The organism is Candidatus Phytoplasma meliae, assembly GCF_016876135.2.
This window is the reverse complement of sequence record NZ_JACAOD020000008.1, coordinates 1-52,079: the sequence shown is the minus strand read 5'-3', so window position 1 is coordinate 52,079 and position 52,079 is coordinate 1. Positions and strand designations below refer to the sequence as shown.

Genomic DNA, 52,079 nt, shown 5'->3' with positions numbered 1-52,079 from the left:
TTTTTAACAGCCTACGTAGCTCAGTTGGTTAGAGCATCTGACTGTTAATCAGAGGGTCCTAGGTTCGAGTCCTAGCGTGGGCGCCATTTTATTAGTTTTCACTTTTGAAATTATTTTTTAAATGAGTATTTATTTCAAAAATATTTAAACTACTACATTACAATTGTTTTTTTATTGTTTTTTGTAATAATTTTTTTATATTTTTTTTAAAATAATTTTAAATTGATTTTTTCATTAAATATCGCTTAAAATTTAAATAATTAGATAATTCAAATAAGCTAGTTTGTTGAAATAAATTCAAATTCTAGCTTTTTATTTTTATCATTATTGAAAAAACAACCAAAAAATTAATTAAAGGAGCAATGAAAGTGTTAAAGAAAGTTTTTGAAAATACTGATTTAAAAAATCCTTTTAAAGTCGAAATAGATACTTACGCTCGCAGTGTTGATGCTTCTGTTTTAGTGCGTTTTCAAGATACAGTGGTTTTAACAACTACTGTTTTTAGTCGTTGTCCCAATAATTTTGATTTCCTTCCTTTAACTGTTATTTATCAAGAAAAATTTTATGCTGCTGGAAAAATTCCTGGTAGTTTCTTAAGAAGAGAAGGTCGTTTAAATGATCATGAAGTTTTAACTTCGCGTTTAATCGATCGCTCTTTACGACCATTATTTCCTGCAAGTTTTAAACAAGAAATGCAAGTTATTAACACGGTTTTAAGTAGTGATCCTGATTTTAAAAGTGAGTTAGCTTCTATTATAGGCAGCTCTCTCTCTTTATTGATTTCTGAAATCCCCTTTTTTGAACCTGTATCTGGAGTTTATGTTGGAAAAATCGACGATCAATTAATAATCAACCCTACTTTGCAACAATTATCAAATTCTTCTTTGCATTTAATGGTGTCAGGAACTAAAAATAATATTATTATGATTGAAGCTCACGCTAATGAAGTCTCTGAAGAAGTTTTTTTAGAAGCAATTTCTTTTGCTCATCGATATATCAAAAAATTATGTTTATTTCAAGAAAACATTAAAAAAGAAATCGGTAAAACCAAAAACTTCAATAATTGCGATTCAATTGATTTAACTTTAGAAAAAGAATTTAATTTACAATATCAATCCAAAATCATGGAAGCTGTTTTAAAATTTTCTGATCGAACAGAAAAAAACCACTTACAACTTTTAAAAGAAGAAATTTTGGAAAAAGCTCGCCAAAAACCTTTTTTTAAAACTATTCAAAAGGTTACTTTTTTTGATTTCGAGGCTCAAAAAAAATATTTGCAAACCATAGAAACTTTATCTCAAAAATTATTTAAACAAGAAATTCGAAATTACATCATTAAAGAACAAAAAAGACCTGATCAAAGAGATTTAGAAGAAATTAGAGCATTGGACTCGCAAATTGATTTGCTTCCAAGGACTCATGGTTCTGCTTTATTTACTCGTGGCAAAACTCAAAGTTTAGCAGTCGTCACTTTAGGTTCTTTATCTGAAAGCAAAATTATGGATGGCTTAAACGATGAACAAAACAAGCGTTTTATGCTTCATTATAATTTTCCTCCTTTTGCTGTTGGGGCTATCGGCCGTTATGCTGCTCCCAGCAGAAGAGAAATTGGTCATGGCGCTTTAGCTGAAAAAGCTATTCTGCCTTTTTTACCTCAGGAAAACGATTTCCCTTACACTATTAGGGTTGTTTCTGAAATTTTGGAATCAAACGGTTCCTCCTCTCAAGCTACTGTTTGTGCAACCTCTATGGCTTTGATGGCTGCAGGAGTTCCTTTGAAAAAAGCAGTTGCTGGCATTTCTATAGGATTATGCTTTGATCAAAAAACTAATGAATATGCCGTTTTAACTGATATTCAAGGTCTTGAAGATCATATTGGCGATATGGATTTAAAAATAGCAGGAAGTACCCAAGGAATTACAGCTTTACAAATGGATCTTAAAATTCAAGGAATTTCGGAAAAAATTTTAACAGAATCCTTATTTCGTGCTAAAAAAGGTCGTCTTCATATTTTAGCACATATGAATAACATTATCGCATTACCTCGTGTAGAAATTTCCCAATATTCCCCTAAAGTTAAGATGATTCAAATAAGACCAGAAAAAATCCGTGATGTTATCGGCACTGGTGGCAAAATTATTAATCAAATTATTGAGGCTCACAATGGAGTTAAAATTGACATTGAACAAGATGGTCGTGTTTTTGTAATGCATTCTGATTTAGAGATGGTTGATAAAACAGTTTCTTTTATTGAAAATTTAATACAAGAAATTAAAGTTGGTAATTCTTACCAAGCTACTATTTTACGTTTTTTAACTGATAAATACGGTAAAATTGTAGGGGCTGTTGCTCAAATTTTTCAAGGAATTGAAGGATTAATTCATTCAAACCAAATTAAATCTCAAAAAATTACTGATATTTTAAAAATAGGTGAAAAAGTGTTAGTTAAATGTATTAAAATCAATGAACGAGGAAGGATTGATTTTTTATTTTTATTAAAAAAATAATGTATTTCAAATCATTTTAAAAAAATTCCAAAATAAAGATAAAATTTAGTTTTTTTAATATGAATTGTTTAATTGAAGAATCATTTAAATATTAATTATGAAAAGTATGGTATTCCTATATGAGTGAATTTTTAAATAAATCCGATATTACTGGATTAACTAATCAGCAAGTAGATCAAAAAAAAGCTTTAGGGCAAGTTAATGTTGTTGTTCGAAAAAATTCTCGCAATTTGAAAGATATTTTATGGAGTAATTGCTTTAACTCCTTAACTTTATTAATTTTAATTGTGACAATCATAATTATTTCTATTAAAAAATATGAACATTTGTTTTTTTTGTTGGTATCTTTAACTAATATGTTAATTAGTATTTTTCAAGAAATTAAAGCTAAAAAAACCCTAGATCAAGTATCTTTGTTGTTAAAAAATTCTTCTCAAGTTATTAGGAATGGTCAAAAAACAACTGTTGCTGTTACTGATTTGGTTTTAGAAGATGTTTTATCGCTTGAAACTGGACAACAAATTACAGCTGATGCTAAAGTTAAGAGGGGAGCTATTGAAGTTAATGAATCGCTTTTAACCGGGGAAACAGAATTAATAGTTAAAAGAGAAGGTGACTTTTTATACTCCGGTAGTTATGTTGTTTCTGGACAATGTTTAGCTGAAATTGTGGCAGTGGGAAAAGATATATATATTGAAAAAATCACTCAAGCAGCGAAAAAATATAAACAACCAAAAACCCCTTTGATGAAAAGTTTATTTTTATTGATTCGAATTATTATGGTCTTTTTAACTTTGTTTGTTGTGGTTTTAACTATGTTTGGTCGTTCGCAACATAACTCTTCTATTCTCAAAAACGACCAATTTTACCTTGGTTTATGTGGCATGATGATAGCAATGCTTCCTTTAGGTTTATTTTTATTAACTAATATTAATTTAGCTGTTGGTTTTGTCAATTTAGCAAAACAAAAAGTTTATGCTCAAAATTTATTTGGTATTGAAATGTTAGCTCAAATCAACACTTTATGTTTGGATAAAACAGGAACTATTACTGATGGAACAATGCAAGTAAAAACCATTATCCCTTATTATCAAAAACATCTTCCTTTTAAAAAATTAATAGCTTCCTTTTTAAAAGCTGAATTCACTTCTAATCATACTCGCGATGCTTTAATGAATGAATTTGGTCAAATAACTGATTTATTCCCCCCCAAACAAAACATTCCCTTTTCTAGTGTTAGAAAATATAGCGTTGTTGAGTTCGATGGGTTAGGCACTTATTTTTTGGGAGCCCCTGAATTTATTCTTAAAAATAATTTTTCTTTAATTCAAAAAGATTTTGAAACTCAAGTTAAATTAGGTCATCGAGTTCTTTTGTTTGCGCAAGCAGCCAATAATATTATTTCATCAAATAACTCTATGACTGATAAAATTTTAGATGATTTTAAGTGCACTCCTTTGGCTTTAATCGTTATTGAAGATAATATTAAAAAAGATGCTCCTTCCACTATTGATTTTTTTCAAAAAAACGATGTTGTTGTTAAAGTGATTTCGGGAGATAATTATTTAACTGTATCTCAAATAGCTCAAAGAGTGGGGATTAATGGTTGTCATAAGGCAATTAGTTTAGAAGGTATGACAGATGAGAAAGTTGCTAAGATAGCAACACAATATGATGTTTTTGGACGCACTTCTCCTCAACAAAAAAAAATCTTGATTCAAACTTTTAAAAAAATGGATCAAAAAGTGGCTATGACAGGGGATGGTGTTAATGATATTTTGGCTTTAAAAGAGGCCGATCTTTCTATTGCTATGGCTTCTGGTAGTCAAGCTACGCGCAATATTTCTAATTTAGTTTTAATGGATTCTAATTTTGCTTCGATGCCACAAGTGGTTTTTGAAGGAAGAAGGATTGTTAATAATTTAGATAAAATTTCGGTTTTATTTTTTACTAAGACCATTATTGCTTTTTTGTTAGCTCTAGCTGTTATTGTTTTTAATATTTTTGGCAGACCTTGTTATTTCCCGTTTGATCCTTTAAAATTACAATTTATTATGGATTATTGGGTAATTGGGATTCCTTCACTTTTGTTATCTTTTGAAAAAAATCATCAAATTATTAGTGGCCGTTTTTGGGTTAAAAACCTTAAGAAAGCTCTCCCTTATGCTATTTTATCTTTTGTTAGTTATTGTTTTATTTACATTCACAAAGCATTAAACAACACCGAACTAAAACAAAATGATTTAACGATAATTGCTAATTATTCTATTTTAACTTCTACTTTAATTTTATTTACAGTTTTAGCTTTGGTTTGTAAACCTTTTAATTTAGCTAAAAGAGTTTTATTGATAGTTATGTTAGCTTGTTCTTTGTGTTTTGCTAATATTTTAGGCGTATTTAAAGATTTTACCTTCTTGGATCCATTTGAAATAATATTATTAGTTGTTGTTTTTATTTTATCTTTATTAATCCCTTATTTTTGGAAAGAATCTCAAAAAAGATAAGACAACAAAGAAAGGTTTAATATGATTATTTATGGTAAAAATACCATCAAAGAAGCAATTTTGGCTAGTAGAAAAATTTATCAATTATACCTTGATCAAAAATTAAAAGACCCTTTGTTGATATCTTTTTTGCAAAAAAGAAAAATTATTTATCAATTAGTTGATAAAAAATATTTATATGATTTAACAAAACAAAAAAATCATCAAGGAGTAGCAGCTAAAGTTCAAGATTATCAATTTTATGATTTAGATAGTTATTTAGATTTTAATCAAAAACAACGTTTTTTAATTTTAGATGCTATCAATGATCCTCATAATTTAGGTGCTATTTTAAGAACTGTTGAAGCTTGTGGCTTTAATGGAGTTATCATGAGTAAAAAACACCAAGTTCCTCTAAACTCAACGGTAGCCAAAATTGCTTGTGGTGCTTTGGAATATATCAAAATTTTTTTAGTTTCTAATTTATACCAAACTATTTTAAAATTACAAAAATATCAAGTTTTAATTGTAGGAACAGATAGTAACGCCACTCATTCTTTTAATCAAATTGCTAATAATCAATCTTTGGCTATTATTGTTGGCAATGAAGGAATTGGAATCCGTTATTTGTTAAAACAAAAATGTGATTTATTGGTTAAAATTCCTATGTGTGGTAAAATTAATTCTTTAAACGTCAGCGTAGCTGCTGCTTTGATGATGTATGTGACTTTGTTAACTTAATAAAAATAATTATTAAAACCTCATTGTTTGTATTTCGTTAGGTAAGCCCGTTCATATAGTTTTCATCTAAATTTATTATTAAATTTTTTTCGAATTTCGCGATAAATGAATAATTATGATGATTCACAAAAGATTATGTTAAATATTTTGCATTTTTGAAAAAAAAGTATTTTTTTGTGATATAATAAAAAAAGATGTTTTGAAAAATTAAATTAATATTTTTTAAACTTTCTGTTACCAAAGGAGTTATTTTTTGAAAAAAAATATTTTAGTTTGTGTTTTGTGTTTGAATCGTAATTATCATATAAAAGCTAAAACCAACAATAACCAACAACGCTTAGCTTTGAAAAAATATTGCTCTCATTGTAATCAACATACTTTGCATAAAGAAACTAAGTAAAGGAGTTTTTCAGTTTATGGGAATTAAAACAGTTAATGAAAATAAACCAAACCAGCTATTAGGTGTTATTAAAAGAGAATATACCTTTATTAATATTTTATTATTTATAATATCTATTTTATCTTTGGGGAGTTGTGGAGAATTATGGAAACAACCAGAAGAAGGTAAGAGATTTTTGGGAATCACTTATGACAGTCTGCAACCAGTAAAAATCCCTTTAGTTATTTTTTTTATTTTGATCTTTTGTATTGCTTCCTTTCCTTTTGTAAAAAGCGCTTTGACACAAATTAAAAACATTACTTTTCCTTCTTTTAAACGAATTGTTGTCAATACCTTACAAGTGATCTGTTTTACATTTTTTTTAATTTTTTGCATTTATTATTTTGAAGTTATCATCAAATTTTCTTATGAATTTTTTAAGAAATAACAAAATAAATAGAAAAAATATATGAAAAAAGAAAAACAAATTATTAAAAAAATTGATTCTAAAAACAACGATCAAAAAGAAATACAGCAAGAATTGCATCAACCTAAATGGTATATTGCTCAAACTTATGCAGGTTATGAAAACATTGTTAAAGAAGAACTACTTAGAAGGGTTGAAAGCATTGGTGTCAGCGATTTAATTCTCAATGCGTTATCTCCTAAAGAAATTTATTACGAAACTCGTGCTGATGGCAAAAAAATTTCTAGAGAAAGAAAAATATATCCTGGATATGTTTTCATTCAAATGATTATCACAGATCGTTCTTGGTTTATAGTAAAAAATACACCCAGAATAACTGGTTTTTTAGGTTCTAGTGGTATAGGAACCAAACCAGTTCCCTTATCAGAACAAGAAATTCATCCTGTTTTGTTAAAAATGGGAATCATTAATAAACCTAATTATGAAAATTTAATTGGTAAAAAAGTAGAAATTATTTCTGGTTCTTTCGCAGGACAAAGCGGCCAAGTATCTATTATCGACGATAGTCGAGAAAAAATGATAGTGGAAGTTGATTTATTTGGCAGGTCTACGCCAGTAGAAATATCCTTTAATGATTTTAAGGAAATATCTTAGTTTTTTGTTAAAATATAAACATTTTTTACTAAATCTTTAAAATTTATGTTAAAATAAGTTGTCTAATTTTTTTGTCATAGATTTTTGTAACTAATAAATGTTAGTAATGTTGATAATTAAAAAGAAAAGAAAGCTATGTATTTTTGTTTTTTTGAATAAAATAAATAAATGGTTTTCGTTTTACAAAAGAAAGGTTTTTTATGGCTAAAAAAGTTGTTAAAATGGTGAAATTGCAAATTTCTGCAGGAAAAGCTAATCCAGCCCCTCCAGTGGGTCCTGCTTTAGGGCAAGCTCAAGTTAATATTCCAGCTTTTTGCTCTCAATTTAATGAAGCAACCAAGGAACAAGCGGGTTTTATTATTCCAGTAGTAATTTCTGTTTATGAAGATAGAAGTTTTACTTTCGTGACTAAAACTCCACCAGCTAGTGATCTTTTAAAAAAAATTGCTAAAATCGACTCTGGCTCTTCTAACGCTAAACAAAATAAAGTAGCAACTGTTACACGCGCTAATATCAAAGAGATTGCAAATTTGAAATTGCCAGATTTAAATGCCTATTCTATTGAAAAAGCATGTAAAATAATTGAAGGTACCGCATGCAATATGGGAATTTTAATCGAAGATTAAGTTATGAAAAATATTAAAAACAAAAATATTGATTTGTTTTGAGAAAGGAATTACTTGGATGAAACGTAGTAAAAAATATTTAGCAGCAAGTCAGAAAATTAATGTTAAAAAAACATATCCTCTTCAAGAAGCGATTAAATTAGCTCAACAAGCTCAATTTACTAAATTTGATTCAACAGTGGAATGTGCTTTTAATTTGAATTTAGATCCTAAAAAAGCGGATCAAAATTTAAGAGGCGCCCTTAATTTGCCACATGGAACAGGTAAGGTATTAAAAGTAGCTGTTCTTGCTCAAGGACAACAAGCCAAAGATGCTCAAGCAGCTGCAGCTGATTATGTTGGTGATCAAGATTTAATCGATAAAATTGCTAAAAATTGGTTTGACTTTGACGTTTTAATAGCTACTCCTGCAATGATGCCTCAATTAAGTAAATTAGGACGTATTTTAGGACCAAAAGGGCTAATGCCTAATCCGAAAGTAGGAACTGTTGCTGATAATGTTGGGTTAGCTGTTCAAGAAATTAAAAAAGGTAAAATTGAGTATCGTCTTGATAAAAATGGCAATATTCATGCAATTATTGGAAAAGTTTCTTTTGAAGAATATCAATTATTAGAAAATTTAAAAACATTATATTCACAATTGTTGGCAGTTAAACCACGTACAGTCAAAGGGAATTATATTAAAAAAATCTCCTTATCGACTACTATGTCTCCAGGAATTAAAATTGATCCTATGACAATTATATTGCAATAAAAATCAAGTTTTTTTTGTTTAAGTTTTAAAGAAAGGATAGATCAATGATAAAACCTCAGTTAGCCAAAAAAATGGAAAAAGTTTCTTTTTTACAAGAAAAATTTATTCAAGCCAAAACAGTTATTGTTTTTGAATATTCTAGTTTTCCAGTAAGCGCTTTTATGCAACTTCGTCGTCAATTAAAAAAAATTAATTGCGAAGTTAAGGTTTATCCTAAAAACATTATGGAAAGAGCCGCTGTTAATGCTCAATATAATGATTTAATTGTTTTTTTAAAAGGACTTAAAGCCTTAATTATTAGTCAGCAAGATTTTTTAGAACCTATTAAAATTATTTATAATTTTGCAAAAAAAAATAAGAATATTAAGATTGTTTCTGCCATGGTGGAAAAGAAACTGGTTTCCTTACAAGAAATCAATAGTTTAGCTACTTTGCCTTCTAAAGAACAAATGTTAGCACTTTTAGCTGTTGGCATGATGGCCCCTTTGCAACAATTAGCAATTGGTTTAAAAATGTTGTCAGAAAAACAAGAAATAAAAAAATAATAAATTTTATAATTATGAAAATTATCAAAAGATTATCAAAAAGGAGATTAAAATGGCTAAATTAACTAAAGAAAGTTTTATAACAGCTTTAAAAGAAATGTCTTTGTTAGAAATTAAAGATTTGTTAGATGGATTAAAAGAAGAATTCGGAATTGATCCAAATGCTTTAGCGGTAGCCGCAAATGGAGCTGCAAATGCAACCGAAGTGGAAGAAAAAACAGAATTTACAGTGATTATGAAAAATTTTGGTAAAAATCGAATTGCTGTGATTAAAGTAATTCGTGAAATAACAGGTTTGGGTTTACTTGATGCCGATAAATTTATTAAAGTTCCTGATCAAAAAGTAAAAGAAAATATTTCTAAATCATTAGCTGAAGATATTAAAGCCAAATTAGAACAAGCTGGTGCTGTTATTGAGATTCAATAAATTATTCTCTTACAAGTGATATAAAAACCTGAGTTATCTCAGGTTTTTTAGTCTTGCAATCTTTTTGTTTTAATATAAAAAGACAAAATTTAATTTAAAAATAAAGATTTTGCAAAAACTACTAATATGAAATAATTTATAGGAGAATAAGATGGGTTATAATAACATCAAATATGGTAAAAAAGCGGAACGTCGTAATTATTCCAAAATAATTTATGATGTTGATTTACCCAATTTAATTGAAATTCAAAACCAATCTTTTGATTGGTTTTTGAAGCAAGGTATTAAAGAGTTATTAGAGGATTTTTGTCCTATTGAAAGTTATAATGGTGATTTAAAAATTCATTTTGATGATTATTATTTTACAGGACCTAAATATAGTGTTGAAGAATCTAAAAATAAAGATATCAGTTATGTTATTCAATTGTTTGTGAAAGCTACTTTAGAAAATGTGTTAACTGGAGAAACCAAACAAAGTAATATTTTGTTAACAGATTTACCTTTAATGACTGACACTGGTACTTTTATAATTAATGGCACTGAAAGAGTAGTGGTTTCTCAAATTGTGCGATCCGCTAGTGTTTATTTTTCTAGTAGTTTCGATGTTAAACTTAATAGAAATTTATATTCTGGTCAAGTCATCCCTTCTCGCGGAGCTTGGATTGAATACGAAGAAGGATCAAAAGAAATTTTATATGTTAAACTTGATCGTTCTAAAAAAATTTCCCTATCTAGTTTCATTTATGCCTTAGGTTTCGACAATAAAGAAATGATAGAAAATGTTTTTGGTCAAAACCCCATCCTTAATTCTTTTTTTGAAAAAGAAACCCATATGGATACAGACAACGCTTTAGTGGAATTATATTCTAAAATTCGTCAAGGCGAGAAAGTTCCTGTAGACACAGCAAGAGAATTTATTAGAACAAGATTTTTTGATCAAAAAAAATATGATCTTGCTACAGTTGGTCGATATAAGTTTAATAAAAAATTAGATGTTTTAACAAGAGCGGAAAATACTTATTTAGTTTATGATTTTGTTGACCCTAACACAAAAAAAATCATTTTACCTAAAAATGAACTTTTAACAAAAGAAAAACTTGAAATTTTAAAAAAACATCGTTATTTTTTACTTCAAGAACTATTTGACCTTAAACATAATTTAGAAAACGAAACAGATGAAGAAATTTTAGCTTATAAAAAAGATCCTAAAAAAGAACAATTATATCTTAAAAAAAATATTGTAAACGTTCGCACAGGTGAAATTTTATTCACTCAAGGTGCTTCAATAACTAATGAAATGATTAATGATTTAAGAAAAAATATTCAAGCACTTGATGAAAAGGTTATTAAATTCTTTTTAGGTGCTAAAGATATTTATCAAAAAGAAAATGAGCGCAAGGGAGTATTTAATGAAATTTTAGAAGTTTATACTTCTAAAGATGAAAACGATAGATTAACCCATAAAGTTAAAATAATAGGAAATGATCAAAGAGAAACTAAAAAACACATTACCTTATCTGATATTATAGCAAGTATTAGTTATTATTTAAATCTTTATGAAAACGTCGGTAACGTTGATGATATTGATCATTTAGGGAATCGTCGTTTAAGATTGATTGGAGAATTGTTAAAAAATCAATTTCGAATTGGTTTAACTAGAGCGGAAAAAAATATTAAAGATATGATTTCTGTTAGCAAATTTAGTGAGGTTGTTCCAGGAGATTTAGTTAACTTTACTTTTTTAACAAGCATCATTAAATCTTTTTTTGCAAGTTCACGATTATCTCAATTTATGGATCAAATTAACCCCTTAGCAGAACTTACGCAAAAAAGAAGGGTTTCAGCTTTGGGAGTAGGCGGAATTAACCGTGATCGAGCGGGGATTGAGGTTAGAGATGTTCATAATTCTCATTACGGTAGATTGTGTCCTATTGAAACCCCTGAAGGTCCTTCTATTGGGTTGATCACTTCTCTTTCAACATATGCTAAAGTTGATAAGTACGGTTTTATTCAAACTCCCTTTTTTAGGGTTTTTAATGCAAACGGCAAAACTCAAATTTCGGATCAAATAGATTATTTAACAGCAGATCAAGAAAAAGAAGAAATTATAGCTTCAGCTGGGTTTGCTATTAATCCAGATAATACTTTCAAAGATCAAAAGGTGATCGCTCGGAAAAATGGAGAAACAGGGATTTACGAAAGAGAACAAATTACTTATGCTGACGTTTCTTCTAAACAAATCGTTTCTGTGGCAACATCGTCTATTCCTTTTTTAGAACACAATGATGCTTCGCGCGCTTTAATGGGCGCCAATATGCAACGTCAAGCGGTTACTTTATTGATTCCTGAATCTCCTATTGTAGGAACAGGAATTGAATATCGAGCTGCTAAAGATTCAGGTTCCCTGATTATTGCTAAAGAATCTGGTTTTGTGACTTACGTGGATGCTCAAAAAATTGTTATCACGAAAAAACCTAATCAAAACATTTCACTTAATAACAAAATTATTTTCGACATGCAACAAGATTTCACTTACGAAGTGGCAAAAGAATTATATGAACATCAAATTACAAATTATCAAGTTGAATACGTTTTAATTAACTTTTCCAAATCTAATCAAGACACTTTGATTTTGCAAAAACCAATTGTGGTTTTAGGAGAATATATCCAAAAAGGCGACATTTTAGTTGATGGCCCCTCCACTTCTCAAGGGGAATTAGCACTTGGTAGAAATGTAACGGTAGCTTTTATGACTTGGGAAGGTTATAATTATGAAGATGCCATTATTATGTCAGAAGAGTTAGTCAAAAATGATGTTTATACTTCTATTCATATTGATAAATATGAAGTTCAAATTAGGGAATTAAAAAAAGGTAGTGGCCAAGAAGAAATCACACGAGAAGTTCCTAATGTTGGTGCCGATGCCATTAAAAATCTAGATGAAAGAGGCATTATTATTCCCGGATCTGAAGTTAAAGAAGGTGATATTTTAGTGGGGAAAATAACTCCTCAAGGTAATGTTGAACCTTCATCTTATGAAAAATTAATTCAAATAGTAATTGGTGAAAAAGCTCGCGAATACAAAGATTCCTCTTTAAGAGTCCCTTATGGAGAAGGTGGAATCGTTCAAAGTGTCCATTATTTTTCTAGAAAAAATGGTGATATTTTGCCCTTCGGAGTTAACGAAAGCATTCGTGTTTTTATTGCTAAAAAACGTAAAATCAATGAAGGTGATAAAATGGCTGGTCGCCATGGTAATAAAGGAGTAATTTCGCGTATTTTACCAAAAGAAGACCTCCCTTTTATGGCTGATGGCACTCCTATTGATATTATGTTAAATCCTTTAGGTGTTCCTAGTAGAATGAATATTGGTCAAATTTTAGAAATTCATTTAGGGATGGCTGCTAAAAAATTAGGAATAAAAGTGGCCACTCCTGTTTTTGATGGCGTCAACGATAATGACCTTAAAGAAATCATGCAAGAAGCTAATTTAGAACTTGATGGCAAAATGGTTTTATACGACGGAAGAACTGGTGAACCTTATGATAGTCGCATTTCTGTCGGAGTAATGTATATGATTAAATTATCACACATGGTCGACGATAAATTACACGCCCGCAATGTAGGCCCTTACACGTTAGTTACTCAGCAGCCTATGGGTGGTAAAGTTCAAAACGGAGGCCAAAGATTTGGTGAAATGGAAGTATGGGCCCTTTATGCTTATGGTGCTGCTCACACTTTACAAGAAATTTTAACTGTTAAAAGTGATGATATGATCGGTAGAAATAAAACTTATAGTGCCATTGTGCAAGGAACTCCTTTACCAAAACCAAGCATTCCTGAAAGCTTTAGAGTTTTTATTAAAGAGTTACAATCTTTAGGGTTATATGTTGAATTAATTAAGACTGACACTAAAGAAAACGAAATTAATAAATCCTTAATTGATTATAAAAAGGAAGGTTATAATTAAAGATGAGCGATACTCAATTATTTAGGCCGTTACACACATTAAAACTTGCTCCTCCGATTTTAGAAAAATTAAAACTTTCAGGAATTAACGCTTTGGAAGATTTTAATACTTTTTCTTTGGAAGAATTAAGAGTTTTGTTACAAGAAACTTTTTTAGAAATTTTGCCTATTTTAAAACAATTTGCCTTACCTCGTGATTTAAAAAATCTTAATTTAAATAAAAATATGATGGAACAATTTTCTTTTTTACAAATTAAAGATTTTGAGCAACTTTTGCACACACCTGTTTCAATACTCACCAAATCTTTTGAAAGCGACCCAGTTTCTTTAAAACAACTTCACGACTTATTTGATTTGTATAATCACATCCCTCCTGTTGTTGATGAAAAACCTATTCCTAAAACCTCCTTGTTTTTATCTGATAAGGAATACGGAAGTCGCGATTATGATTATTTTAAAATTCGTTTAGCTTCTCCTGATGAAATTCGTCAATGGTCTTATGGTGAAGTTACAAGTTGTGAAACCATTAACTATCGCAGTTACAAACCTGAAGCTGGAGGATTGTTTTGTCAAAAAATTTTCGGACCAGTAGTTGATTTTCAATGTGCTTGTTCTAAAAAACAAGTTAGCAATAAAAGTCAATTTTGTAACAAATGCGGCGTTGAGTTTACAGAAACAAAAGTGCGACGCGAAAGAATGGGTCACATCGAATTACAAGCCCCAATTGTTCACACTTGGTATTTGAATTCATCTCCTAGTCGTTTAGCTATTCTTTTAAATATCAAAGCCAAAGATTTAGAGAAAATAGTGTATTATGTTTCTTATGTAGTTATTGATCCTGGAAAAACCTCTTTTAAAGAAAAAGAAATTATCACTGAAACTCAATATACGGAAGCTTTATATCTTTGGGGTCCTAATAGTTTTGTTGCTTTAACGGGTGCTGAGGCAGTTAGAAAATTATTAGAAAACCTTGATTTAGCAAAAACGATTAAAATTCTTCGAAAAACATTGTCAGAAGTTTCTAAACAAAAAAGAGAGAATGTGATTAAAAGATTAGAAATTATCGAATCCTTTCACCAATCAGACAATAAACCAGAATGGATGGTGATGGATGTCATCTCTGTTTTACCACCTGGTTTACGACCGATGGTTCCTTTAGATGGAGGACGTTTTGCTACTACCGAAGTTAATGATTTATATCGTCGTATTCTTAACCGCAATAATCGTTTAAAAAAACAAATGATGCAAAAAGCCCCTCGATTAATTATTAAAAATGAAAAAAGAATGTTGCAAGAAGCAGTCGATTGTTTGTTCGATAGTGATAAAAATCTTAAAAAAAATATTAATAATGTAGAAAAAAATCGCCCTCTTAAATCTTTATCAGAAATGTTACGTGGAAAGCAAGGACGTTTTCGTCAAAATCTTTTAGGAAAGAGAGTTGATTATTCTGGACGTTCAGTTATTATTGTAGGACCTGATCTTAAAATGCATCAATGCGGTGTTCCTCGCGAAATGGCAATTATTTTATTTAAACCTTTTATTCTTAAAAAATTACAAGAAACTAAAGGGATTGATAAAAAAAATGCCAATTCGATTTATGAAAAAATGAATGAAGAAGTTTGGAACACTTTAGAAGAAGTAGTGAAGGAACATCCAGTGCTTCTTAATCGTGCCCCCACTCTTCATCGTTTAGGGATTCAAGCTTTTGATCCTAAATTAATCGACGGCAAAGCCATTCGTTTGCACCCTTTAGTAACCTCTGCTTTTAACGCTGATTTTGATGGCGATCAAATGGCTATTTATGTCCCTCTTTCTTTGGAAGCTCAAGCTGAAGCCCGTTTATTGATGTTGGTTTCTAATAACATTTTAGATCCTAAAAACGGTAGTCCAGTTGTTACTCCTTCTCAAGATATGGTGTTAGGTAATTATTATTTGACTATTGAAGAAAAAAAAGATCGTATTTTGCAAGGTTATAACGCTTCACAACGTAATTTAGAATATCAAGAAAAACATCGTAATGAAGGGAAGTTCTTTGTCGACATTAATGAAGCTAAAATAGCTTATCAAAACAAAGAAATAGATTTACATACTCGAATTTTTATCAAACCTCAATCCATTAATTTAACTTTCACCGAGGAACAAAAGAAAAAATATTTAATGACGACTTTAGGAAAATTAATTTTTAATGCTATTTTGCCTGTTAATTTCCCTTATATTAACGAACCCACTCAATTCAATTTATATGTAAAAACACCTGATCAATATTTTTTAAATCCAGGAACTAATCCACAACAATTTTTAAAAAAACTACCTGTTCCCAAACCTTTTAATAAAAAGTTCTTATCGATGATTATTGCTTGTTTTTTTAAACAAATGAAAATTACAGAAACTTCTAAAATGCTAGATCATATTAAGAATTTAGGTTTTAAATATTCTACTATTGCAGGAATTACTGTTTCGTTCGCTGATATTAATACTTATTCTGGAAAAGAAAAATTATTAGAAATCGTAGAAAAACGTAATATTCAAATTGAAAATTGGTATCATCAAGGATTTTTAACAGATGTTGAACGTCGTCGCTTAGTTATTAATGAATGGAAAGTTATTCGCGATCAGATTCAAGAAGGTTTAATGAAAGAGTTTCAACAGGACAACCATATTTTTATGATGAGCGAAAGTGGCGCTCGTGGTAGTGCTTCTAACTTTACTCAATTGGCCGGAATGAGGGGATTGATGAATAACCCTAAAGGGGAAATCATTGAAGTCCCAGTTAAAGCCTCTTTTAGAGAAGGACTTAAAGTATCTGAGTTTTTCATTTCTACTCATGGAGCTCGCAAAGGTTCCACCGACACCGCTTTAAAAACTGCTGAATCAGGTTATTTAACTCGTCGTTTAGTTGATGTTACTCAAGATATTGTAGTGATTAAAGAAGATTGCGGTAGCGATCGTAGCTTTATGGTAGAACCTATGATGAGCGATGGTAAAGAAATCGTGTCTTTAAAGACCCGTATTATAGGTCGTTTTGCTAGTCGTGATATTTATCATCCAAAAACTCATGAAACTATTGTTTTACGTAATGAATTAATTACTGAAGAAAAATCTCAAGCCATTATTGATGCTAAAATTAAAAAAGTCCCTATTAGAAGCGCTTTAACTTGTAATTGTGAATATGGCATTTGCGCTAAAGATTATGGGATTAATTTAGCCACTAATAAATTAGTTGAAATTGGTGAAGCTGTTGGAGTTATTGCTGCTCAATCTATTGGTGAACCAGGAACTCAATTAACTATGAGAACCTTTCATACCGGAGGGGTTGCCTCAGCATCTGACATCACCCAAGGGCTTCCTAGAATTGAAGAACTTTTTGAAGTAAGAAAACCTAAAGGAAAAGCTTTAATTAGCGAATTTAAAGGTAAGGTTAAAAAAATTAACCATCCACGTTCACAACATCCAGAAATTGTGATTGTCCCCGAAAACGATGTACAAAACGAACAACTTTATGTTTTAGATGCTAATGTAGATATTTTAGTAAGCAAAAATAACGATGTTTATCCGGGTCAAAAATTAACCTCTGGCTCAGTTGATTTAAAAGAACTTTTGAGAGTAGCAGGCACTATAGAAACTCAAAAATATATTTTAGAAGAAGTTCAAAAAGTTTATCGCGCTCAAAATGTGTTTATTAGTGATAAACATATTGAAATCATTATTCATCAAATGTTTAAACAAGTTTTAATTCTTGATGAAGGCGATACACAACTTTTACCTGGTACAGAAATTTCTATTAATAACTTTAAGAAAGCTAATTTAGAAATGTTAAAAGAACAAAAACGATTAGCTTTAGCAAAACCAATTATTTTAGGAATTACTCGTTCCTCTTTAAGAAGTGATTCTTTGCTTTCCGCTGCTTCTTTCCAAGAAACTACTAAGATTTTAATTGATGCTGCTATCAAAGGGAAAGTAGACCATTTATATGGTTTAAAAGAAAATGTTATTATTGGTGGTTTAATTCCTGCAGGTACAGGTATTTTAGAAACTACGGATTTTGAATATCCTAAAAAAACACCTCCTAAAGATGAAAATTAAAGCTAAAAACATAAAAACCACAAAAAGAAAGGAAAATTACTTATGCCTACAGTCTCTCAATTAATTAAAAAAAGAAGAAGTAGCAAAACTGCTAAGACGAAATCACCAGCTTTAAGCTATGGTTTTAATGCCTTACATAAGAAAATTCAAAATTATAATTCTCCTCAAAAAATGGGAGTTTGTATTCGCGTTACCACAATGACGCCTAAAAAACCAAACTCTGCTTTGCGTAAATTCGCAAGAGTTCGTTTAAGTAATGGTTGTGAAGTAAATGTTTATATCCCAGGAATAGGTCATTCTTTGCAAGAACACAGTTCAGTTTTAGTGCGTGGCGGAAGAGTAAAAGATCTTCCTGGCGTCCGTTATCACATCGTTCGTGGTACTTTAGATGCTGCAGGTGTTGCTAACCGTCAACAAGGGCGTTCTAAATATGGCTCTAAAAAACCTAAAGTTAAGAAATAAATTTAAAAATCATTATTAAATCAAATATTATTAAAATTTAAGAAAGTAGGTGTATTGTTTTGTCTCGTAAAGGTCATATTAAAAAGCGCGATGTTCACCCTGATCCTGTTTATAATTCTAAGTTAGTGACTAAAACTATTAATACTATTATGGAAGATGGTAAAAAAGGAACAGCGCAAAATATTTTTTATCAAGCTTTAAAAACAATAAAAACAATTACTCAAAGAGATCCAATCACAGTTTTCCACGAAGCACTTAAAAATATTATGCCTATATTAGAAGTTCGTACTCGTCGTGTTGGTGGTCAAAATTATCAAGTTCCCTCCGAAGTTCGTCCTGAAAGACGTCAATCTTTAGCACTAAGATGGCTTATTCGTTACACCAAGGAACGCAATGAAAAAACCATGGAAGAAAGACTTGCTAAAGAAATCATAGATGCTTCTTCAGGGAACGGTATATCAGTTAAAAAAAGAGAAGAAACGCATCGTATGGCTGAAGCTAATAAAGCTTTTGCACATTATCGTTGGTGATTTTTGACATTATAGGAGAATAAAAAATGGCACGTCAGTTTTTATTAGAAAAAACTCGTAATATTGGCATTATTGCTCATATTGATGCAGGTAAAACCACTACTACAGAAAGAATTTTATTTCACACTGGAAAAATTCATAAAATCGGAGAAACCCACGATGGCGCTTCTCAAATGGATTGGATGGAACAAGAACAAGAAAGAGGTATTACCATCACCTCAGCTGCAACAACAGCTTTTTGGAAAGAATATCGTATTAATATTATTGACACTCCTGGCCATGTTGATTTTACAGTTGAAGTTTCACGTTCTTTAAGGGTTTTAGATGGAGCTGTCACAGTGATTGATGCTCAAGCAGGAGTAGAACCACAAACTGAAACTGTTTGGCGTCAAGCTAGTGAATATAAAGTACCAAGGATTATTTTCATTAATAAAATGGACAAAATTGGTGCTAATTTTACTTATGCAATTGAAACTCTTAAGCAAAGATTAGGAGTGCAAGCTTATCCTATTCAATGGCCTATTGGTGCAGAAAATAACTTTACTGGCATTATTGATTTAATTGAATTAACTGCTTTTGAATATGATGGTTCACCCGAAGAAAATGGAAAAATAATTGACATCCCTTCAAATTTAAAGACCATAGTTGAAACTAAAAGAAATGAATTAATTGAAGCTTTATCTAACGTAGATGAAGAATTGATGATGTTTTACTTAGAAGAAAAACCTATAACTTCTGAAATATTAAAAAAAGCCCTTCGTAAAGCCACTTTACAAGCTACTTTCTTCCCGGTTTTATGTGGTTCTTCTTTTAAAAATAAAGGGGTTGTGAAAATGTTGGATGCAATTGTTGATTATTTGCCAGCTCCTTGCGATGTTTCTTCTATTGTTGGTTTTGATTCTGACAACAAAGAAATTGTTCGTTTGAGTTCGGATGAACAACCTTTTACTGCCTTAGCTTTTAAAGTCATGACAGATCCTTATGTGGGAAAATTAACTTTCTTCCGGATTTACTCAGGAACAGTTAAATCTGGCTCTTATGTTGTTAATACAGTGAAAGGAATCAAAGAACGTTTTGGACGTTTACTGCAAATGCACGCTAATTCTCGCGAAGAAGTTAAAGAAGCACATACTGGAGATATTTTAGCAGTTGTTGGTCTCAAAGGAACTACTACAGGAGACACCCTGGCAGCAGAAGGAGAAACTATTGTTTTAGAATCAATGAATTTCCCTGAACCAGTAATTGAAATTGCAGTAGAACCTAAAACGAAAGCCGATCAAGATAAAATGGGGATTGCCTTATCTAAATTAGCTGAAGAAGATCCTACTTTCAAAGTTTTTTCCAATCATGAAACTGGACAAACTATTATTGCAGGAATGGGTGAATTGCATTTAGATATCATTATGGATCGTCTTAAAAGAGAATTTAAAGTACAAGCTAATGTAACAGCTCCTCAAGTGGCTTATCGCGAAACCATTACTCAAACAACTGAAACGGAAGGTAAATTTATTCGTCAATCAGGTGGTCGTGGTCAATACGGTCATGTTTGGATGCGTTTTGAACCTAACCCTGGTAAAGGCTTTGAATTTGTGAATAAGATTGTTGGTGGCGTTGTTCCTCGCGAATATGTTCCAGCTGTTCAAAAAGGAGTTCACGAAGCTCTAGCAGGTGGCATTTTAGCTGGTTATCAAATTATTGATATTAAAGCTACTTTATTTGATGGCTCTTACCATGATGTCGATTCTTCTGAAATGGCTTTTAAAATTGCAGCTTCTATGGCTTTGAAAGAAACTAAAAACCAAGGTAATCCAGTTATCTTAGAGCCAATTATGGATGTTGAAGTAGTTACTCCTAATGATTATGTTGGTAGTGTTATTGGTGATTTAACTTCACGAAGAGGACGTCTGGAAAATCAAGAATCACGCGCTAATGCAGCTGCTATTAGAGCTTTTGTCCCGCTTTCTGAAATGTTTGGTTATGCTACTATTTTGCGTTCCAATACCCAAGGAAGAGCTACTTTTATAATGCAATTTTCAAAATATGAAAAAGCACCTAAAAGCATTACTGAAGATATTATTAAAAAACGTACTTAACTTAGTTTCATCTTTAATAATATTTTTTCCTTCTTTTTTGCATAAAAGAGTTGTTTTATTCAAAAAATAAGTTAAAATTTAAATGGCAATAATTATTAAAAAATCTCAAACCCAATTAAAAGGAGGCCTTTGAAAATGGCTAATGAAAAATTTATAAGAAATAAACCACATTTAAATGTTGGAACTATCGGTCATGTTGACCACGGAAAAACTACTTTAACAGCTGCTATAACTGCAGTGTTATCATCTCAAGGTTTGGCAAAAAGTAGAGCTTATGATCAAATTGATAATGCTCCTGAAGAAAGAGAACGTGGTATTACTATTAAAACTTCTCATGTGGAATATGAAACTGTCAAAAGACATTATGCTCATGTTGATTGTCCTGGACATGCTGATTATATTAAAAACATGATTACTGGTGCCGCTCAAATGGATGCAGCTATTTTAGTTGTTTCTGGTTCAGATAGCGTAATGCCTCAAACAAGAGAACATATTTTATTAGCGCGACAAGTTGGAGTTCCAAAAATATTAGTGTTTTTAAATAAATGTGATCTTTGCCCTGATGAAGAGATTTTAGAGTTAGTTGAAATGGAAGTTCGTGAATTATTATCTAAATATGATTTTCCAGGAGACGATACTCCTATTATTAGAGGTTCAGCTTTAAAAGCTTTAGAAGGCGACACTCATTATGTTGCTCAAATTAATAAATTAATTAACACTTTAGATACTTACATTGAAGATCCAATTCGTGAAGTTGACCGTCCATTTTTGATGCCAATAGAAGATGTTTTCACTATTACCGGTAGAGGAACAGTGACTACAGGGAGAGTCGAAAGAGGAGAAATTAAAGCCGGTGATGAAGTAGAAATCGTTGGTTTAAAAGAAACTAAAAAAACTATCGTTACAGCTATAGAAATGTTTAAAAAAGATTTAGATTTAGCTCAAGCTGGTGATAACATTGGTGCTTTATTACGTGGAATCAACAGAGAAGACGTTCAACGTGGTCAAGTGTTGGCTAAACCAGGTTCTGTAAAACCTCATTCTCAATTTGAAGCTCAAGTTTATGTGTTAACTAAAGAAGAAGGAGGACGTCACACTGCCTTTTTCTCGGAATACCGTCCTCAAATTTATATACGTACTACAGATATTACAGCTGTTATTCATTTACCAGAAGGAACTAAAATGGTGATGCCAGGAGATAATGCAGAATTGACTGTTACTTTGAATAATCCAATCGCTATTGAAGAAGGAACTAAGTTTTCTATCCGTGAAGGTGGTAAAACAGTTGGTGCAGGGACTGTTTCTAAAATTATTAAATAAATTATTTTAATTTTATAAAAGTTACCAAATAAAAACCCATAATAAAGGGTTTTTATTTTTTTTAAAAGATTGGCAATCAGTTTTTATAAGATAAACACGTTTTTTTATTTTTATTTGACAAATAATGAACATTAAATATCAATTTTTTTCAAATAAAAAGACAAATAACTTGCATTTTGTTTGAAAAAAAAGTAATATATAGGTGTACTTGTTTATTTATAAATATAAAAGTAATGATTTAAAAAATAAGTATATAATTCATTAAAATAGTTAAATTTAAGATATTAAATATTATGAATTAATAAAAAAAGGTGGTTTTTTGAATGAAATCAAATAATATTATTAAAGTAAATGATTCTTTAGAAACAATTCAAAATACATTTCTTTCTTTTGATGAAACAAGTGATTATAAACTTCAAGCAAATCGAAAAGGTATTGCTTTTAAGACTATTTTGCTTTTACTTATAGCCTCTATTACTGCTATTTCTTTTTTTATGATTTTAAAAAATCGATTAAATATAGTCAATCATGGTGGTTCCAGTTTATATTACGGCATGTTAATATTATGTTTTGCAAGTGTATTTGTTTATCAAATGGGAATGACTCAAATTCACAATTCTAAAATGTTGAGTTTACTTTATGCTTTTATAGAAGGACTTATTTTATCCGTTTTATTTATTTTTGTTAATGCGTTTTATCAAAAATGGATTGATATAGCTTTTATTGCTATATTCTCAACTGTTATTGTCTTTTTAATTATGGCTCATGCTTATTATAAAGGGGTTTTAAAAGTTACTAATAGATTTAGAACTATTATGTTTAATTGTGGTGTAGCCCTTTTAATTGCTTATTTGGTCCGCTTGGTTCTTATTATGTTGAACATTGGAACATCATTGGAAGACATGATTCATAATAGTATTTTAACAATTCCTATCAGTTTAGTTATGTTAGTTTTTGTATCTTTGCATTTAGCTCTTAATTTTGATTATACTGAGAAAATGATTCAACAAGGAATGCCTAAAAAATACGAATGGCAAATATCTTTAATTTTTACATCAACTTTAATTCATATCTTTATCAGAATTTTTAGTCTTTTATTAAGATTGATGGGCGATAAAAAAAAATAAGACCAATTATATGTGGTCTTATTTTTTTTGGAATAATAAATTAGCTCTAGTGCCTAAATTACTTGGCAATTCTAATTGGTTTATTGTTGTTAAATCAATTTTTAATTTTTTTAATAGTTTTTGATTATCTTCTAATTCTTGTGCAAAATTTTTACCTTTCATGGCGATAAAATACCCCTTTTTTTTAATCAAAGGGAAACACCATTTTAAAATTAAACTTAAATTTCCTAAGGCTCTTGTGACAACACAATCATAACCTTTATTTTGGGTTTTAGGGTTATGATGTTCCGCTCTTTGATGAAAAAAAAAGATATTTTTTAAAGATAAACAAAAGGCTAATTTTTTTAAAAAACTAATTTTTTTTAAAGAAGATTCTACAATGTAAATGTTTAAATGTGGATTGATAATTTTCAGAGGAAAACTGGGGAATCCAGCTCCTGAACCAACATCGCAAAGATTATTAATTTGTGTAAAATCAAATACTTTTGTTAAAGCCAAAGAATCATAAAAATGTTTATAATAAACATTTGATAAAGAAGTTAATCTGGTGAGATTCATTTTTTGATTTTCTTCTATCAAAAATCTATAATAAAAATCAAATTGTTCTAATTGTTTGTTATTAAGATTAAATGTTTGTTTTAATAAATCACAACAAAGCATGTTGTTTTTCTAAATAAACCAATAAGATAGAAAGATCTACTTGGTTCACTCCTAATATTCTAGAAGCTTGTCCTAAAGTTTCTGGTTTGATAAAGTTTAATTTTTCTTTTGCTTCCTGAGATAAATTATGAATTTTTAAATAATTGATTTTTTTAGGAATTTTCTTTCCTTCTAATTTTAATAATTTTTGAGCTTCTTTTTGTGCTTTCACAATATAACCTTTGTATTTAATTTGTATTTCCACTTGTTCATAAATGGTTTGATCAACTTGTTCTTTTAAAAAATATTGTAATACTTGATAATTTAATTGAGGTCTTTTTAATAATTGTGATAATGTTGTTTTTCCAATAAAAGGGGAAGAATTTAAATTTTGGAGGTAATTTAAGTTAGATTCATTAGCTAAAATTTCTAAATTTTGGGATTTTTCTAACAATAGTTTGATCTTTTCTTTTTTGATGTTAAAATCATAATATCTTTTATCATCTATTAATTCTAGTTGATAACCATAATCTTGTAAACGTAAGTCAGCGTTATCATGTCTTAACAATAAACGAAATTCGGCGCGCGAAGTTAACAAACGATAAGGCTCTTGAGTCCCTTTAGTAATTAAATCATCGATTAAAACACCAATATAAGCTTCATTTCTTTTTAAGATAAAAGCAGGTTTATTTTGTAATTTCAAAGAAGCATTAATACCTGCCATCAATCCTTGACACGCCGCTTCTTCATAACCACTAGTTCCATTCATTTGTCCTGCGAAAAAAAGGTGAGAAATTTTTTTAGTTTCTAAGGTATTTTTTAATTGATTAGGGTTGAAAACATCATATTCAATTGCATAAGCATATTTTGTAATTTCAGCATTTTGTAAACCAGGAATAGTTTTTAACATTTCATGTTGTACGTTTTCAGGCATACTGGTTGAAAGACCTTGTAAATACATTTCATTTAAAAATAAACTTTCTGGTTCAATGAAAATTTGATGACTATTTTTATCACAAAAACGAACTACTTTATCTTCAATAGAAGGACAATAACGCGGGCCTATCCCTTTAATATGACCGCCATACATAGCTGATTTTGAAAGATGTTTTTGAATTACTTGATGTGTCTTTTCATTTGTGTGAGTTAAAAAGCAAGGTTCTTGATGATTGAGAGTTTTAATAGGACTATCGAAACCAAAAGTTTGTAAGCGGTTATCTCCTAATTGGATTTGGGTTTGGGTGTAATCAATTGTGGATTTTTTAATTCGGGGTGAAGTCCCCGTTTTAAGGCGAATAATTTCAAAACCTAAGTCTTTTAGTTGTTGGCTAATTCCATAAGTAGTAGGGTTGTTGTTGGGACCAGATGCTTTTTTAGTTGAACCAATTAAAATTTGACTTGCTAAATAAGTTCCTGTGGTGATAATAACGGTTTTTCCATAAATCTTTTGGCCATTTACAAGACATACACCCTTAATTTGGTTGTCTTGGATTAATAAATTGTTAACTAATCCTTCTAATAAAGTTAAATTAAAAGCTTCTTGTAACATTTTTAAAATCACTTGAGGATATTTTAATTTATCAATTTGAGCCCTTAAAGCCCTTACTGCAGGTCCTTTGGAAGAGTTAAGCATTTTAATTTGGATTTGAGCTAAATCTGCAGCTTTCCCCATGACTCCGCCTAAAGCGTCTATTTCACGGACAACAACTCCTTTAGCGGGTCCGCCGATAGAAGGGTTGCAAGGTAAAGAAGCAACTTGGCTCAAAGAACCAGAAATTAATAAGGTTTTATGTTTTTTAGCTAACACTAAAGCGGCTTCTACTCCTGCATGTCCTGCTCCGATAACGATGCCATCATAAATCATTGGAAATACTCCTTTCTTTTTGAAACGATGATATTTTTTAATATTTAATTATTATTTTGATCATTTTTGTTTGGGATATATTGTGAATAAGAAGGGTTATAATTTTTTTGCTTTTCTAAAAGTTCTTCAAAAAATAATTCTCCTAAAAATTGTTTAATTTCTTTTAACGTTGTCTGAAATTTTTGATCTTTAAATGAGGATAAATTCTTCTGTTGATTTTTAATCCAATAATTTATTAAAAAGATGATAGTTAATAAAATAATGAAAGGAATAAAAAGTAATGCTTTGTGTGTTATTCGACTAATGATGAAAAAAATTATGAATGAAAGAGGAAGGAAAGCGGTTAAAAAAATAATTTTAATTCGATTAATTAAGTTGATTTCCTTATGATAAATTTGCATGATAAAGTCTAACCAAATAACATTTATTTCTTTCTGATATAAAGGTTGAAAATTGTGATAATATTCTTGGTCAATTAAAAGACGATAAACTCCCTTATCAGCTGTCCAAATAGCGAATTGTCTTGATTGAAAAAGGTTATCGTAATATTTGCTTTGTGATAAATAATAAAACTCTATTTTAATTTTCTTCCCCTTTAATGTTGTTTCTTCTATTAAAAAAGGTTTTCCTTGCAAAGAATGATGAAAATTAGTCAATAATTTTAACTGTTTTTTTTCGTTTTGTTTAAAAAACAACCAATTCATATAATACCTTAATTTCTTTTATTTAAAGATGTTGTTAATATCTATTTTTATGCTTTTTTTAGATTAACAAAATTATTTTTTTCTTTTTTATTTTTTTGATTTAATTTCTTTTATTGTTTCCTTATGTTATTTTAAGTAATCAATATTATTGACATTAAGTGAATAAATGATTTTATTAAATAAAATTACAATTTTAAAAATATTATCAAATGATAAAAAAATTAAATTATTTCTTTTCTGGATTTTTTTATTTTTTTGGATAATTTTATACAAAAATTAAAACTCTTTGATTTATTTTTTAACAATTTTAGTTTTCAAACAACCTTTTCAAACCTTATCACCCACATAATAAAAAAACTTATGGCTGCTTCAATTAAGCCCTGACCAAATTCATTTCTTTATTATTGAATAATAAGGTTTGAAAAGAATATTTAATAATAAGATATGTAAATATGTAAAAATATTCTATTTTTATTATTTTTAAGAATTTACATTATTTAAAAAGCACATTATTATTATAAACTTTTTTTTCTTTTTATGCAAATAAAATTTTTTTAAATTTTAAAATATGAAAATTTATGAAGTTCTCAGTTAGACCAAAAAGTCTAACTGAGGGAACTTTTTTTGGAAGTTTTTTTTATTTCTTTTTTTTGTTTTTTGTCGTTCGTTTCATTTCATTTTTTTCGCTATTTTCAAACATTTATTAAATTTATTAACATTAAATCATATTTTTGATCAAAAAAACATTATAATATTTATTGGTTGATGAATTGACTATTTGGGAATCAGTTTTTTCATTTTTTTAATTATTTGCCCCCCTTTATTTTTTGTATTTTGTATTAATTGCTTTTTATCGTTTTACCTATTTTTTATTTTTACCCATTTACCCATTTACCCATTTACCCATATTAAATTTATGTACCAAATCTTAATTGAAAAAGGAGCTTTTATGCCATTTATTAGTAAAATTATTGCTCGTGAAGTTTTAGATTCCAGAGGAAATCCAACTGTTGAAGTGGAAGTATATACAGAAAGAGGTAGCACAGGAAGAGCCATTGTTCCTTCAGGTGCTTCTACTGGTGAACATGAAGCTGTTGAACTAAGAGACGGCGATGCTCAAAGATTCTTAGGCAAAGGCGTGGAAAAAGCTGTTACTAATGTCATGGAAATTATTGCCCAAGAATTAGAAGGTTATCCTGTAGTTGAACAAAATATGATTGATGCTAAATTAATTGAACTTGATGGAACCCCTAATAAATCAAAATTAGGAGCTAATGCTATTTTAGGTGTTTCTTTGGCTTGCGCTAAAGCAGCAGCTAATTATTATAATTTAGAACTTTATGAATATATCGGCGGCAAACAACCAAAGCAAATGCCAGTTCCAATGATGAATATTATTAATGGCGGTGCTCATGCTTCTAATAGTGTTGATTTCCAAGAATTTATGATTTTACCAACAGGAGCACCTACTTTTAAAGAAGCTTTACGTTATGGTGCTGAAGTTTTTCATCATTTAGCTAAAATTTTTAAAAGCAGAAAGATACCCACTACAGTAGGAGATGAAGGCGGATATGCTCCTGATTTGAATTCTAACGAAGAGGCTTTACAAATTATTATTGAAGCTATTAAAAGCGCTGGTTATGTTCCTGGTAAAGATATTTTTTTAGGCATGGATGTAGCTGCCTCAGAATTTTATAACAAAGATACTAAAAAATATGTTTTAGCTTCTGAAAATAATAAAGCTTTAAGTAGCCAAGAATTAATTAGTTATTATGAAAGCTTAGTGGCTAAATATCCAATTATTTCTATTGAAGATGGTTTGGACGAAAATGATTGGGATGGCTGGAAAACTTTAACAACGAAATTAGGACACAAAATTCAATTAGTAGGGGATGATTTATTTGTGACCAACACCCAAAAAGTAGCTCAAGGAGTTAAACAAAAAATAGCTAATTCAGTCTTAATTAAATTAAATCAAATAGGAACCTTAACAGAAACCTTAGAAACTATTGAAATGGCTAAAAAAGCATCTTATACAGCTGTTATTTCTCATCGTAGTGGCGAAACCGAAGATACTACTATTGCTGATTTAGCTGTTGCTACTAATACTGGTCAAATTAAAACTGGTTCTTGTTCTCGTACTGATCGCATTGCTAAATATAATCAATTATTAAGAATCGAAGAACAAATGGCACATGCTCCTTATTTAGGTTTAAAAGTTTTTTATAATTTAAAAAAATAATATTTTGTTTAACTTAATCACTATTAACTTTTGACCTATAATAATTAACAGTATATAAAAAAACACTATAAATCACTATCAAGGTTATTGTTTTCCTTGATGATCTAAAAGACCCTTATTATCTATATTTAGAATAAAAAAACAAAAAAACCAAAAAAGGAGAACAAAACTCATGGATAACCAACCAATTGTACAAATCATTTTCATCTTATTGATGATTTTGGCAATCGCACTTCAGATAATAACATTCAAAATCGGTTATAAAACTGGAAAATCTGGCAAAAAACTATCAACAATCAAATATTTGTTGCTAATGTCATTCGGACTTTACATTTACGGTTACAACAAAGGATCTCGCGACTATCTTGACTCTGAAACGTAAAAACTAAAAGCTAACCAAAAAAACCAAAAATAAATGAGAAAACTAAATTGACAAATTGACAAAAGAAGCAAACAAAGAACTCGCCGTTTGTTTGCAATAGTCTTCGGGAATCAAGAATAATATGGAATAAATTAAGGAGTTTTGATGCAAATGAACCTTTCAACAAAATTTGTCGGTCTCATTATTTTAGATGGTTTAGGACTATCTCAGAAAAAAGAAAATAATGCTTTTTATTTAGCCAAAACCCCTTATTTAGATTATCTTTTAAAACATTATCCCCACACCACTTTAAAAGCTTCTGGTGAAGCAGTTGGTTTGCCTGAAGGACAAATGGGCAATAGTGAAGTAGGACATCTTAATTTAGGCGCTGGTAGAATCGTTTATCAATCCTTAACTCAAATTAACAAAGCTATTAAAGATCAATCTTTTTTTCAAAATCAAGCTTTTTTGAAAGCCATCGCGCATGTTAAAAAAAACAACAGTAAACTTCATCTTTTGGGCTTAATTTCTCTTGGCGGGATTCATTCTCATTTAAATCATTTTAAAGCTTTATTTGATTTATCAAAACAACATGGCTTAGAAAAAAAAACATATTTACATGCTTTTACTGATGGCAGAGACGCCTCGCCTTATTCAGGGTTAAATTATTTAAAAGAATGCCTTGATTATGGCTTTCAAATAGCATCGGTTTCAGGTAGATATTATGCCTTAGATCGTGATAATAATTGGGATCGCCTAAACTTAGTTTATAATATGTTAACTTCCCAAAAAGCTCCTTTTATTGCTGATCCTTTAAAAGAAATCCAAAGTTGTTATCAAAAGGGAATTACAGATGAATTCATTAAGCCTTTTATCGTGTTACCTCATGGTTTAATTGATGATAATGATGCCATTATTTTCGTCAACTTCCGTCCTGATCGGGCTATGCGTTTAGCAACTGCTTTATCAAATCCTGCGTTAACCTCCGCTTTTTGTTCACCACAAAAAACTAATTTTACCGGCGATAAAGTAATTCATAATCTTTGTTTAGTCACTATGACTCAATATAGTAAACATGTTAAGGGTATAGTGGCTTTTGAAAAAGAAGCTTTAAACAATATTTATGGCGAAGTAATTGCAAATTCAGGACTAAACCAATTAAGAGTGGCTGAAACTGAAAAATATCCCCATGTTACTTTCTTTTTTGATGGAGGCAAAGAACTATCACTTGCTAATGCAGATAGAGTATTAATTCCTTCCCCTCATGTTGCAACTTATGACTTAAAACCAGAAATGAGTGCTTTTGAAATTACAAATTGTGCTAAAAAAGCTATTTTATCAGGCAAATATCAAACTTTAATTCTCAATTTTGCTAATCCTGATATGGTAGGGCACACCGGTTGCCTTAAGGCAACTATTCAAGCTATTGAAGCAGTTGACACCTGTCTACAAGAACTTGTTAATATTATTTTATCTATTGGTGGCAAAGCATGTATTTTAGCTGATCACGGCAATGCAGAACAAATGACAGATGACAAAGGAAATCCTCATACAGCTCATACTACTAATTTAGTTCCATTAATTGTAACAGATCAAACAATCGCTTTAAAACAAGGTTCTTTGTGTGATGTAGCACCTACTTTATTAGCATTATTAAACATCAACAAACCCCAAGAAATGACAGGTCAAAGTTTAATTGTTAAAAAATAAGTTAAGTTGAGCTAGCCATCTTTAATATTTGATATAAGTTGGTGCATACCAAGTAATGTATCAATAACTCGCAATCACTAAACTATTAATGATAGTTCAAAGTTATGAAGAAAATAAAGTCATAGAAAGCAAGAAGAAAATCAAAAAACACAAAAAAACACAAACACAAACAAATCAACAAATAAAAATAGAAAACAATCGAGGATGTCAGAAAATGAATAAAACCAAATTAGTATGTACCTTAGGTCCTGCTTGCCAAGATAAAACTATTTTAAAGCAATTAGTTAAAAATGGCCTTAATGTTGCGCGTTTTAATTTTTCTCACGCTGATTATGAAAATAGTAAAAAAAATCTTAAAGTTATTCAAGAAATTAATCAAGAATTAAATACTTATGTAGCAACTATGTTAGATACCAAAGGACCTGAAATTCGTACTCATGAATTTGATGGACAAGTCCAAATTGAAAAAAATACTCAAGTAAGAATAGCTTTTAAAGAAGTTTTAGGAACCAAAGAAAAGTTTTCCATTAACTATTATGAACTTTACGATGATATTAAAATAGATGATTCTATCTTTATTGATGATGGTTATCTTACTTTAAAAGTAATTGAGAAAGATGAACAAAATCGTGAATTAGTAACTAAGGCTCAAAATACTCATATAGTTAAATCTCGACGTGGCGTTAATGTCCCTAATATTAAATTAAAAATGCCTTATATTTCTGAAAAAGACGCTCGCGATATCACTTTTGCTTGTCAACAAAAATATGATTTTTTAGCTCTTTCTTTTGTCAGAAACACTCAAGATGTTTCAGATGTCAAAGAAATTATAAATTCTTGTCAAAATAAAAATATTAAAATTATTTCTAAAATTGAAAACCAAGAAGGAATAGATAACTTAGCAGATATCATCGCTGTTTCTGATGGCATTATGGTAGCTCGTGGTGATTTAGGAATTGAAGTTTCAGGTGAATTAGTCCCCCTATATCAAACTCAAATGATTCAAGATTGTCTTAATGCAGGAAAACCTGTTATTGTAGCTACTCAAATGTTAGAATCAATGCAAAAAAATCCTCGTCCTACAAAAGCCGAAATTAGTGATGTATGGAACGCTGTTTTAGAAGGAACCACAGCTACTATGTTATCGGGGGAATCAGCTTCTGGTCTTTATCCCGAAGTAGCAGTGTCTTATATGGCTAAAATCAATCACAAAGCAGAAGAATATGTTGATTATGAATTTATGACAAGTTTATATGAACCCACAAATACCACAGATTATTTAGCATATGGCGTTATCCAAATGGCTTTAAAAGGAAAAATTAATGCTATTGTAGTAGATGATCTTAAATATGCTTATGCTTTGAGCAAATTACATTCTCCAGTTCCTGTTTTAGTCCAAGTTAAAGATCAAAATGAAGGTAACTCTTTAGCCCTTAATTTCGCTAATACCCCTTATATCAATCAAAACGAATTAACTGCTAAATTAAATATTTTACAAAAAAAAGAGTTAAATAACTTAGTTATTGCAACAATTACCAAAGATACTTTAACTCTTATTTAAAAATTAAAAAACTAAAAACCAAGATACCCTTAATATATCAAAAAACAGTAGATTTAAATGAATAAATCTACTGTTTTATTTTTAATCTTTATTATAATAAAGAGTTCTTGTTTCACCTGTTTTCATAGCATATAAATCAACTTTACGAAGTTTTTGAATTTTACTAGTCTTCCAAAAAAAACCTTTAGATTTATATTTATAATAAGGGAAGCGAAGTTGTAAATCATAATTATATAATGAAAAAGGAGCTTTAATTTGACATTTAATTGGGAATTTAGCAACAATTTCATTATTATCTAATTTTTTTAAAATAATACTTTCAATATTAACATAAGCAGGTCCGTTATGATCAGCCACTTTTTCATAAACAATATCAGTATAAAAATTTTTTTCCCAAAAATTAGCTTCACCCAAGGAAGTAGGGTTTTCGGATTGCCAAAATATATACATATTACGTGCCCCATTCCCTAAACTCTTCAAACCTTCTAAAGAATAGCAATTACTGGTATTTTTTCTAGTCCCTTCATCAAAATAAATTAACAAAAGCTTTTCAGGTACAGGATTTTGTAATTTAGAATTAAAGCAAACATAAGATTGATGGATTTGATCATTGTATATTCCATATGTGAAATTTTTAACAAAATGTCGATTACTGAATTTATTTTTTAACCATTCTAAGGCTTTGCTGTCTTGACTTTCAGAACCTAAATATACGTGCCAAACATTCATATCTTGGATTTGAGCTTCTAATTGTGGTGGGAATTGCTTACAAATATTTAATAATTTAGGTTTGTTAATTTCATAATCTGTGTTTAATAATTGGATTTTCCTTTTAGAAATATAATTCTTAGATTTTGCCGGTTTGAAAAATTTGGTTTGTTTGATCTCTCTTTTGTTGCGATTTTGTTTAAATCTTGTAGATCTTGGTTTTGTTTTTAATAACTTTTGGTATTGGTGATATTTTTGGGGTTTTAAAGTAGTATTTTGGTTTTTTAATGGAGCTATATGATGAAAATTATCAAGCACATCATGATAATGAATATCAGGTGGTGATGGTGGTGATAAAGAAAGCTTTTGAGAAAATAAATTATGTTGTAAAAACACAAATAAAACAGATACGATTATTAAAAGAGTAAAAAAGAATATTTTAATATTATTGATATTTTTTTTCAAGGATGACGCTTGCACTGGTAATAATTGGTCCGCCATTTCTTTGATTTTTAGTTATTTTTTAGCAGTTATTTGCAAAAAAGTTAATCAATTGTGCATTACAAAAGATAAAACGCGAATCACAAATCATTTGCAAAAAGAAAAAAAGAGATTGCTAAATCTCTTTTCAACATTTCCAATTATTGTAAATTATCTCTTTTTTTAAAAGATGATAAAAAAATCACTAATACAATTAACAAAACAATAGCGATGCTAGTAATTACAATATAAATTAAATAACTATGTTCTTGCCAAAATGATTGAGATTGATGATCAGCCACTTTAGAATTTAATTTTACTATTTCTTTAGGTTCTGTATCTGTATCTTTATCACTTATGTGAACAATTTCATCATTTACATCTAGAGCATCGGGAGCATCTAGTTCCTCATTTTTGGGATTTGGCGAAACTTTTTGCAATTCTTTGTCTGTTTTCTCTTTTACCTTTTGGAGAGCCGATTTAATATTATTAGGATCTTTTTTTAACTCTTTGTTAATTGTTTTCTCCATATGTTTATAAATTTGTTTATAATTTATTTGGGGATGATCTTCTAATTGGTATTCGCCTTTTATTTGTTCTAAAACTTGCTTATTGATTGTTTTAATGGAACCATGTAATGTGACTTTCCCTTTATATTTTAATGATTTAGAAGAAGGTTTAACAGTTATTACGATTGAATCTGAATTATTATTTTGAATTTTCAAATTTAATTCTTCAAAATCTGATAACTTTAAATTTGGATTTTTATCTATAATTACTTGTGGCAACAATTCTTTGATAGTTTCTTGAGTTTTTAATTTAGTTAATCGAATCTCTCTTAAATCGGTATTTTTAATGATATTATTTAAATCTTGTTTAACTTGGAAATAAACTTTTATTTGACCTTTGAATTTGGTAGCATTTTCTTGCGCTTGGATTAAACCTTCACATTCATAATCCAAAGATGTCTCATTTAGTATTTTAAATGATATTTCAGAATCTTTAACAAAATTTTTTTTATCAAATGATGCCTCTTTATTTAATTCCTTGATTCTTTCACAGATATCTTTTATAGTTGGTATGTTTTCAAAAAGCCCTAATTTAGGGTTAATAGAACTAATATCAAATAATTCTTTTTCTTGCTCATTGGTAGTAGCTGAAAGAAAATGATAATTTATGGCAAATAGTAAAAATAGCGATAAAATGCTTAAAAAATATTGCCCACCTTTTTTGAAATTTTGAGATTTTTTGAAATTATTATTATTCAATGATTTCCTTATATAACTTTCTAATATCTTAAGCCATAGCCATTAGCAAGCTTAAAATCATTTTAAGAATTTAAAAACAATTTTTATTTAATGTCTTTTTATCATCTATAATGCTTTTAAAATCCACTAATATTATAACTTAACCAAAATAAAAAATAAATACTTTTTTTTGCGATATTTTTATAAATTAATTTATTTTTAGTTTTTTTAATGTTAAAATTTAGATATGGTGTTTGAAAAATAAAAAATAATTTTAAAAAAACTACAATCATTAATTACATTGGAAAAATAACAAAATATAAGGTATATGTTTTCATATATTGCGTTGCGTTTTTTTGATTTATGACCTTAGGTTTTGATTAACACAATAATTTAAGTTTCATTGGTTTGGATCGGTTAAAAAAATTGATTTTATTTTTTTTGCTTAATAAATTTTTTGATATTGGCAATTCCAAGCAATAAGCAATAAAATAAAACATATCATAAATAACAAAATTAATCATTAAAATGGTGGTGATCCATCCAATCCAAGAATTCAAATAAAAAAACTAAAAAAACAACAAATAAAACAACAAATAAAACAGCAAAAAGCAATAAAAACAAAAAAGAGGTTGTAACAAGAATTGCATGAATTTTACTAAAGAAGTTTTTAAAAGAAAAGAAGTTTTAATTAAATCTTTACAAATTTTATTACAAATTAATAGTGAAATAACTAGTTTTGACCCCCACCGAAAGGGGGCCCCTTTTGGCGAAGGCAACTATCAAGCTTTACAATATATGTTAGATTTAGGGAAACAAAAAGGGTTTGAAGTAGCCAATGTTGATGGATATGCAGGACATATTGAGTACGGGAAACAAAAAGAGTGGATAGGAGCTATTGGGCATTTAGATGTTGTTCCTGCTGGTACTAATTGGACTTATCCCCCTTATTCAGGGCAAATTGTCAATAATAAAATTTACGGTCGGGGAGCTGAAGATGATAAAGGCCCTACTATTGCTGCTTTTTGGGCTTTAACCATTTTAAAAGAATGCAACTTACCGTTGCAAAAAAGAATTAAATTAATTTTAGGATTAGATGAAGAAACTGAATGGCGTTGTATGCATCATTATTTTCAAAAATTTCCCCAATTGCCTGTTTGTGGTTTTGTCCCTGATAGTGCTTTTCCTGTGGTTTATGCTGAAAAAGGTATTTGTGTTTTTAGTTTCAAACGTATCTTGCAAGATCCCAAAATTATTAGTATTAAAAGTGGCATCGCTTCTAATGTCGTTCCTGAATTCGCTCGAGCTATTTTAACTTTTGATCAGAAATATGAACTTTTGTTTCATAATTTTTTAGCTCAGCATCCTATGAAAGCCACTTTAACACATACTTGTAATAATCAAATCCAAATAGATGTTTTGGGTGCGACCGCACATGGTTCAACTCCTGAACAAGGAACCAATGCACTTTATCAATTAATGAAAATTTTAAAAGCTTTAGAAATTAATAATGATTTAACTACTTTTTTTAATCAATATTTAGTAGATGATACCGAAGCAAAACAAATGGGATTTTATTATTGTGATGCAGAAACAGGGAAAATGGTTTGTTTTTCGGGTGTACTTAATTATGAACACGATCAAGTTCATTTTTTACTAAACTTAAGATATCCACGGGGAATTGAATATGAAACAATTGAAAAGAAACTAAAACAATTAGCAGCCCAAAATCATTTTACTTGTACATCTGATTTTCACCAACCACTTTTATATATCAACCCTCAAAGCGGTTTTATTAAGAATTTAATGCAAGTATATCAGAAATATACTCATGATTTGGTTTCTAAACCTTTATGTGTTGGTGGTGGCACCTTTGCCAGATGTGCTCCTAATTTAGTAGCTTTTGGACCTCATTTTATAGGAGCACCATCTTTAGCTCATCAAAAAGATGAATGTATGTCAATTGATCATTTGATGAAATTAACAGCTATGTATGCTGAAGCTTTCTATCTTTTAGCCAACAACTAAACATTAAATAAAAAAACATTAACAATGAAAAAATAGGAAGTGAAATGAGATATGACTAATTATTTAGATTTATGCCGTTTGATTTTAAAGCAGTCCATTGACAAAGATGATCGTACCAAAACAGGGACTAAAAGTATTTTTGGTCATCAAATGCGTTTTAATTTGCAACATGGCTTCCCTTTGTTAACTACTAAAAAAATGTATTTAAAAGCTATTATTCATGAACTTTTATGGTTTTTAAAGGGAGACACCAACATTTCTTATTTAGTTAAAAATAATGTTAATATTTGGAATGCATGGCCTTATCAAAAATATAAAAAGTCATCTGATTTCCAAAATGAAACTATGGAAGAATTTGTTCAAAAAATCAAAAGCAATCCTGCTTTTGCAGCTTTACATGGCAACTTAGGACCTGTTTACGGTAAACAATGGCGTGACTTTAATGGTTTTGATCAAATTAATTTTTTAATTTCTGAAATTAAACAAAATCCTAATTCTAGACGCTTAATACTGAATTCTTGGAATCCCAGCGAATTAAAACAGATGGTCTTGCCTCCTTGTCATGTGTTAATTCAATTTTATGTTAATCAAGGTAAAATTTCTTTACAACTTTACCAAAGAAGTGGTGATGTCTTTTTAGGAGTCCCTTTTAATATTGCATCTTATTCTTTGTTACTCATGATGGTTGCTCAAGTTACTAATTTACAACCTTATGAATTTATTCACACTTTAGGAGATGCACACATTTACAACAATCATTTACAACAAATAGCAACTCAAATTAAAAGAGTTCCTAAAAAACTCCCTCAAATGGTTTTAAATCCTAATGTAGCAGATATTCATCAATTTCAATTTAGTGATTTTACTTTAAAAAATTATATTTGTGATGAGATTTTGAAAGGCGATATTGCTATATGATTTATTTAATTACAGCTTTTGATAGTAATAATTTAATAGGAAAGGATAACCAATTACCTTGGCATTATCCACAAGACCTTCGTTATTTTAAACAAATGACAGTTAATCAAAATGTTTTAATGGGGTATGAAACTTATAAATCTTTAAAACAATATTTTAAAACTAAACCTTTTAATTTTAACAAAACTTATGTTGCCTCTTTTAATAAGGATTTACAATTACCAGATAGTGAAGTAGTTAATGATTTATCCATATTTTGGAAAAAATTTACTAATCAAACAACCGCTAATCTTTTTGTTATTGGCGGCAGACAAATTTATCAACAAGCTTTACCTTATGTCGATATTTTATATATTACTCATATTCTTGCAAGACACCAAGGCAATGTTTATTTTCCTCTCATTAATTGGCAACAATTCCAATTAGTGACAAAATCGATCCAACCACAATTAATTTTTGCAACTTATCAAAAAGGAAAGAAATAGCCATCATGTTTACTTTAATATTTATCATTATTTGGCCTTTAACCACTTTCTTCCTTTTTAAAATTCCTTGGTTGAACTCCTTTTATCTCTTGCCTTGCCATTTACTTTTAGCTTTCTTGTTATCCTTTGTAGTTATTTTTTTAATTTTGTTATTATCCCTTATTTTCATGTCTTTTTTACCCCCTAATCATCGTTTTAAAGGTTTTATCATTATAAGTGCTTCTAACTTTATCAAACGTTTTTTAAGAATTAACATAATCGTTAAAAACTTTCATTTATTTCCTTTAGATAAAAATATTATTATTTATGCTAATCATAAATCATATACAGATCCTTTTATTATTGCAAGTGCTCTTGCACCAAGAACAGTTGCATTTTCCCCCAAAGATAAATTTCGTTCTTTTTTAGGCAGTCAGCTATTTTTAAAATTAGCTTTTTATGCTTCTGATTGTATGGTAATCGTAAGAAACGACATTAGAAAAACCGCTTCTAATTTGTTTCAAGCAGTTCCTAAAGTCAAAGCTGGTTTGGTTATGGTAATCTTTCCTGAAGGAGGAATTAAAGATCGCAATAACGAACAAGCAGTTCCTTTGTTAGGGGGAGCTTTTAAAATCGCTTTTAAAAGTCAAGCAGACATTGTCCCTGTTACTATTAAAGGAGCTAGCCACATTAAAAATTATTTTTGGTGGCAACAAAAGACAATAGAAGTAATTATTCATCCACCTTTAGCATATGAGAGATATCAAGAACAAAAAATGCCAGAAATAGCTGTTAATGTTCAACAAATAATTAATTCTGGTTTAAAATAAAATTTATAGGAGTTTAATAAAGATAATGCATATTATTTTAGCTTCACAATCACCATCTAGATTACATATTTTACAAAAAATGAAGTTAATGGTTCAAGTCAAACCAGCTAATATTGATGAAACTCCGTTACCCCACGAAAAACCTGATCAATTAGCTTTAAGGCTTGCCCTTACCAAAGCTAAAAAGATTGCAGCAATGGAAGAAAATGGTTTTATTATTGGAGCTGACACTGTTTCTGTATGTGAAGAAGAAATATTGCCTAAAGCAGTTGATAACGATAAAATCCGTTATTGTTTACATAAATGTTCAGGAAAAATTAGAAAAGAAATGACAGGTGTTTGCGTCATTAAAAAACATTATCACAAAATGATGATAGAACAAAATGTAATTATAAGTGAAATTTATTTTAACAAATTATCAGAACAAGAAATTGAATTTTATGTTAACGCCCAAGAAGCTTTAAATACAGCTGGTGGTTTTAAAATTGAGGGAATAGGAGAAATATTTATCCAAAAAATAAAAGGTAACCCTTCTTCTATTTCAGGATTACCTATGTCTATTATTTATCAAATGTTAACTAAATTAGGTTATCCTTTTTTTGACATTAAAAAAAATAATCATATAATAAAAAGGCTAAACCACTTAAAAACAGTTTAGCTTTTATTTTTTATTTTTGGTTTAATATTATATTTTTATTATATTCTTTGTTTGAATTAATAGTAGGTGCTTTGGTTTGGGTTTTAGCTTTGGAATCAATTGATAATTTTATTGCTCAAAAAATACCTAAAAAATATGAAGGTTTTATACTTCCTCTTATGTATTATACTTTTTGGTATATATTTGTGATTATATTAGTTATTATTGGAAAAATTTTAATTTTGTTGCAAAATGATAAAAAACATTAATAATCATCAATCCAAAAAATAAAACCCTACAATCAAGTATACATTAACCAGGAATAATCTAGCAAAAACACTTAATCTTTTTTCAAACGATTTCATGTTTTTTTGTTTGTTCTCATTTACTACCTATATTATAATATACCTTTTTCATATTACAACATAAAAAAATAAAAAAATCAACACAAAACACCCTTAATTTTATTTACAAAATTAAGAGTAGTTTTATAGATGATTTATTATTTTAATAATAACCCCCAAAACCCCAAAATAACACGTTAAAACCCCAAAATAACGTGTTTAAAGGGCCTTATAGATAATATATTATTTCCCCTTTCTAATTATTTTTAGTATTTTTAAACATCAAAATAGTATGACGTTGGTTTATTTTGTGGAATATTAAAATAAACGTCGATTGGATCAACATAGTTGTTGAAATCTAAAAACATTTTTTCTTGTTCTAAATAAGTTCTTGGAACTTGTTTTTTTCTCATTTTTGAAAGTTTAAAAACTTTATTTAGTTTTTTACATAATTTATCATGTATTTTTTTGTTTAATGGTCTTGCTTGTTTTTCATAATTAATACTAAAATAAAACATTGATGCATAAGAATTATTTTTTAAATATTCTTCAATAAATGGTTTTTTGTCAGTTTCTAAATCTTTTTCACCATAATATTTTTTCTTTTCAATTTTAACGTATCCAAAATACTTATCTTTTATAACTAATTCATTTTCTTTGGCATTAAGTCTAGCATTCACCATTTGTTCTACTAACATTTTTCTTAAAGGATGTTCTTTGTTATAGTCTAAAATGTTTTTAGCATAAAAACTAGTTATACTCTTAGCTAATTGGCGTTTTTAACTAGTTTAAACGTGAAGTTTACTAGTTACACAAAGTCGTCAAATGACTTTTCACTAAATTAACCAATGAGGCAGGCAACTTAAGTAGCTTGCTAGCCACACCTTCCTTGTTAGCAAAAAGTATGGGGGGCGGTAACTTAAAAATTTTTAACGACGTTACCGATGATCATGGTGAAGATCTTGGAGCCGCTACCTTAAAAACCCCACCTTAATTTTTTTTGGTTAAAGTTGTCTGTGATTCCGAATAGAGAATTTCGTGTTCGCAATTGGCCCAAAAACTTGCGCGAGCGCCGCATGGAGGATCGGTTTTGGGCCAAGGAACTGTCAACATTCGCAAAATTAAGGCCAATTGGATCTAAACTATTACTGATTCCCCCAACTGTTGCTTGCCCGAATCAACCCTGGAGCGCTGCTGGGGTTCTTGGAAGACGGGCAAGGGGCTCGTTAAGTTTAAGGAGATACTTAAATTTTTATTTTTTATACCTAAAAGTTATACAATATATTTCAATTACAAATTATGTTTTAAATAATTTAAAATTGAAAATTTTTAAAATTAAGTAGCTTTATGATGCACTAATTCGCAACTTATTAATTTTGAATTTTTGCAACTACTTTTTGTTCATAATAATTTCTTTACCGTTCATTCCTTGTTTTATAAATTCTTGAATTTGTTCTGTATTATAAGAAGTTTTATTTGATAAATTCCGAATATCCACAGAAGTCCAACCTTGTTTTTTAAGAATTTGAATATCTTTAACTCCAAATCTTTTTTGTTTGGCTAAATAATTAACTATTTCACAAGCGCTCCATTTTTGTTTTTTAAGTTCTTGAATTTCTTCTAATGAAAATATTTTTTCTTGTTCAGAAATATCAGTTAATTTTAATTGAATGTGTGGAAACAAATAATTAGAAATGCAAAACCCACTCCATCCTTGTTCTTTTAATTTTAAAAAATCGTCTTGAACCGTGGAGTTGTTGTTCGAGACCAATATATTATCTAAATGGTAAAAATCTTTACCATTTAACATTTCTTTATGTTTTTTTTTCAAATCAATTATATTTTCAAAAGAAAGTTTTCCTTTATCATTTATATAAGCTAACTCTTGAATATCTTCTCTGGTAAAACCTACTTTTTCAAATTCTTTTATTTGGGACTCATCTAATTCGGTGGTAGGAATACCTTTTGTATACGAATCTTGTTTTTGTTGATTTTTAACGTTTGATTTTGTTAAAGTTTCTTCTAATGTTGCTATTTTGGATTTGGAATTGATTAAAGATATTGACATAAAAATTACAATTAAACATAGGAGTAATGATATAATTGTTTTAAAAAAAATAAGCGTTTTCGGATTTTGGGGCCAAAATTTTTCTTTAGTTTTTTTTAATTTTAACACGATTTACACCTTCTTAACTTTCTTTAGTTTTTTTTAATTTTAACACGATTTACACCTTCTTAACTTTCATTGGCTGCCGCAACATAAACTGATTGGGAACACAAATATCCAAAATTGCCAAATTAATCTTTTGCTAATCGCCAAAGCGTAAAGGTGGATACTTAGCCGTTGAAGTGGTCACTTTTAATAAAAAAGGTTCGGGACTTGGAACTTTTTTAACAACTTTTTTAAATAATTTTTTATAAATTTCTTTGGCTATATATTTTCCTGCGGGAGTTTGTAAAAAATGCGAACCTTTTATCAATTTGCTCTTGCTATTTGGTTTTTTATCTGGTGTGTCAAATTTCCAAAAAAAATACATTTTTGCAGAACCATTTCCTAACCATCTTAAATCAACAAATTCGTAAAAATGATCTCTCTCTTCTCTGTTGCCGCCATCAAAATAAACACCCATGAATTCTTCGTCATCGTTTTTGATGTACCAATGCCATATCACCTCCTTTTTCTTTATTATAAGCAGTTGTTGAAGAAACGCTGCCATATGAATTCTTCGTCATCGTTTTTGATGTACCAATGCATATCGCCTCCTTTTTCTTTATTATAAGCAGTTGTTGAAGAAACGCTGCCATTATAAGAAGGGTTGATGTTGGTTTTAATATAATTGAAAACATCCGAAGAAGTGCTATTTTTGTTTAAAACTACATGAATAACTTCTGTTCCTCTAATTGATCTTTCTGTAAAAGAGTCGTGACCGTAAACCTTTTGATTAAATAACAATGAAAACAACATAAAAAATATTAGAAAAATTGCAAAAGAATATTTCGAATGATTTTTTAATTTCAATTTTTATCTCTCTTTCATATTTATATTTTTTCTATATCAAAATATTGGAAATATTTTTTTATATTAAATCAAATATGATAGTCCATTTCAACCAATCCTCCTTAACCATACCAAAGTGCGCTGACTAAAATCTCTCGTTGAATCGATATGATTATTTTATATTATACTCCTTCTTTTTTCAAAAGTCAAGGAACAAAAGGTCATTTTTTGAAAAAAGTTTTAAGATAGAAAAAAAGATCCCTATTTTAGGGATCTTTTAATGTTCCTTAGTTGTAATGATTATTTTATTTCTTTTCAGCGTCCTTTTTTAATTGAATGCTTAAAACATCTAATTGTTCTTGATCAACTAAACTAGGCGTTTCCATCATTAAATCTTGAGCACTTTGAGTTTTAGGGAAAGCAATAACATTTTTAATATTATTTGTTTTAGTAAATAACATCACTAAACGGTCTAATCCTAAAGCGATGCCACCATGCGGAGGAGTACCGTATTTTAGCGCTTCTACTAAAAAACCAAAACGATTTTGAATTTCTTCTTTGCTAAAACCTAATTTTTGAAACATTAATTCTTGTACGTGGCTTTGATAATTTCTCAAAGAACCTCCGCCAATTTCATAACCATTCCACACCAAATCATAAGCTTGAGCTTTAGCTTTTTCCGGGTTTTTTTCTAAAATATTAATATCCGAAGGAGCCGTAAAAGGGTGATGCATAGCGTAATAACGATTATCTTCTGAATTAAATTCAAATAAAGGAAAATCCACTATCCACAATAAAGATTCTTTATTAGAGTCAATTAAATTCAAATCATGACCTAATTTATTTCTCAAAAAACCTAATGTTTTTAACAAATGGTCTTCCGAAGAAAGGACCTTTAAATCGTTACTAATAACAAAGCACCATTCACCTTCTGCTAAAACAGAAGCATCATTAACAAATTGACTGAAATTACCTTTTAAAGTATTGTCTTGTTTTTTAAAAAGGTTTAAATTGAGATTAAATTGAGTTTTAATCAAATGTTTATATTCGTCTATTTTTTTTCTAGTCAAAAGGTTCAAAGGAAGGGAAGAATTTAATTTAATCCCTTTAATGGTTTTCTCTACTCCTTCCGCGTTAACGAATTCTTCTTTAAAATAAGCTTTTAAAGGTTCAATCTTTAAATCAAACCTTAAATCGGGTTTATCTGAACCATACAAGTTCATAGCTTCTTGAAAAGAAAGACGTTCCAAAGGAGTAGGTAAAGATTGGTTTAAGATTTTGGCAAACAAATTGGTCATAATTTCTTCAGTTAAATTCATCAATTCTTCTTGACTGAAAAAAGACGTCTCAATATCTATTTGAGTAAATTCTGGTTGTCTATCTGATCTTAAATCTTCATCCCTAAAACAACGAGCTATTTGGAAATATCTTTCAAAACCAGAAATCATATATAATTGCTTGTAAATTTGCGGAGATTGAGGCAAAGCATAAAAATGATGAGGATGAATGCGCGAAGGAACTAAATAATCTCTCGCCCCTTCAGGAGTTGATTTTGACAATAAAGGAGTTTCTAATTCAAAAAATTTATTATTCAAAAGAGTTTGTCTGATATTTTGAGTAATTTCGTGTCTTTGAATTAAAAAACTTTTTTTATCTTTTTTGCGTAAATCTAAATAACGATATTTTAAACGATAATCCTCTAAAGCTTCGTTTTTTTCGACAATACTTAAAGGTATATGTTCCGCTTCGGAAAGAAAAGACATTTCTTGCACTAAAACTTCGATTTCGCCCGTTGTTAAATTAGGGTTTTTATTGATTCTTTCGATTACTTCGCCTTTAACATCAATCACTGTTTCGATTTTAGTTAAAGCGATTTGTTGATATTGAGGATGATCGTTAAGTACCACTAATTGAACTATCCCCGAAACATCTCTTAAATCAATAAAAAGTTTATTGCCTAAATTTCTTTTTCTTTCGATCCAACCTTTTAAAAAGACTTGTTCTCCTTTTTGGTTAAGAGTAATCTCGTTATTATCGTAACTATATTTTGTTTTCACTTGTTAATTCCTTCATTAAAAAATTTATTGTTTGTTCTGGTGATAATTTATATTCTTTTTTGTCTGCTATCTTTTTAACTGTTAAGACGTTATCTTTTAATTCTTTTTGTCCAATAAAAAGAATGTATTTAGGGTTAGTTTGTAAAGCTTTTTTTAACTTTTTATTAAAATAACCTGTTTCATAATTCATGTTGGTTTGTAGACTATGTTGACGGATTTTTTGCATCAACATAAAAGTTGGTTTTAAAGCGTCTTGATCTAACGCTAATAAATAAACATCTAAAACAGAAGAACCGACATCAGGGAATAAATGATTCTCTTCCATGACGATCATTAAACGTTCTATTCCTAAAGCAAAACCGATACAATTAGTTTTTTGGCCGCCAAAAACTTCGGTTAATTCGTTATAATTACCGCCGCCGCCTAAAACTAAATCATTTTGACTAGTGACGTCATTAGCGGTAATTTCAAAAACTGTATCCGTATAATAATCTAGACCTCTTACTAAAAGAGGGTCTATTTCGTAATTAACCTGAGCTTCTGTTAAAAGTTCTAAAACATGGTCAAATTTCTTTTTAGCTTCTGCAGATAGATGATCTAAAATTAAAGGAGCTTTTTTTAAAACCTCTTTTTGGGAACATTGTTTACAATCAAAAATACGTAAAACATTTTTTTCTTTTCTTTCTAAACATAAACTGCATAAATCTTGAGTATTTTGGTCAATATAATGCTTAAAAATAGTTAAAAATTGTTGACGAGTAGGAAGATCCCCTAAAGTATTGATTTTAATTTTCACATTTTTGAGTCCTAAAGTTAACAAAGATTCATAAGCCAAAATAATGACCTCTACTTCGGATAAAGAATTAGGCACACCAATGGCTTCAACGCCTATTTGATGGAATTGACGATATCGACCTTTTTGTGGTCTTTCATAACGAAAAAAAGGACCTAAATAATATAATTTAGTTAACTCGTTTTGATGATCCAATTTATTTTCGATATAACTTCTGATAACAGAAGCCGTCCCTTCCGGTCTTAAAGCTATTAATCTACCTTTTTTATCGTGAAATTGATAAGTTTCTTTCATAACCATATCGGATTGTTCGGTAGCACGATAAAAAACTTCTTTATATTCGATAATAGGAGTTCTTATTTCTTGAAAATTGTATGTTTCTAAAAGAGTTTTAAGCTTCTTTTCAATAAACTGCCATTTAGACATCTCATCATGAAATAAATCGTGAGTTCCTTTTATTTTTTTAACCATAAACCTGTTAATTTGTTCCTCTATAAATTTGATAAATATTAGATAATTGTAATAAATGAGAAATTAATTTTTCCATTTCAGAAATATTTTTAACTAGGATTTGTAGTTTAATAGTGGTTTCTGATAATTTATTATTATTAATCATATTGATTTTAGAAATATTAATCCCCAAAGCGTTAGCTTTATCAGTAATATTAGCGATTAAAGAAGAACTATAAGAACCAATAATGAAAAGCCAAGTAGCGTATTTTAATTGATAATTTTGGTACCAATGAGCAACAATAAGACGGTTAGAGTCGTATTGTTGTAAATTAACACAATCTTTACGGTGAACGTTAGTACCTTTATCTTTAGTGATAAAACCCACTATTTCTTCGCCGAAAATAGGGTTACAACAGTTCGCTAACTTTAATTTAGTTTTATCTAAACCTTCGATAAAAACACCTGTTTCGTTTTCATAAATGAATTTTTTCAAGTTTTTCGAAATTTGTTCTTTATTGTATTCTTTGCGCATTTCTTCAAAAGAAGTGATTTTAGCGAGCACCACATCAGGAGTGATTTTTTTTCTTCCCAAAGCTTCATACAATTCATTGACATTTTGAATAGATTGCTTGTGAAAACTTTTTTTCACAAAATTGTGGTCAATTTTAAAATCTTTCTTTTGCGCTTGCAATTCTTTTTCTAAAATTTCTTTACCATTTTGGATTAAAGTTAAAACTTCTTTTTTCTGTTTATTTAAGAAGTTTTTAATGAATTTTTTAACATAAGAGGTTTTGGCTATTCTCAACCAATCCTTATGTACTCTAAAAACGTTTTTATTAGTTTTAATAGAAATAATATCCCCGTTTTTAAGCTTATAATCAAGAGGAACGATTTTTTCGTTCACAATAGCACCTGTCATGGTAAAACCAATCATAGAATGGATACGGAAAGCAAAATCAATAGGAGTAGAACCTTCCGGAAATTCAAATACTTCTTGTTTCGGTGTGAAAACATAAACGTTTTCGCTTAAAATATCGTTTTTAATAGAATCTACTAAAGTTTTGGAATTTTGTAACGATTTATTTTTAGTATCTTTGGTGATTTTAATTAAATCTTGGTACCATCTTAATTTTTGCACTATTTCCAACTGTTTATTATCTTTGGAATAAAATTTGTTTTCTTTATAACCCCAATGGGCGGCGATACCTTTTTCGGCAATTTCATCCATTTCTTTCGTTTTGATTTGGATTTCAAAAATAGAACCATCTTTGGCTAAAACGGTGTTATGAAGGGCTTGGTATAAATTAGGTTTGGGAACAGCGATATAATCTTTAAATCTCCTTGGTAAAGGAGAGTAATGAGCGTGAATAATACCTAAACATTGATAACACACATCCACTTTATCCACAATAATACGAACCGCTAATAAGTCGAAAATTTCGTCAAAACTAACTTGTCCTTGGTTCATCTTTTTATAAATACTATAAATGTTTTTACTACGACCGCTGATGGAGAAATCAGTAATACCGGACTTATAAAACAAAGATTTAATATTTTTAATAATATTTTGGATAGAATTTTCGCGTTCATTTTTTTTAGCGTTAATGAGGTTAGAAATACGGTAATATTCTTTAGGGTTCATATATCTAAAAGTTAAATCTTCTAATTGAGATTTAATTTGAAAAAGACCTAAACGATGGGTTAAAGGGACATAGATATCTAATGTTTCTTGGGAAATGCGTAATTGTTTTTCTGGTTTCATTTCTTTTAAAGTCTGCATATTATGGAGTCTATCTGCTATTTTTACCAAAACTACTCTAATATCATTAGCCATAGCTAAAAAAAGTTTTTGATGGTTTTTCACTTGTCGTTGTTTAGGGTTAAAACTAAGTTTAGCTAATTTAGTGGTTCTTTTCACTATATAAGCCACATCTTCGCCTAAAAAATCCTTTAATTCATCAAAAGTTAAATCCGTATCTTCTAAAGAATCGTGTAATAAACCAGCCATTAAAGTATTAGGTTCGCTATTTAAATCAGCTAAAATAATAGCAACAGAAATAGGGTGAATAATGAAATCTTCACCCGTTACTCTTTTTTGTTTGGTATGTTTTTTTTTAGCCAACAAATAAGCTTGATTAATTTTATCTAAGACTGTTTTTTCATGAATGTATTTTTTTACTTTTTGCATCAATTCTTGGAATAAAACTTCTTCATGAACTTTTTTTTCTATGTTATGGTTTTCAGCAGTATTAAAAAGCACTTTAATCACCTATTTTTTTGAATTTTTTAAAACATCTTTTTTAAAGGATAAAAAATGTTTAAACATATGAAAGTTTTTTCTCTTGATAATAAACTTCTTTAATCATTCCCGCTCCTAAGCAAAAATCATCTTTATAAAAAGCTGCTATTTGTCCTGGTGTGACAGCTTTGATTTTTTGGGGATAATACACTTTTAAAGTGGTTTTATCCAACCAAACAAGTTCCACTTCTTGATCGGGTTGACGATAACGAAATTTAGCCATCATCTTCATTTTACCATGATTTTGATAAACATCGTAATTTCTCCACACCACATCAATGATTAAAGCTGAATCGCTATAAAGGTAAGGGCTATCATAGCTTTGGTCCACATACAAAGTATTGGTAGGTAATTCTTTGCCTACAACAAACCAAGGGGCTTGATTTTCTTGAGTAACACCTAAATTCAGTCCTTTTCTTTGTCCAATAGTATAATTGAAAACACCTTCATGTTCTTGCAAAAGCTTACCGTTCATATCTTTAATAGGACCTTTTTTAGCAGGAATATAATTTTTTAAAAAAGAACTGAATTTGCGTTCTCCGATAAAACAAATACCAGTGGAGTCTTTTTTTCTCGCCGTTATTAAGTCATTTTTAGCGGCAATTTCTCTGACTTCTTTTTTAGTAATTTTTCCTAAAGGGAAAAGGATCTTATCTAATTGTTGTTGTTTAAGTTGAGATAAAAAATAAGTTTGGTCTTTAGTATCGTCCCAAGCTTTCGTTAAGATGGGTTGACCCTTTTCATGAGTGATATTGGCATAATGTCCCATAGCGATAAAATCAGGATTGAATTGTTCGGCATATTTGATAAAAGTAAGAAATTTAATTTGATTATTGCATAAAACATCAGGATTCGGGGTTAAATTTTGTTTTAATAATTTTAAAAAATAAGAAAACACTTGGCCCCAATATTCTTCGGAAAAATCAACTTGATGAAATTTAATATCTAATTGTTTAGCGATAGCAGCGGCATCATTAAAATCGGCTGTTTGAGGACAAGCATCATTATTAACATTAGGATTGCCTTGAACATCATAATTCAAACTACTATCCCAATTACGCATAAAAATACCTTCTACCTCATAACCTTTTTGTTTTAACAACAAAGCTGTGACGCTACTATCAACTCCACCTGATAAACCAACAATCACTTTTTTTTTCATATTCTATACTTCTATTTCTATAAATTCCGTTTTTCACTCTTTGCGTTGGAAATTAATAGGTAATTTAAATTCCGTTCTCGGTGAAAGGCTATTTTCTAAAATTTTCGGTCCTGGGGACATTTGTTGTCTTTTATATTGGGTTTGATAAAAAGTTTTTAAATAATTTTGCACTAAAACTAAACTTTCTTCTGCATTTAAAGCAAAAGTGTGTTCAATTAAAAAAGCGATTTTAGCTTTCGAAAAATTATTTTTTAAATGATGATATAAAATAAAATCTTCTATGACGATATGAGGGGTTAAAAATTTTTCTATCTGTTCTTGATAAAAAGCCTTTAATTCAGGAGGGATAGAAATGATAGGCTTATTCAAATGGAAAAGAATCAATTCAGTCATGAAAGTTTGGGTTAAACCAACATTAACATTATACAATTGATCGTAATAATGGATTCTTTCGCTTACTTTACCTAAAGCCGTATCAGACAAATTATCACTTTCTAACACTAAGATTTGCGAATCATCCAACATCAGCGGATTGGAGGTAAATTTACTTAAAGCGTGATGAATCAATTCTTTGCTTAACCATTCTTTAACTTGGGGTTGATGATCCTCATTATCCAGAAGAATATTTTTAATCCCTAAATTGTTTAAAAAGTTTTTCATCAATACAACAAAATCAGGTTGAGAATCTTTTTCATCTTCCATAATCACAATCAAATGATCTAGTGTTTTTTTACTAGCTTGAAAACTTTGTACGACCGCTAAAAGAGACAACAATTCGTTCAAACGTGAAGCTAATTTTAAAATCACTTTCACATTTTTAATATGCGATAATTTACTTTGTAAAGATAAAAACTGAATATGGTTCGCTAATTTTAATTGTTCCTCTAAATCCTCCATTTCCACAAAAGGTTTTTGGTGAAAAGGTTTTTCAAATTCATAATTATCATGTTCTTTAATATCGAAATAAGATTTAAAGAAAGGAAATTCTTTGCCGATTTTTTGGTCTCCTAAAGTAGTATCAATTCTTCTTTGGTATTTAATAGAATCAATATAAACATCAACAACTAAGCTAGTATCATCTTGGTTAAATAAATCTTTTTCGCCAATTAAATTACCAAAAACAGCGGCTATTTTATGATTAGAAAAAAGGACATCAGTAGATGATTCTGTAATCCCACTACTAGTGTAAAAATAACCACCAATATGTTTGCGAGAATGATTAATAACCGCGTTTTTACGCATTTCTTTTTTACCGATATGTTCGGTAGAAGAAGATAAGTTAAAAATCAATTCCGCTCCGTTTAAAGCTAATAAATCACTAGGAGATTCGATAGTCCATAAATCTTGACAAATCTCTACTCCAAAACTGATATCGAATTTTTTATTAATAAACAAAATATTACCGACAGGTACTTTTTGCCCTAAAAAATAAATCTCTTGTGTTTGGATAGTTTTACCAGAATGAAACCATCTTTTTTCGCTAAATTCTTTATAATTAGGAATAGTGTGTTTAGGAACAATGCCTAAAATTTTATCTTTTTGAATTACCACAGCGACATTGAATAAAACTTCTTTCAAAAAGAAAGGCATTCCTACTAAATAAACGCCTTCAAAAGTGGTCTTTTCCATGATAAATTGTAAAGATTCTAGCACTTCCTGATAAAAAGTAGTTTCGAAAAATAAATCTCCAGCCGTATAGCTGCTTAAAAATAATTCAGGAAATAAAACCAAGCTAGCTTTGCTGCGGTTAAGAACTTCAAGAATACTTTCAGCATTCTTAAAGGGATCCCCGATGTGTAAATCAGGATTGGATAATTCTATTTTAATAAAACCGTTGTGATACATGGGTTGAAAAACCTTCCTAATATTGAGTTCTAATGCGGTGTTTTATTTTCAGAATTAAATAATTCTTAAATTAATAAAAATTTTGAATTAAAAAAGACTCTCTTTATGGGAATCTTTTTTAATACTCTAAAATAAAACATTATTATTTATTAAATGCTTTATTTTTTGGTTTTATTTTGTTAATTGTAATAAAAAATGAACTCTTCAATATCAAGTTTATGAAGAAATCAAATAAATAACATTCCCAAAAATCAAAATTCATTTTAAAACTTTTCAAATATCTAAAAATTCAAAAAAAGACCTTATAATAAAGGTCTTTTTTTTATTACCAAGATCATTCCTATTCTTTTTCCTTGCTTTTAAAATATGATCGAGTTATAATATAGTTAACTGTATATGTTTTGTTATTGTTTGTTTTTTCTGATATTTTGATACAGTTAAGGATGGAAATAGTTGTAATAGGTGTTATAAAATAAGNAAAGAGGTTTTATGAAGATGACAAACTCTTGTTATAAGTTGAAATATAGATTTTTATTAGTTTTTATTGTATTAATAAATATTTTCTTTTTCTTTCAACATCAAATATTTGCATTAGAAAAACCCAAATC

General features: G+C 29.2%; 40 protein-coding genes and 1 tRNA gene. 27 read left to right on the top strand and 14 right to left on the bottom strand.

All coding sequences use genetic code 11. From position 1 onward, the window contains the following. The first annotated feature begins 9 nt into the window (after positions 1-9). From CHTY_RS02220 to CHTY_RS02135, 18 genes are all read left to right on the top strand, one after another. A tRNA-Asn gene (locus tag CHTY_RS02220) sits at positions 10-86 on the top strand. A gap of 282 nt (positions 87-368) precedes the next feature. Beyond that, positions 369-2,507: a polyribonucleotide nucleotidyltransferase gene (locus CHTY_RS02215; protein WP_203552299.1), complete on the top strand. Its 2,139-nt coding sequence runs from the start codon at positions 369-371 to the stop codon at positions 2,505-2,507. Between the two features lie 119 nt (positions 2,508-2,626). Continuing rightward, complete coding sequence (locus tag CHTY_RS02210) at positions 2,627-5,011, top strand: HAD-IC family P-type ATPase (RefSeq protein ID WP_203552298.1); 2,385 nt, start codon at positions 2,627-2,629, stop codon at positions 5,009-5,011. Positions 5,012-5,032: 21 nt separating this feature from the next. Next, positions 5,033-5,731: a 23S rRNA (guanosine(2251)-2'-O)-methyltransferase RlmB gene (gene rlmB, locus CHTY_RS02205; RefSeq protein ID WP_203552297.1), complete on the top strand. Its 699-nt coding sequence runs from the start codon at positions 5,033-5,035 to the stop codon at positions 5,729-5,731. 253 nt (positions 5,732-5,984) lie between these two features. Further along, positions 5,985-6,131 carry a 50S ribosomal protein L33 gene (gene rpmG, locus CHTY_RS02200; RefSeq protein WP_203552296.1) on the top strand — a complete coding sequence of 49 codons (147 nt, stop codon included), beginning with the start codon at positions 5,985-5,987 and terminating at the stop codon, positions 6,129-6,131. Between the two features lie 16 nt (positions 6,132-6,147). Then, complete coding sequence (gene secE, locus CHTY_RS02195) at positions 6,148-6,558, top strand: preprotein translocase subunit SecE (protein ID WP_203552295.1); 411 nt, start codon at positions 6,148-6,150, stop codon at positions 6,556-6,558. Positions 6,559-6,579: 21 nt separating this feature from the next. After that, positions 6,580-7,191, top strand: coding sequence for a transcription termination/antitermination protein NusG (gene nusG, locus CHTY_RS02190; protein WP_203552294.1), 612 nt, complete (start codon positions 6,580-6,582; stop codon positions 7,189-7,191). Between the two features lie 200 nt (positions 7,192-7,391). Continuing rightward, positions 7,392-7,817, top strand: coding sequence for a 50S ribosomal protein L11 (gene rplK, locus CHTY_RS02185; RefSeq protein WP_203552293.1), 426 nt, complete (start codon positions 7,392-7,394; stop codon positions 7,815-7,817). A 58-nt stretch (positions 7,818-7,875) separates the two neighbouring features. After that, positions 7,876-8,571: a 50S ribosomal protein L1 gene (gene rplA, locus CHTY_RS02180; protein ID WP_203552292.1), complete on the top strand. Its 696-nt coding sequence runs from the start codon at positions 7,876-7,878 to the stop codon at positions 8,569-8,571. A gap of 44 nt (positions 8,572-8,615) precedes the next feature. Next, complete coding sequence (rplJ, locus tag CHTY_RS02175) at positions 8,616-9,116, top strand: 50S ribosomal protein L10 (RefSeq protein ID WP_203552291.1); 501 nt, start codon at positions 8,616-8,618, stop codon at positions 9,114-9,116. Between the two features lie 52 nt (positions 9,117-9,168). Continuing rightward, positions 9,169-9,543 carry a 50S ribosomal protein L7/L12 gene (gene rplL, locus CHTY_RS02170; RefSeq protein WP_203552290.1) on the top strand — a complete coding sequence of 125 codons (375 nt, stop codon included), beginning with the start codon at positions 9,169-9,171 and terminating at the stop codon, positions 9,541-9,543. Between the two features lie 151 nt (positions 9,544-9,694). Further along, entirely contained in the window at positions 9,695-13,513 is a 3,819-nt protein-coding gene (gene rpoB, locus CHTY_RS02165; protein ID WP_203552289.1) for a DNA-directed RNA polymerase subunit beta, read from the top strand. Positions 13,514-13,515: 2 nt separating this feature from the next. Continuing rightward, entirely contained in the window at positions 13,516-17,595 is a 4,080-nt protein-coding gene (rpoC, locus tag CHTY_RS02160) for a DNA-directed RNA polymerase subunit beta' (protein WP_203552288.1), read from the top strand. A gap of 42 nt (positions 17,596-17,637) precedes the next feature. Beyond that, positions 17,638-18,057 carry a 30S ribosomal protein S12 gene (rpsL, locus tag CHTY_RS02155; protein WP_203552287.1) on the top strand — a complete coding sequence of 140 codons (420 nt, stop codon included), beginning with the start codon at positions 17,638-17,640 and terminating at the stop codon, positions 18,055-18,057. A gap of 59 nt (positions 18,058-18,116) precedes the next feature. Then, complete coding sequence (gene rpsG / locus CHTY_RS02150) at positions 18,117-18,587, top strand: 30S ribosomal protein S7 (RefSeq protein ID WP_203552286.1); 471 nt, start codon at positions 18,117-18,119, stop codon at positions 18,585-18,587. A 26-nt stretch (positions 18,588-18,613) separates the two neighbouring features. Next, positions 18,614-20,680, top strand: coding sequence for an elongation factor G (gene fusA, locus CHTY_RS02145; protein ID WP_203552285.1), 2,067 nt, complete (start codon positions 18,614-18,616; stop codon positions 20,678-20,680). A 135-nt stretch (positions 20,681-20,815) separates the two neighbouring features. Further along, positions 20,816-22,000, top strand: coding sequence for an elongation factor Tu (tuf, locus tag CHTY_RS02140; RefSeq protein ID WP_203552284.1), 1,185 nt, complete (start codon positions 20,816-20,818; stop codon positions 21,998-22,000). A 323-nt stretch (positions 22,001-22,323) separates the two neighbouring features. After that, complete coding sequence (locus tag CHTY_RS02135; protein ID WP_203552283.1) at positions 22,324-23,127, top strand: Bax inhibitor-1/YccA family membrane protein; 804 nt, start codon at positions 22,324-22,326, stop codon at positions 23,125-23,127. An 18-nt stretch (positions 23,128-23,145) separates the two neighbouring features. Here the strand turns inward: CHTY_RS02135 and rsmG are convergent, their stop codons facing one another. The 3 genes from rsmG to CHTY_RS02120 are packed head-to-tail and all read right to left on the bottom strand — an operon-like array spanning position 23,146 to position 26,334. Beyond that, complete coding sequence (gene rsmG / locus CHTY_RS02130) at positions 23,146-23,787, bottom strand: 16S rRNA (guanine(527)-N(7))-methyltransferase RsmG (protein WP_203552282.1); 642 nt, start codon at positions 23,785-23,787, stop codon at positions 23,146-23,148. After that, complete coding sequence (mnmG, locus tag CHTY_RS02125) at positions 23,774-25,630, bottom strand: tRNA uridine-5-carboxymethylaminomethyl(34) synthesis enzyme MnmG (protein WP_203552281.1); 1,857 nt, start codon at positions 25,628-25,630, stop codon at positions 23,774-23,776. Before mnmG ends, rsmG begins: the two co-directional genes overlap by 14 nt. A 44-nt stretch (positions 25,631-25,674) precedes the next feature. Further along, positions 25,675-26,334, bottom strand: coding sequence for a hypothetical protein (locus tag CHTY_RS02120; RefSeq protein WP_203552280.1), 660 nt, complete (start codon positions 26,332-26,334; stop codon positions 25,675-25,677). A 949-nt stretch (positions 26,335-27,283) separates the two neighbouring features. Between CHTY_RS02120 and eno the strand changes: the two genes are divergently transcribed. From eno to pyk, 3 genes are all read left to right on the top strand, one after another. Continuing rightward, positions 27,284-28,576 (top strand): phosphopyruvate hydratase, encoded by a 1,293-nt coding sequence (gene eno / locus CHTY_RS02115; protein WP_203552279.1) that lies wholly within the window; start codon positions 27,284-27,286, stop codon positions 28,574-28,576. Positions 28,577-29,102: 526 nt separating this feature from the next. Then, positions 29,103-30,647, top strand: coding sequence for a 2,3-bisphosphoglycerate-independent phosphoglycerate mutase (gpmI, locus tag CHTY_RS02110; protein ID WP_420887593.1), 1,545 nt, complete (start codon positions 29,103-29,105; stop codon positions 30,645-30,647). A gap of 214 nt (positions 30,648-30,861) precedes the next feature. Beyond that, positions 30,862-32,208, top strand: a complete 1,347-nt coding sequence (gene pyk, locus CHTY_RS02105; protein ID WP_203552276.1) for a pyruvate kinase — start codon at positions 30,862-30,864, stop codon at positions 32,206-32,208. Positions 32,209-32,289: 81 nt separating this feature from the next. Here pyk and CHTY_RS02100 read toward each other — a convergent pair whose 3' ends face one another. Together CHTY_RS02100 and CHTY_RS02095 are read right to left on the bottom strand one after the other, a co-directional pair. After that, positions 32,290-33,417 (bottom strand): hypothetical protein, encoded by a 1,128-nt coding sequence (locus CHTY_RS02100; protein WP_203552275.1) that lies wholly within the window; start codon positions 33,415-33,417, stop codon positions 32,290-32,292. Positions 33,418-33,557: 140 nt separating this feature from the next. After that, positions 33,558-34,664 carry a hypothetical protein gene (locus CHTY_RS02095; protein WP_203552274.1) on the bottom strand — a complete coding sequence of 369 codons (1,107 nt, stop codon included), beginning with the start codon at positions 34,662-34,664 and terminating at the stop codon, positions 33,558-33,560. Positions 34,665-35,291: 627 nt separating this feature from the next. On the opposite strand from CHTY_RS02095, the gene pepV reads away from it, so the two are divergent. From pepV to CHTY_RS02070, 5 genes are read left to right on the top strand one after another with little or no spacing between them, the layout of a single operon-like run. Next, a complete protein-coding gene (gene pepV, locus CHTY_RS02090; protein ID WP_203552273.1) occupies positions 35,292-36,671 on the top strand; it encodes a dipeptidase PepV in 1,380 nt (459 codons plus the stop codon). A 51-nt stretch (positions 36,672-36,722) separates the two neighbouring features. Then, positions 36,723-37,589, top strand: coding sequence for a thymidylate synthase (locus CHTY_RS02085; RefSeq protein WP_203552272.1), 867 nt, complete (start codon positions 36,723-36,725; stop codon positions 37,587-37,589). Then, entirely contained in the window at positions 37,586-38,074 is a 489-nt protein-coding gene (locus CHTY_RS02080) for a dihydrofolate reductase (RefSeq protein ID WP_203552271.1), read from the top strand. The genes CHTY_RS02085 and CHTY_RS02080 overlap by 4 nt, the downstream gene beginning before the upstream one ends. Before the next feature lie 5 nt (positions 38,075-38,079). Then, the gene (locus CHTY_RS02075) at positions 38,080-38,883 is read left to right on the top strand and encodes a lysophospholipid acyltransferase family protein (protein ID WP_203552270.1); all 804 of its coding nucleotides are present in this window, start codon (positions 38,080-38,082) and stop codon (positions 38,881-38,883) included. A 25-nt stretch (positions 38,884-38,908) separates the two neighbouring features. Next, complete coding sequence (locus tag CHTY_RS02070) at positions 38,909-39,541, top strand: Maf family protein (RefSeq protein WP_203552269.1); 633 nt, start codon at positions 38,909-38,911, stop codon at positions 39,539-39,541. Positions 39,542-40,139: 598 nt separating this feature from the next. Here CHTY_RS02070 and CHTY_RS02065 read toward each other — a convergent pair. Beyond that, positions 40,140-40,562 (bottom strand): hypothetical protein, encoded by a 423-nt coding sequence (locus tag CHTY_RS02065; RefSeq protein WP_203552268.1) that lies wholly within the window; start codon positions 40,560-40,562, stop codon positions 40,140-40,142. Between the two features lie 173 nt (positions 40,563-40,735). Between CHTY_RS02065 and CHTY_RS03580 the strand changes: the two genes are divergently transcribed. Continuing rightward, complete coding sequence (locus CHTY_RS03580; protein WP_281411823.1) at positions 40,736-40,858, top strand: hypothetical protein; 123 nt, start codon at positions 40,736-40,738, stop codon at positions 40,856-40,858. A 396-nt stretch (positions 40,859-41,254) separates the two neighbouring features. Here CHTY_RS03580 and CHTY_RS02060 read toward each other — a convergent pair whose 3' ends face one another. From CHTY_RS02060 to CHTY_RS02025, 8 genes are all read right to left on the bottom strand, one after another. Beyond that, positions 41,255-41,932, bottom strand: a complete 678-nt coding sequence (locus CHTY_RS02060) for a hypothetical protein (RefSeq protein WP_203552267.1) — start codon at positions 41,930-41,932, stop codon at positions 41,255-41,257. 241 nt (positions 41,933-42,173) lie between these two features. Further along, positions 42,174-42,536 (bottom strand): hypothetical protein, encoded by a 363-nt coding sequence (locus tag CHTY_RS02055; protein ID WP_203552266.1) that lies wholly within the window; start codon positions 42,534-42,536, stop codon positions 42,174-42,176. 14 nt (positions 42,537-42,550) lie between these two features. Then, the gene (locus CHTY_RS02050; protein ID WP_203552265.1) at positions 42,551-42,883 is read right to left on the bottom strand and encodes a hypothetical protein; all 333 of its coding nucleotides are present in this window, start codon (positions 42,881-42,883) and stop codon (positions 42,551-42,553) included. A gap of 284 nt (positions 42,884-43,167) precedes the next feature. After that, positions 43,168-44,919 carry an aspartate--tRNA ligase gene (gene aspS, locus CHTY_RS02045; RefSeq protein WP_203552264.1) on the bottom strand — a complete coding sequence of 584 codons (1,752 nt, stop codon included), beginning with the start codon at positions 44,917-44,919 and terminating at the stop codon, positions 43,168-43,170. Continuing rightward, the gene (gene hisS, locus CHTY_RS02040; protein ID WP_246454071.1) at positions 44,903-46,183 is read right to left on the bottom strand and encodes a histidine--tRNA ligase; all 1,281 of its coding nucleotides are present in this window, start codon (positions 46,181-46,183) and stop codon (positions 44,903-44,905) included. Before hisS ends, aspS begins: the two co-directional genes overlap by 17 nt. Before the next feature lie 7 nt (positions 46,184-46,190). Then, a complete protein-coding gene (locus tag CHTY_RS02035) occupies positions 46,191-48,425 on the bottom strand; it encodes a RelA/SpoT family protein (RefSeq protein WP_203552263.1) in 2,235 nt (744 codons plus the stop codon). Between the two features lie 58 nt (positions 48,426-48,483). Further along, positions 48,484-49,626 carry a tRNA 2-thiouridine(34) synthase MnmA gene (mnmA, locus tag CHTY_RS02030; protein WP_203552262.1) on the bottom strand — a complete coding sequence of 381 codons (1,143 nt, stop codon included), beginning with the start codon at positions 49,624-49,626 and terminating at the stop codon, positions 48,484-48,486. Between the two features lie 33 nt (positions 49,627-49,659). Beyond that, positions 49,660-51,471, bottom strand: coding sequence for a nitrilase-related carbon-nitrogen hydrolase (locus CHTY_RS02025; RefSeq protein WP_203552261.1), 1,812 nt, complete (start codon positions 51,469-51,471; stop codon positions 49,660-49,662). Positions 51,472-52,079 lie beyond the last annotated feature (608 nt).

Coding starts and splice junctions, on each gene's coding strand:
- CHTY_RS02210 (WP_203552298.1), top strand. CDS start 2,627: ATGAGTGAATTTTTAAATAAATCCGATATTACTGGATTAACTAATCAG.
- rlmB (WP_203552297.1), top strand. CDS start 5,033: ATGATTATTTATGGTAAAAATACCATCAAAGAAGCAATTTTGGCTAGT.
- secE (WP_203552295.1), top strand. CDS start 6,148: ATGGGAATTAAAACAGTTAATGAAAATAAACCAAACCAGCTATTAGGT.
- nusG (WP_203552294.1), top strand. CDS start 6,580: ATGAAAAAAGAAAAACAAATTATTAAAAAAATTGATTCTAAAAACAAC.
- rplK (WP_203552293.1), top strand. CDS start 7,392: ATGGCTAAAAAAGTTGTTAAAATGGTGAAATTGCAAATTTCTGCAGGA.
- rplA (WP_203552292.1), top strand. CDS start 7,876: ATGAAACGTAGTAAAAAATATTTAGCAGCAAGTCAGAAAATTAATGTT.
- rplJ (WP_203552291.1), top strand. CDS start 8,616: ATGATAAAACCTCAGTTAGCCAAAAAAATGGAAAAAGTTTCTTTTTTA.
- rplL (WP_203552290.1), top strand. CDS start 9,169: ATGGCTAAATTAACTAAAGAAAGTTTTATAACAGCTTTAAAAGAAATG.
- rpoB (WP_203552289.1), top strand. CDS start 9,695: ATGGGTTATAATAACATCAAATATGGTAAAAAAGCGGAACGTCGTAAT.
- rpoC (WP_203552288.1), top strand. CDS start 13,516: ATGAGCGATACTCAATTATTTAGGCCGTTACACACATTAAAACTTGCT.
- rpsL (WP_203552287.1), top strand. CDS start 17,638: ATGCCTACAGTCTCTCAATTAATTAAAAAAAGAAGAAGTAGCAAAACT.
- fusA (WP_203552285.1), top strand. CDS start 18,614: ATGGCACGTCAGTTTTTATTAGAAAAAACTCGTAATATTGGCATTATT.
- tuf (WP_203552284.1), top strand. CDS start 20,816: ATGGCTAATGAAAAATTTATAAGAAATAAACCACATTTAAATGTTGGA.
- CHTY_RS02135 (WP_203552283.1), top strand. CDS start 22,324: ATGAAATCAAATAATATTATTAAAGTAAATGATTCTTTAGAAACAATT.
- rsmG (WP_203552282.1), bottom strand. CDS start 23,787: ATGCTTTGTTGTGATTTATTAAAACAAACATTTAATCTTAATAACAAA.
- mnmG (WP_203552281.1), bottom strand. CDS start 25,630: ATGATTTATGATGGCATCGTTATCGGAGCAGGACATGCAGGAGTAGAA.
- CHTY_RS02120 (WP_203552280.1), bottom strand. CDS start 26,334: ATGAATTGGTTGTTTTTTAAACAAAACGAAAAAAAACAGTTAAAATTA.
- eno (WP_203552279.1), top strand. CDS start 27,284: ATGCCATTTATTAGTAAAATTATTGCTCGTGAAGTTTTAGATTCCAGA.
- gpmI (WP_420887593.1), top strand. CDS start 29,103: ATGCAAATGAACCTTTCAACAAAATTTGTCGGTCTCATTATTTTAGAT.
- pyk (WP_203552276.1), top strand. CDS start 30,862: ATGAATAAAACCAAATTAGTATGTACCTTAGGTCCTGCTTGCCAAGAT.
- CHTY_RS02100 (WP_203552275.1), bottom strand. CDS start 33,417: ATGGCGGACCAATTATTACCAGTGCAAGCGTCATCCTTGAAAAAAAAT.
- pepV (WP_203552273.1), top strand. CDS start 35,292: ATGAATTTTACTAAAGAAGTTTTTAAAAGAAAAGAAGTTTTAATTAAA.
- CHTY_RS02085 (WP_203552272.1), top strand. CDS start 36,723: ATGACTAATTATTTAGATTTATGCCGTTTGATTTTAAAGCAGTCCATT.
- CHTY_RS02080 (WP_203552271.1), top strand. CDS start 37,586: ATGATTTATTTAATTACAGCTTTTGATAGTAATAATTTAATAGGAAAG.
- CHTY_RS02075 (WP_203552270.1), top strand. CDS start 38,080: ATGTTTACTTTAATATTTATCATTATTTGGCCTTTAACCACTTTCTTC.
- CHTY_RS02070 (WP_203552269.1), top strand. CDS start 38,909: ATGCATATTATTTTAGCTTCACAATCACCATCTAGATTACATATTTTA.
- CHTY_RS02065 (WP_203552268.1), bottom strand. CDS start 40,562: ATGTTAGTAGAACAAATGGTGAATGCTAGACTTAATGCCAAAGAAAAT.
- CHTY_RS02060 (WP_203552267.1), bottom strand. CDS start 41,932: ATGTCAATATCTTTAATCAATTCCAAATCCAAAATAGCAACATTAGAA.
- hisS (WP_246454071.1), bottom strand. CDS start 46,183: ATGGTTAAAAAAATAAAAGGAACTCACGATTTATTTCATGATGAGATG.
- mnmA (WP_203552262.1), bottom strand. CDS start 49,626: ATGAAAAAAAAAGTGATTGTTGGTTTATCAGGTGGAGTTGATAGTAGC.
- CHTY_RS02025 (WP_203552261.1), bottom strand. CDS start 51,471: ATGTATCACAACGGTTTTATTAAAATAGAATTATCCAATCCTGATTTA.